Annotated in this window: 58 protein-coding genes and 1 tRNA gene (2 of these 59 running past the window's edge); 26 read left to right on the top strand and 33 right to left on the bottom strand. The window is 72.0% G+C overall.

Annotation, left to right across the window (positions count from 1 at the left end; genetic code table 11):
- A protein-coding gene (otsB, locus tag HA073_RS20200; protein WP_043328885.1) for a trehalose-phosphatase crosses the window boundary here: on the top strand, positions 1-2,104 show its 3' portion. 497 nt of this gene lie to the left of the window's left edge; 2,104 of the gene's 2,601 nt are visible here — the last part of the coding sequence; its start codon lies off the left edge, out of view; its stop codon occupies positions 2,102-2,104.
- A gap of 186 nt (positions 2,105-2,290) precedes the next feature.
- Here otsB and cobA read toward each other — a convergent pair whose 3' ends face one another.
- From cobA to cobC, 3 genes are read right to left on the bottom strand one after another with little or no spacing between them, the layout of a single operon-like run.
- Entirely contained in the window at positions 2,291-3,532 is a 1,242-nt protein-coding gene (cobA, locus tag HA073_RS20195) for a uroporphyrinogen-III C-methyltransferase (RefSeq protein WP_043328883.1), read from the bottom strand.
- Complete coding sequence (cobT, locus tag HA073_RS20190; protein ID WP_166457074.1) at positions 3,529-4,599, bottom strand: nicotinate-nucleotide--dimethylbenzimidazole phosphoribosyltransferase; 1,071 nt, start codon at positions 4,597-4,599, stop codon at positions 3,529-3,531. Before cobT ends, cobA begins: the two co-directional genes overlap by 4 nt.
- Complete coding sequence (cobC, locus tag HA073_RS20185) at positions 4,599-5,681, bottom strand: Rv2231c family pyridoxal phosphate-dependent protein CobC (RefSeq protein ID WP_166457053.1); 1,083 nt, start codon at positions 5,679-5,681, stop codon at positions 4,599-4,601. The genes cobT and cobC overlap by 1 nt, the downstream gene beginning before the upstream one ends.
- 121 nt (positions 5,682-5,802) lie before the next feature.
- On the opposite strand from cobC, the gene HA073_RS20180 reads away from it, so the two are divergent.
- Positions 5,803-7,935 (top strand): transglycosylase domain-containing protein, encoded by a 2,133-nt coding sequence (locus HA073_RS20180; protein ID WP_064448656.1) that lies wholly within the window; start codon positions 5,803-5,805, stop codon positions 7,933-7,935.
- 112 nt (positions 7,936-8,047) lie between these two features.
- Here HA073_RS20180 and HA073_RS20175 read toward each other — a convergent pair whose 3' ends face one another.
- Positions 8,048-9,418 carry a cobyrinate a,c-diamide synthase gene (locus HA073_RS20175; protein ID WP_166457052.1) on the bottom strand — a complete coding sequence of 457 codons (1,371 nt, stop codon included), beginning with the start codon at positions 9,416-9,418 and terminating at the stop codon, positions 8,048-8,050.
- Positions 9,419-9,552: 134 nt separating this feature from the next.
- Here HA073_RS20175 and HA073_RS20170 point away from each other — a divergent pair, with 134 nt between their 5' ends.
- Positions 9,553-10,377 (top strand): SURF1 family protein, encoded by an 825-nt coding sequence (locus HA073_RS20170; protein WP_043330989.1) that lies wholly within the window; start codon positions 9,553-9,555, stop codon positions 10,375-10,377.
- A gap of 10 nt (positions 10,378-10,387) precedes the next feature.
- On the opposite strand, the gene HA073_RS20165 is transcribed toward HA073_RS20170, so the two are convergent.
- The 4 genes from HA073_RS20165 to HA073_RS20150 all read right to left on the bottom strand — a co-directional run bounded on the left by HA073_RS20165 (position 10,388) and on the right by HA073_RS20150 (position 14,384).
- Positions 10,388-11,971 (bottom strand): ATP-dependent DNA ligase, encoded by a 1,584-nt coding sequence (locus tag HA073_RS20165; RefSeq protein WP_104112989.1) that lies wholly within the window; start codon positions 11,969-11,971, stop codon positions 10,388-10,390.
- An 86-nt stretch (positions 11,972-12,057) separates the two neighbouring features.
- Entirely contained in the window at positions 12,058-12,264 is a 207-nt protein-coding gene (locus tag HA073_RS20160) for a hypothetical protein (RefSeq protein WP_030273275.1), read from the bottom strand.
- Between the two features lie 78 nt (positions 12,265-12,342).
- Positions 12,343-13,707, bottom strand: coding sequence for a dipeptidase (locus HA073_RS20155; RefSeq protein WP_166457051.1), 1,365 nt, complete (start codon positions 13,705-13,707; stop codon positions 12,343-12,345).
- Positions 13,704-14,384, bottom strand: a complete 681-nt coding sequence (locus tag HA073_RS20150) for a hypothetical protein (RefSeq protein WP_309228045.1) — start codon at positions 14,382-14,384, stop codon at positions 13,704-13,706. The genes HA073_RS20155 and HA073_RS20150 overlap by 4 nt, the downstream gene beginning before the upstream one ends.
- Before the next feature lie 111 nt (positions 14,385-14,495).
- On the opposite strand from HA073_RS20150, the gene HA073_RS20145 reads away from it, so the two are divergent.
- Complete coding sequence (locus HA073_RS20145) at positions 14,496-14,897, top strand: rhodanese-like domain-containing protein (RefSeq protein ID WP_013288093.1); 402 nt, start codon at positions 14,496-14,498, stop codon at positions 14,895-14,897.
- Here HA073_RS20145 and HA073_RS20140 read toward each other — a convergent pair.
- From HA073_RS20140 to ssb, 3 genes are all read right to left on the bottom strand, one after another.
- The gene (locus HA073_RS20140; RefSeq protein WP_166457050.1) at positions 14,891-16,474 is read right to left on the bottom strand and encodes a cobyric acid synthase; all 1,584 of its coding nucleotides are present in this window, start codon (positions 16,472-16,474) and stop codon (positions 14,891-14,893) included. The two genes, HA073_RS20145 and HA073_RS20140, sit on opposite strands and share 7 nt — an antisense overlap.
- Complete coding sequence (locus HA073_RS20135; RefSeq protein WP_375336240.1) at positions 16,471-17,487, bottom strand: cobalamin biosynthesis protein; 1,017 nt, start codon at positions 17,485-17,487, stop codon at positions 16,471-16,473. The genes HA073_RS20140 and HA073_RS20135 overlap by 4 nt, the downstream gene beginning before the upstream one ends.
- 85 nt (positions 17,488-17,572) lie before the next feature.
- The gene (ssb, locus tag HA073_RS20130) at positions 17,573-18,427 is read right to left on the bottom strand and encodes a single-stranded DNA-binding protein (protein WP_166457049.1); all 855 of its coding nucleotides are present in this window, start codon (positions 18,425-18,427) and stop codon (positions 17,573-17,575) included.
- A 286-nt stretch (positions 18,428-18,713) separates the two neighbouring features.
- On the opposite strand from ssb, the gene HA073_RS20125 reads away from it, so the two are divergent.
- Together HA073_RS20125 and HA073_RS20120 are read left to right on the top strand one after the other, a co-directional pair.
- Entirely contained in the window at positions 18,714-19,124 is a 411-nt protein-coding gene (locus HA073_RS20125) for an HPF/RaiA family ribosome-associated protein (RefSeq protein WP_043328869.1), read from the top strand.
- Positions 19,125-19,287: 163 nt separating this feature from the next.
- Positions 19,288-20,304 carry an alpha/beta hydrolase gene (locus HA073_RS20120; RefSeq protein WP_043328867.1) on the top strand — a complete coding sequence of 339 codons (1,017 nt, stop codon included), beginning with the start codon at positions 19,288-19,290 and terminating at the stop codon, positions 20,302-20,304.
- A gap of 21 nt (positions 20,305-20,325) precedes the next feature.
- On the opposite strand, the gene HA073_RS20115 is transcribed toward HA073_RS20120, so the two are convergent.
- Positions 20,326-21,060 carry a hypothetical protein gene (locus tag HA073_RS20115; RefSeq protein ID WP_043328864.1) on the bottom strand — a complete coding sequence of 245 codons (735 nt, stop codon included), beginning with the start codon at positions 21,058-21,060 and terminating at the stop codon, positions 20,326-20,328.
- A 170-nt stretch (positions 21,061-21,230) separates the two neighbouring features.
- Here HA073_RS20115 and HA073_RS20110 point away from each other — a divergent pair.
- The 5 genes from HA073_RS20110 to HA073_RS20085 all read left to right on the top strand — a co-directional run bounded on the left by HA073_RS20110 (position 21,231) and on the right by HA073_RS20085 (position 26,570).
- Positions 21,231-21,303 (top strand) — tRNA-Arg (locus tag HA073_RS20110).
- Positions 21,304-21,371: 68 nt separating this feature from the next.
- A complete protein-coding gene (locus tag HA073_RS20105) occupies positions 21,372-22,865 on the top strand; it encodes a tyrosine-type recombinase/integrase (protein ID WP_223201334.1) in 1,494 nt (497 codons plus the stop codon).
- Between the two features lie 190 nt (positions 22,866-23,055).
- On the top strand, positions 23,056-24,075 hold the full coding sequence (locus tag HA073_RS20100) for a DUF262 domain-containing protein (protein WP_166457048.1): 1,020 nt from the start codon (positions 23,056-23,058) through the stop codon (positions 24,073-24,075).
- Between the two features lie 4 nt (positions 24,076-24,079).
- Positions 24,080-25,021, top strand: coding sequence for a hypothetical protein (locus HA073_RS20095; RefSeq protein ID WP_084789614.1), 942 nt, complete (start codon positions 24,080-24,082; stop codon positions 25,019-25,021).
- A 70-nt stretch (positions 25,022-25,091) separates the two neighbouring features.
- Positions 25,092-26,570: an NAD-dependent epimerase/dehydratase family protein gene (locus HA073_RS20085; RefSeq protein WP_223201333.1), complete on the top strand. Its 1,479-nt coding sequence runs from the start codon at positions 25,092-25,094 to the stop codon at positions 26,568-26,570.
- 561 nt (positions 26,571-27,131) lie between these two features.
- Here the strand turns inward: HA073_RS20085 and HA073_RS20080 are convergent.
- Complete coding sequence (locus HA073_RS20080; protein ID WP_157560794.1) at positions 27,132-27,302, bottom strand: hypothetical protein; 171 nt, start codon at positions 27,300-27,302, stop codon at positions 27,132-27,134.
- Positions 27,303-27,497: 195 nt separating this feature from the next.
- On the opposite strand from HA073_RS20080, the gene HA073_RS20075 reads away from it, so the two are divergent.
- Positions 27,498-28,541, top strand: a complete 1,044-nt coding sequence (locus HA073_RS20075) for a protein NO VEIN domain-containing protein (RefSeq protein WP_051611383.1) — start codon at positions 27,498-27,500, stop codon at positions 28,539-28,541.
- 229 nt (positions 28,542-28,770) lie between these two features.
- Here the strand turns inward: HA073_RS20075 and HA073_RS20070 are convergent, their stop codons facing one another.
- The 5 genes from HA073_RS20070 to HA073_RS20050 form a co-directional block, all read right to left on the bottom strand.
- A complete protein-coding gene (locus tag HA073_RS20070) occupies positions 28,771-29,166 on the bottom strand; it encodes a hypothetical protein (RefSeq protein ID WP_166457047.1) in 396 nt (131 codons plus the stop codon).
- A 31-nt stretch (positions 29,167-29,197) separates the two neighbouring features.
- Positions 29,198-31,207, bottom strand: a complete 2,010-nt coding sequence (locus tag HA073_RS20065) for a hypothetical protein (RefSeq protein WP_166457046.1) — start codon at positions 31,205-31,207, stop codon at positions 29,198-29,200.
- A gap of 135 nt (positions 31,208-31,342) precedes the next feature.
- Positions 31,343-31,669, bottom strand: a complete 327-nt coding sequence (locus HA073_RS20060) for a hypothetical protein (RefSeq protein ID WP_166457045.1) — start codon at positions 31,667-31,669, stop codon at positions 31,343-31,345.
- Positions 31,660-32,385: an alpha/beta fold hydrolase gene (locus HA073_RS20055; RefSeq protein WP_166457044.1), complete on the bottom strand. Its 726-nt coding sequence runs from the start codon at positions 32,383-32,385 to the stop codon at positions 31,660-31,662. Before HA073_RS20055 ends, HA073_RS20060 begins: the two co-directional genes overlap by 10 nt.
- 95 nt (positions 32,386-32,480) lie before the next feature.
- Positions 32,481-33,206, bottom strand: coding sequence for an SDR family oxidoreductase (locus HA073_RS20050; RefSeq protein WP_113974659.1), 726 nt, complete (start codon positions 33,204-33,206; stop codon positions 32,481-32,483).
- 74 nt (positions 33,207-33,280) lie between these two features.
- Here HA073_RS20050 and HA073_RS20045 point away from each other — a divergent pair, with 74 nt between their 5' ends.
- Together HA073_RS20045 and HA073_RS20040 are read left to right on the top strand one after the other, a co-directional pair.
- The gene (locus tag HA073_RS20045; RefSeq protein WP_166457043.1) at positions 33,281-33,640 is read left to right on the top strand and encodes a MerR family transcriptional regulator; all 360 of its coding nucleotides are present in this window, start codon (positions 33,281-33,283) and stop codon (positions 33,638-33,640) included.
- 157 nt (positions 33,641-33,797) lie between these two features.
- Positions 33,798-34,244 carry a hypothetical protein gene (locus HA073_RS20040; protein ID WP_166457042.1) on the top strand — a complete coding sequence of 149 codons (447 nt, stop codon included), beginning with the start codon at positions 33,798-33,800 and terminating at the stop codon, positions 34,242-34,244.
- On the opposite strand, the gene HA073_RS20035 is transcribed toward HA073_RS20040, so the two are convergent.
- A complete protein-coding gene (locus HA073_RS20035) occupies positions 34,241-34,651 on the bottom strand; it encodes a TIGR03618 family F420-dependent PPOX class oxidoreductase (RefSeq protein ID WP_064448672.1) in 411 nt (136 codons plus the stop codon). The two genes, HA073_RS20040 and HA073_RS20035, sit on opposite strands and share 4 nt — an antisense overlap.
- A gap of 41 nt (positions 34,652-34,692) precedes the next feature.
- Positions 34,693-35,133, bottom strand: a complete 441-nt coding sequence (locus tag HA073_RS20030) for a hypothetical protein (RefSeq protein WP_166457041.1) — start codon at positions 35,131-35,133, stop codon at positions 34,693-34,695.
- Between the two features lie 206 nt (positions 35,134-35,339).
- Here HA073_RS20030 and HA073_RS20025 point away from each other — a divergent pair, with 206 nt between their 5' ends.
- From HA073_RS20025 to HA073_RS20010, 4 genes are all read left to right on the top strand, one after another.
- Positions 35,340-36,515, top strand: a complete 1,176-nt coding sequence (locus HA073_RS20025; RefSeq protein WP_166457040.1) for an ATP-binding protein — start codon at positions 35,340-35,342, stop codon at positions 36,513-36,515.
- Positions 36,505-37,701 carry a hypothetical protein gene (locus tag HA073_RS20020; RefSeq protein WP_166457039.1) on the top strand — a complete coding sequence of 399 codons (1,197 nt, stop codon included), beginning with the start codon at positions 36,505-36,507 and terminating at the stop codon, positions 37,699-37,701. The genes HA073_RS20025 and HA073_RS20020 overlap by 11 nt, the downstream gene beginning before the upstream one ends.
- Positions 37,671-38,387, top strand: coding sequence for a response regulator transcription factor (locus HA073_RS20015; RefSeq protein WP_043328844.1), 717 nt, complete (start codon positions 37,671-37,673; stop codon positions 38,385-38,387). The genes HA073_RS20020 and HA073_RS20015 overlap by 31 nt, the downstream gene beginning before the upstream one ends.
- A 74-nt stretch (positions 38,388-38,461) precedes the next feature.
- Entirely contained in the window at positions 38,462-39,205 is a 744-nt protein-coding gene (locus HA073_RS20010) for a hypothetical protein (RefSeq protein WP_166457038.1), read from the top strand.
- Between the two features lie 358 nt (positions 39,206-39,563).
- Here HA073_RS20010 and HA073_RS20005 read toward each other — a convergent pair whose 3' ends face one another.
- Entirely contained in the window at positions 39,564-40,316 is a 753-nt protein-coding gene (locus HA073_RS20005) for a 1-acyl-sn-glycerol-3-phosphate acyltransferase (protein ID WP_030502236.1), read from the bottom strand.
- 139 nt (positions 40,317-40,455) lie between these two features.
- Here HA073_RS20005 and HA073_RS20000 point away from each other — a divergent pair, with 139 nt between their 5' ends.
- Positions 40,456-40,845 carry a VOC family protein gene (locus HA073_RS20000; RefSeq protein ID WP_043328838.1) on the top strand — a complete coding sequence of 130 codons (390 nt, stop codon included), beginning with the start codon at positions 40,456-40,458 and terminating at the stop codon, positions 40,843-40,845.
- A 1-nt stretch (position 40,846) separates the two neighbouring features.
- Here HA073_RS20000 and HA073_RS19995 read toward each other — a convergent pair whose 3' ends face one another.
- From HA073_RS19995 to HA073_RS19965, 7 genes are all read right to left on the bottom strand, one after another.
- Positions 40,847-42,907, bottom strand: a complete 2,061-nt coding sequence (locus tag HA073_RS19995; protein ID WP_043328837.1) for a glycogen debranching N-terminal domain-containing protein — start codon at positions 42,905-42,907, stop codon at positions 40,847-40,849.
- Positions 42,907-43,278 carry an SCP2 sterol-binding domain-containing protein gene (locus HA073_RS19990; protein WP_043328836.1) on the bottom strand — a complete coding sequence of 124 codons (372 nt, stop codon included), beginning with the start codon at positions 43,276-43,278 and terminating at the stop codon, positions 42,907-42,909. Before HA073_RS19990 ends, HA073_RS19995 begins: the two co-directional genes overlap by 1 nt.
- A 160-nt stretch (positions 43,279-43,438) precedes the next feature.
- Entirely contained in the window at positions 43,439-43,855 is a 417-nt protein-coding gene (locus tag HA073_RS19985; protein WP_043328834.1) for a CBS domain-containing protein, read from the bottom strand.
- Between the two features lie 65 nt (positions 43,856-43,920).
- The gene (locus HA073_RS19980) at positions 43,921-44,589 is read right to left on the bottom strand and encodes a TMEM175 family protein (protein WP_084789688.1); all 669 of its coding nucleotides are present in this window, start codon (positions 44,587-44,589) and stop codon (positions 43,921-43,923) included.
- 103 nt (positions 44,590-44,692) lie between these two features.
- Entirely contained in the window at positions 44,693-45,715 is a 1,023-nt protein-coding gene (locus HA073_RS19975) for an aspartate-semialdehyde dehydrogenase (RefSeq protein WP_064447774.1), read from the bottom strand.
- A 97-nt stretch (positions 45,716-45,812) separates the two neighbouring features.
- On the bottom strand, positions 45,813-47,156 hold the full coding sequence (locus HA073_RS19970; protein WP_069087278.1) for a pitrilysin family protein: 1,344 nt from the start codon (positions 47,154-47,156) through the stop codon (positions 45,813-45,815).
- Positions 47,156-48,445 carry a pitrilysin family protein gene (locus HA073_RS19965; RefSeq protein ID WP_166457037.1) on the bottom strand — a complete coding sequence of 430 codons (1,290 nt, stop codon included), beginning with the start codon at positions 48,443-48,445 and terminating at the stop codon, positions 47,156-47,158. The genes HA073_RS19970 and HA073_RS19965 overlap by 1 nt, the downstream gene beginning before the upstream one ends.
- 85 nt (positions 48,446-48,530) lie before the next feature.
- On the opposite strand from HA073_RS19965, the gene HA073_RS19960 reads away from it, so the two are divergent.
- Entirely contained in the window at positions 48,531-49,244 is a 714-nt protein-coding gene (locus HA073_RS19960) for a phosphodiesterase (RefSeq protein WP_166457036.1), read from the top strand.
- On the opposite strand, the gene HA073_RS19955 is transcribed toward HA073_RS19960, so the two are convergent.
- Positions 49,219-49,440 carry a hypothetical protein gene (locus tag HA073_RS19955; RefSeq protein ID WP_013288141.1) on the bottom strand — a complete coding sequence of 74 codons (222 nt, stop codon included), beginning with the start codon at positions 49,438-49,440 and terminating at the stop codon, positions 49,219-49,221. The two genes, HA073_RS19960 and HA073_RS19955, sit on opposite strands and share 26 nt — an antisense overlap.
- 255 nt (positions 49,441-49,695) lie before the next feature.
- Here HA073_RS19955 and HA073_RS19950 point away from each other — a divergent pair, with 255 nt between their 5' ends.
- From HA073_RS19950 to HA073_RS19940, 3 genes are read left to right on the top strand one after another with little or no spacing between them, the layout of a single operon-like run.
- Positions 49,696-50,793 carry a 3-deoxy-7-phosphoheptulonate synthase gene (locus HA073_RS19950; RefSeq protein WP_166457072.1) on the top strand — a complete coding sequence of 366 codons (1,098 nt, stop codon included), beginning with the start codon at positions 49,696-49,698 and terminating at the stop codon, positions 50,791-50,793.
- A 40-nt stretch (positions 50,794-50,833) separates the two neighbouring features.
- Positions 50,834-51,067 carry a hypothetical protein gene (locus HA073_RS19945; RefSeq protein ID WP_018786980.1) on the top strand — a complete coding sequence of 78 codons (234 nt, stop codon included), beginning with the start codon at positions 50,834-50,836 and terminating at the stop codon, positions 51,065-51,067.
- Positions 51,068-51,093: 26 nt separating this feature from the next.
- A complete protein-coding gene (locus HA073_RS19940) occupies positions 51,094-51,303 on the top strand; it encodes a hypothetical protein (protein ID WP_043328824.1) in 210 nt (69 codons plus the stop codon).
- A 62-nt stretch (positions 51,304-51,365) separates the two neighbouring features.
- On the opposite strand, the gene HA073_RS19935 is transcribed toward HA073_RS19940, so the two are convergent.
- From HA073_RS19935 to HA073_RS19925, 3 genes are read right to left on the bottom strand one after another with little or no spacing between them, the layout of a single operon-like run.
- Positions 51,366-51,905, bottom strand: coding sequence for a DUF1360 domain-containing protein (locus HA073_RS19935; protein WP_030502249.1), 540 nt, complete (start codon positions 51,903-51,905; stop codon positions 51,366-51,368).
- A gap of 34 nt (positions 51,906-51,939) precedes the next feature.
- Positions 51,940-52,257, bottom strand: coding sequence for a hypothetical protein (locus tag HA073_RS19930; RefSeq protein ID WP_064447778.1), 318 nt, complete (start codon positions 52,255-52,257; stop codon positions 51,940-51,942).
- Entirely contained in the window at positions 52,257-52,550 is a 294-nt protein-coding gene (locus tag HA073_RS19925) for a DUF6158 family protein (RefSeq protein WP_030502251.1), read from the bottom strand. Before HA073_RS19925 ends, HA073_RS19930 begins: the two co-directional genes overlap by 1 nt.
- 125 nt (positions 52,551-52,675) lie before the next feature.
- Here HA073_RS19925 and HA073_RS19920 point away from each other — a divergent pair, with 125 nt between their 5' ends.
- Both HA073_RS19920 and HA073_RS19915 read left to right on the top strand, forming a co-directional pair.
- Complete coding sequence (locus HA073_RS19920; RefSeq protein WP_166457035.1) at positions 52,676-53,107, top strand: hypothetical protein; 432 nt, start codon at positions 52,676-52,678, stop codon at positions 53,105-53,107.
- Positions 53,108-53,132: 25 nt separating this feature from the next.
- Positions 53,133-53,462 carry a DUF3817 domain-containing protein gene (locus HA073_RS19915; RefSeq protein WP_043328820.1) on the top strand — a complete coding sequence of 110 codons (330 nt, stop codon included), beginning with the start codon at positions 53,133-53,135 and terminating at the stop codon, positions 53,460-53,462.
- Positions 53,463-53,469: 7 nt separating this feature from the next.
- Here the strand turns inward: HA073_RS19915 and HA073_RS19910 are convergent, their stop codons facing one another.
- Entirely contained in the window at positions 53,470-53,979 is a 510-nt protein-coding gene (locus HA073_RS19910) for a DUF6232 family protein (RefSeq protein WP_043328818.1), read from the bottom strand.
- Positions 53,980-54,385: 406 nt separating this feature from the next.
- On the opposite strand from HA073_RS19910, the gene HA073_RS19905 reads away from it, so the two are divergent.
- Positions 54,386-55,335 carry the 5' portion of a C40 family peptidase gene (locus HA073_RS19905; RefSeq protein WP_043328816.1) on the top strand. It continues 16 nt past the right edge of the window, so 950 of the gene's 966 nt are visible here — the first part of the coding sequence; the start codon lies at positions 54,386-54,388; the stop codon falls past the right edge of the window.

Here is a 55,335-nt window from a genome sequence, read left to right as displayed (position 1 = left end):
CGGGCCGGCGACCTGGGACGGCGTGACGGTCACCCAGGGCAAGGAAGTCATCGAGCTGTCGGTGGTGGTCACCAACAAGGGCACCGCGATCGACCAGCTCCGGACCCAGCTCGCCGCCAGCGCGGTGCTGTTCATCGGCGACGACGTCACCGACGAGAACGCGTTCGGCAACCTGACCGGGCCGGACGTCGGCATCAAGATCGGCCCCGGCGAGACCCGCGCCGACTACCGGGTGTCCGAGCCGATCGAGGCGGCCCGCGCACTGGGGCTGCTGCTGGAGACGCGGCGGCACTGGCTGTTCGGCGAGCGGGCGGTGCCGATCGAGCGGCACTCGATGCTCGCCAACGGCCGTACCGTCGCGCTCGTCACGCCGGAAGCGAAGATCACCTGGCTGTGTCACCCGAAGCCGGACTCGGCGGCGATCTTCGCCGACCTGGTCGGCGGCAGCCCGGCCGGGCACTTCACGGTCGGCCCGGAGCGCGGCGGCATCCCGCTCGGCCAGCGCTACCGCAGCAACACGATGACCGTCGAGACCCGCTGGTCCGGCCTGACCGTGACCGACTGGCTCGACCTACCGGTACGGCAGACCACGCCGGACGACCCGGCCGTGGTCAGCGGCGACTCCACACTGGTCCGGGTGCTCAGCGGCACCGGGCGGGCCCGGGTCGAGTTCGCGCCACGGCCCGAGTTCGGCCAGGTCGCGGTGCAGCTCCAGCCGCTCGACGACGGCCTGCTGGTGCTCGGCTCCAACGAGCCGGTCGCGCTGCACTCCCCCGGCGTCGAGTGGGAGGTCACCAACGACGCCGGGTACGAGACCGCGAAGGCGGTGGTCGACCTGTCGGCGGCCGGCGGCCAGGTGGTGCTGGAGCTGCGCTTCGGCACCCAGAGCCTGGAGCCGCACCGGCTGCCGGTGCACGAACGGCAGGCCGCCGCCGAGCAGCCCTGGAAGGACTGGGTGGCCTCGCTGCGGCTGCCCGCCACCGCCCGGGACCTGGTCGCCCGCAGCGCGCTGACGCTGCGCGGGCTCTGCCACGAGCCCACCGGCTCGATCCTCGCCGCGGCCACCACGTCGCTGCCCGAGGAGCTGGGCGGTGTCCGCAACTGGGACTACCGCTACTGCTGGCTCCGGGACGCCGCGATGACCGCCCGCGCGCTGGTCGACCTCGGCTCCACCGAGGAGGCCGAAGGTCTGCTGCGCTGGATCGACGGCGTGGTCGAGCGCACCGGCGGGCACCCGGAGCGGCTGCACCCGCTCTACACGGTGGACGGCTTCGAGCTGGGCGCCGAGGCGGTCATCGACACGCTGCCCGGCTACGCCGGCTCCCGGCCGGTACGGGTCGGCAACCTCGCCAACCACCAGCTCCAGCTCGACGTGTTCGGCCCGGTCGCGGACCTGATCGCGGCAGTCGCCGACGCCCGGGGCTCGATCCGCGACGACGAGTGGCGGGTGCTGGAGAACATGGTCGAGGCGGTACGCCGCCGCTGGCACGAGCCCGACCACGGCATCTGGGAGGCCCGCCTCCCCCCGCGGCACCACGTCTTCTCCAAGGTCATGCTCTGGATGACTGTGGACCGGGCGCTGCACGTCGTACGGCGGCACGGCGGCGAGGACCGGCCCGAGTGGGTCGAGCTGCGCGACCGGATCGCCTCGAACGTGCTGGAGCACGGCTGGCACCCGGAGGCCGAGGCGTACAGCGTCGCCTACGGCTACGAGGAGATGGACGCCTCGTCGCTGTGGATCGGCATCTCCGGGCTGCTCGCCGGTGACGACCCGCGCTTCCTCTCCACCGTGCTCAAGATCGAGGCGGAGCTGCGCAGCGGGCCGGTCGTCTACCGGTACCACTGGGACGACGGCCTGCCCGGCCGGGAGGGCGGCTTCCACATCTGCACGTCGTGGCTGATCGAGGCGTACCTGCGCACCGGCCGCCGGAGCGACGCGGAGGAGCTGTTCACCCAGATGGTCGACACGGCCGGGCCGACCGGGCTGCTGCCGGAGCAGTACGACCCGCTGGCCGAGCGCGGGCTGGGCAACCACCCGCAGGCGTACAGCCACCTGGGCCTGATCCGCTGCGCCCTGCTGCTGGACAACATGCTCAAGCAGTAACGCCGTACGAGGGCGGCGGCGGGGACCCTCCGGTCCCCGCCGCCGCCCTCGTTCCATCCCCGCCCGCCCCCGCGATCTTGCAGTTGCGGCCCAGGCAAAGGTGATCGAAACGGGCATCCCGCGGGCACGAAGTGCAAGATCGACGCGCTCGGGGCGGGCAGGGCGGCGTAGGGCGCGGGCGGAGGGTCAGGCGGGGGTCAGGGCGTGCACCACGTCGCCTACCACCACGATCGCGGGTGGGCGCAGGGCGGCGGCCTCGACGTCGGCGGCGACCGCGCCGAGCGTGGAGCGCAGCGTGCGCTGGGCCGACGTGGTGCCCTCCTGGATCACCGCGGCCGGGGTGTCCGCCGGCTTGCCGTGCGCGATCAGGGTGGCGCTGATCGCGGCGAGGTTCTTCAGCCCCATCAGGATCACCAGCGTGCCGCGCAGCCCGGCCAGGGCGTCCCAACGCACCAGCGACGCGGGCGCGTCGGGCGCGAGGTGCCCGGAGACCACTGTGAACTCGTGCGCCACGCCCCGGTGCGTCACCGGCACGCCGGCCACCTCGGGCACTGCGATCGCGCTGGTCACGCCGGGCACCACAGTCACCGGTACGCCCGCCTCGGCGCAGGCCAGCAGTTCCTCGCCGCCCCGGCCGAAGACGTACGGGTCGCCGCCCTTGAGCCGTACCACCACCTTGCCGGCCCGGGCCCGGTCCACCAGGATCCGGTTGATCTCCTCCTGGGCGCGCGACGGCCCGTACGGGATCTTGGAGGCGTCGACCAGCTCGACGTCGGGGCGCATCTCGTCCAGGAGCAGTCCGGGCACGAGCCGGTCGGCGACGACCACCTCGGCCTCGGTGAGCAGCCGCCATCCCTTCACGGTGATCAGCTCCGGGTCGCCCGGACCGGATCCGACGAGCGCGACGCGGCCGCCGGTGTTAACAGGGGTCCCTTCCTCTACCGCAGGCGTTAACGGGGGGCCCTTCCTTCCGAGCAACTCCCGGACGGCGTCGCGGACTGCCATCGCGCGGCGGGGGTCGCCGCCGCCGAGGACCGCCACCGTCACCGGGCCGTGCCGGGTCACCGCCGGCGTCCACGCGCTCGCCGCCGTCCGGTCGTCGGCGCGTACGCAGAAGATCCGCCGCTCGGCCGCGGCGGCGCTGACCGCGGCGGCGGCGGTCCGGTCGTCCACCGCCACCTGGACCAGCCACGCGCCGTCCAGGTCACCGGGGGCGAACCGGCGCGGCTCCCAGTGCAGCCGCCCGGCGTCGACGTGGGCACGCAGCGCCGGCGTCAGTTCGGGCGAGACCAGCAGGACGTCCGCGCCGGCGTCGAGCAGCGCCGGCACCCGCCGGGTGGCGACCGCTCCCCCGCCCACGACGACCACGCGCCGCCCGTCCAGCCGCAACCCCAGGGGGTACGGGCTGGGCGACGTCGGTCCGGTCACTTCTCCGCCACCCCGGCGGAGTCGAACGTCGCCACCTCGTGCAGTACCCGGACCGCGCCGGTGACCACCGGCAGGGCGAGCAGCGCCCCGGTGCCCTCGCCGAGCCGCAGCCCCAGGTCGATCAGCGGCTCCAGTCCGAGGTGCCGCAGCGCCGCCGTGGCGCCCGGCTCGGCGCTGCGGTGCCCGGCCACCATGGCGCCCACCGCGTCCGGCGCGAACGCGGCGGCGGCGACCGCGGCGCTCACCGCGATCACGCCGTCGAGCAGCACCGGCACCCGGCGCGCGGCGGCGCCGAGGATCAGGCCGGTCAGCGCGGCGTGCTCCAGCCCGCCGACCGCCGCGAGGACGCCCAGCGGGTCGGCCGGGTCGGGCTCGTGCCGGGCCAGCGCGGCCCGCACCACCGCCACCTTGCGGGCGTACGTCTCGTCGTCGACCCCGGTGCCCCGGCCGGTGGCCGCCGCGGCGTCGACGCCGGAGAACGCGGCGATGAGCGTGGCGGACGGGGTGGTGTTGCCGATGCCCATGTCGCCGGTGAGCAGGATGCCCGCCCCGGCGTCGATCAGCTCGCCCGCGACCCGGATACCGGTCTCGACGGCCGTGCGGGCCTCGTCCCGGGTGAGCGCGGCGGTGACAGTCATGTCGCGGGTGCCGGCGCGGACGTTCGCGGACACCAGACGCGGCCCGGCCGGGTCGGCGGACTCGGCGCCGGGGATCGGGGTGGCCACGCCGACGTCCACCACCGTGACCGAGGCGCCGGCCTGGCGGGCGAACGCGTTCACCACGGCGCCGCCGGCCAGGAAGTTGGCGATCATCTGGGCGGTGACCTCCTGCGGCCACGGGGTCACGCCCTGGGCGTGCACGCCGTGGTCACCGGCGAAGATCGCCACCGCGGCCGGCTCGGGCAGCGGCGGCGGGCAGGCGCCGGCCAGCCCGGCGAGGCGTACCGAGAGCGGCTCCAGGGCGCCGAGCGAGCCCGCGGGCTTGGTCAGCCGCCCCTGCAACTCGCGGGCCGCCGCCATGGCGGCCTCGTCCAGCGGCCGGATCGCCGCGACTGTGGACTCCAGCATCATGCCTCCAGGATCCGTGCCAGCGTCTCGATGAACGCGTCTGTGGTGCCCCTGTCGCGTACGGCGATCCGGAGCCAGTCCGGGCCGAGCCCGGGGAACGTGTCGCCCCGGCGTACCGCCCAGCCGTGCGCGCGCAGCCGCTCCCGTACGTCGGCGGCGCCGGCCACGTGGATCAGGACGAAGGCGGCGGCGGGGCGGCCCGCCACGCGTACCCCGGGCAGGCCGGACAGGCGGGCCACCAGATAGTCGCGGTCGGCGGCGAGTTCGGCGGCGATGGCGCGTTCGGCGGCGACGGCGGCCGGCGCGGCGCAGGCGGTGGCGGCGGCGAGCGCGGGGGTGGAGACCGCCCAGAGCGGCTGCGCGGCGGCGAACCGGGCCAGCAGCGCGGGGTCGCCGAGCAGGTAGCCGATCCGCAGCCCGGCCAGGCCCCAGGTCTTGGTGAGGCTGCGCACGACCACGAGGCCGGGCAGGTCGCGACGCGCGGCCAGGGACTCGGGCTCGCCGTCGATGCCCGGCGCGGTGGTGGTGTCGGCGAAGGCCTCGTCGACCACGAGCACCCGTCCGGGGCGGGCCAGCGTGGCGATCGCCTCCACCGGGTGCAGCACGGAGGTCGGGTTCGTGGGGTTGCCGATCATGACCAGGTCGGCGTCTTCCGGGACGCTCGCCGGGTCCAGGCGGAAGCCGTCGGCCGGGTCGAGCAGCACCCGGTCCACCCGGTGCCCGGCGGCCCGCAGCGCGGCTTCCGGCTCGGTGAACTGGGGGTGCACCACGACGGGGTGGCGGACGCCGGACAGCGCGCGGGCGATCAGGACGAAACCCTCGGCGGCGCCGGCGGTGAGGAGTACCTCTTCCGGGGGTCGCCCGTGCCGGTGAGCGACGGCGGCGCGGGCCGGCGCCGGGTCCGGGTACGCGGCCAGGTCGCCCAGCGCGGCGGTGACCGGGTCGGCCAGCCAGTCCGGCATCGGGGCGCGGCGCACGTTGACCGCCAGGTCGACCAGGCCGGGCGTGGCCTCGGCGTCCCCGTGGTGGCCCAGGTCGGGCTCGTCGAGCGCGGCGGCGCTCCCGGTCGATGGTGCGGGCATGTCCGCGATCCTGCCGGGTAGCCGCCGCCCGGGACAGCGCATCCCGGCGTGGGTCGCGTCACGGTCCGCCGGTTTATGAGTTCTTCTCATTTCCGAATCGGAAATGTCATAGCTTGACCCCGTGAGCAGTCGTCCCCTTGCTTCCGCTGGCCGTCTCGTTCCTCTTCTCCGCGCCGGGCTGATCGCCGGCATCGTGGTCGCCGCCGCCCTGTATCCGCTGGTCGCCGTCACCGGCATCGGGGCCAAGGCCACCGCGCACGCGATCGAACAGAAGACGAGCATCCTCAAGACCGCGCTGCCGGCCGAGACCTCGTACGTCTACGCGCCGGACGGCAAGACGGTGCTGACGATGTTCTACGAGGAGTACCGGCAGTACACCAAGATCGAGAACATGTCGCCGAACATCCAGCAGGCGATCGTCGCCGCCGAGGACAACCGCTTCTACCAGCACCACGGCGTCGACCCGAAGGGCGTGGCGCGAGCTTTCGTCTCCAACGCCCGATCCGGCGGCGTCTCCCAGGGCGCCTCGACGATCACCATGCAGTACGTGCGGATGGCGCTGCGGGACAGCGCGACCACGCCCAAGGAGGTCCAGGAGGCGACCCAGCAGACCAGCTTGCGCAAGGTCAAGGAGATGCGCATGGCGCTGGACATCGAGAAGCACCTGACCAAGGAACAGATCCTGGAGCGCTACCTCAACTCGGCCTACTTCGGCCACCGCGCGTACGGGATCTACGCCGCCTCGCAGATCTTCTTCTCCAAGACCCCGGCCACACTCACCCCGGTCGAGGCGGCCACGCTGGCCGGGCTGGTGAAGTCGCCGTCGGAGTACGACCCGATCACCTCCGACCAGAAGGAGGCCACCGGCCGGCGCAACTACGTGCTGGACAACATGGCCCGCCTCGGTTACCTGTCGCCCGACGCCGCCGCGGCGGCCAAGGGCCAGCCGATCAAGCTGAAGCTGACCGACCCGCCGAACGACTGCGCCGCGATCGACGGCGGGCACCGTAGCTGGGGCTTCTACTGCGACTACCTGAAGAACTGGTGGAGCGCCCAGCCCGCGTTCGGCGAGAACCGGCTGGAACGGATGGACAAGCTGCGCCGCGGCGGCTACCGGATCGTGCTCGCGCTCGATCCGAAGACCCAGGCGGCGGCGGAGAAGAACGTGGGCGCCAAGGACAACACCGGCAGCCCGTTCGCGAACGGCATCGTGGTCGCCGAGCCCGGCACCGGGCGGATCAAGGCGATGGCGGTGAACCGGAACTACTCGCTGGACCTGGCCGAGAACCCGAACAGCTCGAACCCGGAGGCCGGACCGAAGGTCAAGGCGAACTACCCGAACACGGTGGCGCCGCTGCTCGGCGGCGGGACGCTCCCGGGCTACCAGGCCGGTTCGACGTTCAAGATGTTCCCGATGCTCGCCGCGCTCAACGCCGGGATGCCGCTGTCCACCGCGTACGACTCGCCGTACACGTACAAGTCGGCCGTCTACGACGGGTGGGCCCCGTCGAACGCCAGCGGCGCGATGACCGGGCGGCAGACCATGTGGTCCGGGTTCGGCAAGTCGGTGAACACGTACTTCGTCCAGCTGGAGGAGAAGATCGGCGCGGACGCCGGGGTGCGGCTGGCCGAGCAACTGGGGCTGCGCTGGCGTACCGACGTGGACAAGGAACAGGCGTCGCCGGGCAAGGCGAAGAAGTGGGGCGCGTTCACGCTCGGCGTCTCCGACGCCACCCCGCTGGAGATGGCGAACGCGTACGCCGCCATCGCCGCCGACGGGCGCTACTGCGAGGCCATCCCGGTCAACGCGATCATGAACCGGGACGGCACACCGGCCACGTACAGCACGCCGGGCGGGGTGCAGCGGGAGGTCGCCAAGCCGCGGTGCCGCCAGGTGGTGAACGCGGACGCGGCCCGGGCCGCCACGGACGCGGCGCGCTGCCCGACCGGCGACACCCCGGCGAAGGGGAGCTGCGGCGGCTGGTCGACGGCCGACAGCGTCCGCGGCACCGTGGGCCGGCCGGTCGCCGGCAAGACGGGTACGACGGACAGCACCCGGTCGGCGTGGTTCGTCGGCTACACGCCGGAGCTGGCGGCGGCGAGTTTCATCGCCGACCCGGACAATCCGTTCAACGCGGTGGGTGACGGGCAGTCGCAGATCCCGGTGAACGCGGTGGCGCAGACCCTGCGGGATTCCCTGAAGGGTCAGCCGACCCGCCAGTTCACCCCACCCTCGGACCAGATAGTCGGCTGACCCGCCCCGATCCGCCCGGGGGTGCGCCCGGGTAGTCGATCAAGGAGTTTGCGTCCGGATCGCCTGATCCGCCGACGCGAGCTCCTTGATCGACGTTTCCGTCACCTTGCGGTCAGGCGGGCGCCGGCACGGGCGCCAGCGCGGCGGCCACCAACCGGGCCGCGACGTCCGGGTGCGCGGCCCAGTGCGGCACGAGCTGCGAGGCGTGCACGGCCTGCCGGACGAAGCCCTCCGGGTTGCCGCCCTCCCAGCGCCAGGCCGGCCGCTCACCGGCGCGCGGCGTGAGCACTGCCGCGTGCTGCTTGTGCCCGGTCACCGTCGTACCGGCCGGGGCCACCACGCTGTCCGTGACCGCCGTGGCCGTGCGGTAGCCGACCACCAGGCCGTCCCGGACCGTGCCGACCGCGTCGAGCACGCCGCACATCGGCAGGCCGTCCAGCTCCCGGGCCAGCCAGAGCAGGCCGGCCCCCTCGGCGATCACCGGACGGCCCGAGCGGGCCAGCTCGGCCACCGCGATGCAGAGGCGGCGGTTGGCGGAGAGCTGCTCCGCGTACGTCTCGGGCAACCCGCCGCCGACGACGAGCGCCCGCGCCCCGGCGGGCAGCGCCTCGTCGCGCAGCGGATCGAGCGTGACCACCTCGGCGCCGGCGGCGCGCAGCAGCTCGGCGACCTCCGGGTGGCTGTAGGTGCCGGCCGGGCCGCCGGCCAGCGCGACCACCGGGCGCTCCGCCGACGCCGCCGGGGCGTCGGCCGGCTCCGGCGACCACGCCTGAACGGTGAGCGCCGGGGCGGACCGGGCCAGCACCAGCAGCCGATCGAGGTCGACGGTGGCGGCCACCGCCTCCCCGAGCCGGCGTACGCCACGTTCGGCGTCGGCGTCGCCGCGCACCACGGGACCGGTGCCGTACCGGCGGGCGGGCAGCACCGGCGGCAGCTCGTGCCGGCGCAGCGCCCCGTAGACCGGCACGCCGACGTCGTCGAGCGCCTCGCGCAGCAGCGCCTCGTGCCGGGGCGAGGCCACCCGGTTGAGGATCACGCCGCCCAGCCAGAGCTCGTCGTCGTACGCCCGGAAGCCGTGCACCAGCGCGGCCACCGACTGGCCCATCGCGGCCACGTCCACCACGAGCACCACCGGGCTGCGCAGCGCCGTGGCCACCGCCGCCGTGGATTCGCTCTCCGGCCGCCCGGCGACCGAGTCGTAGAGGCCCATCGTCCCCTGCACCAGGGCGAACCCGGTCCCGGCCGCGCCGTGCGCGAAGAGCGGGACGATCCGCTCCGGACCGACCAGCCTCGGATCGAGCGTGCGCCCGGGACGGCCGGCGGCGAGCCCGAGGTACGCCGCGTCCACCTGGTCCGGCCCGACCTTGAAGCCGGCCACCGGGAGATCCCGGTCGGCGAGGGCCGCCAGCAGGCCGAGAGAGACGGCGCCGGTGCCGTGACCCGAGGAGGGCGCACTCAGCACGACGCGCGGCACGTCGGTCATCATCGACTCCTGATGTGGGTGGTTTCCGCCCGCGTGACCATACCCGTCCGGCCCGGCCCGCGACGTCCGCGCGTACCGCCGTTTCTGCCCGGCGACGGCGAGTGGCATCGCTCATACGGGTAGCCTTGGCCAACGTGTACCGGTTCCTGCTGACCCCGCGCTGGCTCGGCTACCTCGCGCTGACGCTCGTCGCCGCGACGGTGATGGTGTTCCTGGGCAACTGGCAGCTGGACCGCTACCGGGGCCGGACGGCGATCAACGACCGGATCGACGCCGGGGCCACCATGACGCCCGCGCCGCTGCGCGACGCGCTGCCCGCGCCCACCGGCGGCGCGGGTGCCGTCGGTCCCGCTCCGGCCGAGGAGCTGACCTGGAGCCGGGTCACCGCCACCGGCCGGTACGACAGCGCGAACACCGTCCTGATCCGCGGCCGGACCGTCGACCGGACGGTCGGCTTCGAGGTGCTCACCCCGCTGGTGCTCGCCGACGGCAGCGCGGTGCTCGTCGACCGGGGCTGGATCCCGCCCGCCCCGGGGGCCGGCGCGACGGTCCAGCCGCAGGTGCCGGCGGCGCCGGGCGGCGAGGTGACAGTGACCGGCCGGGTGGTCGCCAGCGAGAGCGGCGGGGGCGGGGTCAGCCGGCGCGACGGGAAGCTGGAGGCCCGGCGCATCGACATCCCCCGCCTGGCCGAGCAGCTCCCCTATCCGGTGACCGGCGGCTACGTGCTGCTCGACGGGCAGACGCCGGCCGCCGACCCGGCCTTCCGGGCGGTGCAGATCGGGCACACGAACAACTGGCAGAACTTCGGCTACGTGTGGCAGTGGTGGATCTTCGCGGTGATGAGCCTGTTCGGCTACGGCTGGGTGGCGCGCCGCGAGGCCCGGCGCCTCGCCGGACTGGACAAGCCGGGCGAGCCGGTGGACCGGGCCGCCGAGCCGGCCGCCCCCACCTCCGCCTGAGCCGGACCGGTCAGCCGGTGATCCGGCCGGCGTGGATGGCGCGGACCGCGTCGATCGTGTCCGCCTCGGCGGCCGTCTTGTCGTGGCGGTAACGCAGCACACGGGCGAAGCGCAGGGCCATGCCACCCGGGTAACGGCTGCTGGTCTGCACCCCGTCGAAGGCGATCTCGACCACCTGCACCGGCCGGACCCGCACCTCCCAGTCGCCCTTCTCCACTGCGAGCGACAGGAACCGCTCGGTCTGCCAGCGCAGCATCTCGTCGGTGAGCCCCTTGAAGGTCTTGCCGAGCATGACGAACTCGCCGGTTCGCGGGTCACGGGCGCCGAGGTGCAGGTTCGACAGCCATCCCTCGCGCCGGCCGCTGCCCCACTCGACCGCGAGCACCACCAGGTCGAGCGTGTGCCGCGGCTTGACCTTGACCCAGGCCGAGCCGCGCCGGCCGGCGTCGTAGGGCGCGGCCGGGTCCTTCACGACCACGCCTTCCTGCCCGGCGTCGACAGCCGCGGCGAACGCCGTGGCCGCCTGCTCCGCGTCGTCCACCTCGATCCGGTCGACGAGCAGCGAGGCGTCGACCGCGCGGGCCAGGGCCGCCCACCGCTCCCGCCCGGGCGCGTCGATCAGGTCGGCGCCGTCGAGGTGCAGCAGGTCGAAGAAGTACGGCGTGAGCACCGGCTCGCCGGTGCGCTCGGCGGCGGCCAGCACAGCGGGCGCGACCTGCGTCGGCCCGGTGGTGCTGGGCGTGGTGCGCCGGGCCGCCCGGCTGGACGTCTCCTGGAACGGCAGCGGCCGGCCGGCCGCGTCCAGCCCGATCGCCTCACCGTCGAGCACCAGCTCGCGGGCGGGCAGCGCGCGTACGGCCGCCACCACCTGGGGCAGCCGGCCGGTGATCTCGTCCAGGCTGCGGGTGAACACGGCGATGTCCGAGCCGGAACGGTGCACCTGGATGCGGATGCCGTCGAGCTTCACGTCGACCATCGCCGGCACGCCGGTGGCGGTGAGCGCCTCGTCGACGGAAGGCGCGCTCTGCGCCAGCATCGGCGCGAGCGGGCGGCCCACCTGGAGGCCGAACCCGGCCAGCGCCGGGGCGCCGCCGGTGAGCGCCGCGACCGCCACCGCGCGCAGGTCACCGGCGAGCAGCAGGGCACGCCGGACGGCCGCGACCGGTACGTCGGCGGCGCGGGCGACCGCGTCGGTCAGCAGCCCGGCCTGCGCGCCCTGCCGCAGCTCGCCCCGGAACAGGCCGGTCAGCAGGCGCTGCTCGTCGGCGGTCGCGGCGGCGAAGAGACGGCCGACGAGATCACGCCGCCGGGCCTGCGAACCGGAGCCGGCGACCCGGGAGATCTCCTCGATCGCCGCGTCGACGGCGGCGACGGTGAGCGTCGGCTCGGCGGCCGGCGGCGGCAGGTCACGCAGGCCAGCCCAGCCGACACCGGTCTGACGCTGGCGCAGCTCACCGGCGAGATAGCCGGCGCCGGCCGGGATCTCGCCCGGCTCCAGCCCGCGCAGCGCAGCGGCCAGCAGCTCCACCTTGGCTCGTCTGCCGCTGGTGGCGCCGACCGCGGCCGAGGTGGCCGCCAGCTCCGCGAAACGCACGCCCATATCCTGCCAGTCACCTGCGACACCGGGGCCGATCCGGCGACCCGGCACACCACACGGGTGGCCGGGTCACCGGCAACCGGTCAGGCCGAGACCGGTTCCTCGATCCGCAGGCCGCGCCCGCGCACGCCCTCGGCGACCCGGGTGAGCAGCGCGTCGAGCGTGACCAGCGCGGCGGAGAGCTCGCCGATCTGTTCGTTGAGCGTGTCCTCGGACCACGCGGAGACGTCGACGTCCCCCAGAGCACGGACGGCGGCCTGAAGCCGCTCCATCTCGTCGTTCGTACGCATGTTCGAAAGGCTATAACACCCCGCCCGCCGACACACCACAAACTCCGACATCGGCCCCGAAGTTACGGTTTCGACACCTCAGCCGCGGTTTCCGGCCTCCGCCACCCGGGCCAGCAGCAGCGCCTCGGCCAGGCACACCCGCGCGAACTCGCCCAGGTGCAGGCTCTCGTTCGGCCCGTGGGCCCGCGCGTGCGGGTCCTCCACCCCGGTCACCAGGATCGCGGCCTGCGGGAACATCTCCTGGAACGTGGCGATGAACGGGATCGACCCGCCCACCCCGATGTCCACCGGGTCGGTGCCGTCCCAGGCCGCCCGGAACGCCGACCGGGCCGCGTCGAACATCGGCCCGGAGGCGTCGATGACGCAGGGCGCGCCGTCGTGCTCGAACGTCACCGACACCTGCGCGCCCCACGGCGCGTGCCGCTCCAGGTGCGCGGTCAGCGCCGCGTACGCCTTCTTCGGGTCGTCGCCCGGCGCGAGCCGTACGCTCAGCTTCGCCTTCGCGGACGGCACCAGCGCGTTCGGCGCCTCGCCGGTGGCCGGCGCGTCCACACCGAGGATCGCCAGCGCCGGCTTGGTCCAGAGCCGGTCGGTGATCCGGCCGGTGCCGAACAGTTCCGCGCCGTCGACCAGGCCGGCCTCGGCGCGGAACCGGTCCTCCGGGTAGTCGACGCTGGCGCCCTCGCGGCCGACCAGTCCGTCCACCGCGACGTCACCGGCCTCGTCGTGCAGCGTGCCGAGCAGCTTCACCAGCGCGGTGAGCGCGTCCGGCACCGCGCCGCCGAACATGCCGCTGTGCACCGCGTGGTCGAGCGTGCGCACCTCCACGAAGCAGTTGACGATGCCGCGCAGCGAGGTGGTCAGCGCGGGCACGCCGACGTCCCAGTTGGTGGAGTCGGCGATCACGATGACGTCGGAGGCCAGATCGTCACGGTGCTCGGCGAGCAGCCGCTCCAGCGAGTCCGAGCCGTACTCCTCCTCGCCCTCGATGAACAGCACCACGCCGACCGGGAGCCGGTCGCCGAACGCGCGCAGCGCGGCGACGTGCGCCATGATGCCGGCCTTGTCGTCGGCGGCGCCCCGGCCGTAGAGGCGGCCGTCACGCTCCACCGGCTCGAACGGGTCCGACTCCCACAGCGACAGGTCGCCGACCGGCTGCACGTCGTGGTGCGCGTACATGAGCACGGTGGGCGCGCCGGGCGGGGCCGCCTTCGTGCCGATCACCGCGGGCTGGCCGCCGGACCGGACGATCCGCGTTTCGAGGCCGCAGCCGCGCAGCAGCTCCGCCACCGCCTCGGCGGAACGCTCCACGTGCGAGTGGTCGAAGCCCTCGAAGGCGATGCCCGGGATGCGGACGAGTCGCTCGAGGTCGGCACGGACGCCGGGCAGTTCCCGCTCGACGGCGGCCCGCACCTCGGACTCGGAGAGGATCGGAGTGGTCATGACCGGAATCGTATGCTGGCCTTACCCCGCCACGTCGGCCGAGCCTGATCGCCGGCCGCCACCCGGACGTAGTAGCGGTCCGCGTCGTGCGGCAGGTCCGGGGCACCGTCGACGACCAGGTCCACCGCCGCCGCGGTGCCGTCGGCGGTGAAGTGCGCCCGCTCCCCCGCGTGCCAGCGGCGCAACTCCGGCAGGATCTGCTCACCGTCGCGGGCGAGCGCCCGGCGCAACCGCAGCTCGGCCGGCGCGGTGACGAGCACCGACAGCGTCAGCTCGGGGCGTACCGCGGCGCGGGCGGCGCTCACCCCCTCGACGATCAGCGCCGGACCGGCCGGCACCGGCACCACCCGGTCCAGGAACCGGCGTCGCACCCAGCTGTAGCGGCGGTAGCCGCCCGCCCGGCCGGCCCGCACCGGGCCGAGCACCTGCTCCTCCAGCCGGGTCCAGAACGTGAGCTGGTCGTCCCAGCCGTCGAGCAGGTCGTCGGTGTGCACCAACGGCGGGCGCACGCCGCCCGCCCGCTCCGCGAGCGCGTCCGCGAGGCGCGTCGCGAACACGCTCTTGCCCGCGCCGCTGGGCCCGTCGACGGCCACCAGCCGGGTACGCCCCAACCGCGCCGGACCGGCCAGCACGCGGCGGGCCAACCCGGCGTACGCCTCGATCACGGCGACGTTCACCCGACCGACGCTAACGTTCCCCCGTCCGCTGGAACCTGCGACCCGGGCGGACCGTTTCGGCGAGCGGTGACGTGGGCGGCTGGGCATCATCGGGGGGTGCTCCATGACGTGATGTGTCCGGGCGTCGACGCCCTCCTGGAACAGGCCCGCGCCGGTCTCCGCCGGCTCACTCCGCACGAGACCGTCGAGGCGGTCCGAGGCGGCGCGCTGCTGATCGACACGCGTACCGAGGCGCAGCGCCGCGAGGAGGGTGAGCTGCCCGGCGCGATCGTCATCGACCGCACCGTGCTGGAGTGGCGGCTCGACCCGGCCAGCGCCTGGCGCATCCCCGAGGCCACCGGGTACGACCGCGAGATCGTCGTGGTGTGCCGGGAGGGGTACAGCTCCAGCCTGGCCGCCGCCAGCCTCCAGACGCTAGGGCTGCGGCAGGCCACCGACATGATCGGCGGGGTGCAGGGCTGGCGGGAGGCCGGGCTGCCGATGTCCGACCGCCCCGCCGACGTGCGCTACTGAACCGCGCGGTCGACGGCGGGCCGCCGGACGTCGCGCTGTGCCGGCGGCGCGCCGGGTGGCACGAACGGCAGTCCCGGCGGTGGACCGGACTCGATCAGCCGCCACAGCGCGTCCGTGTCGAGGTGTTCCTCCACCAGGTCGCCCAGCAGGTCCAGCGTCCGCTCCCGGGCCGCCGCGAAGGACGTGTCCGGCGCGACCTTGAAGCCGGTGCGCCCGGCCGCCGCCGCGACCTCGGTCAGGAAGCGGCGGCGGAACTCGTCGGAGGAGAACGTGCCGTGCCAGTGGGTGCCGTACACGTTGCCGAGGCGTGCGCCCTCGCCGGTGCCGTCGGTGTGACGGAGCAGCGGTGCGAGTCCCGGGTCGGCCGTCGACACCCGGCCGTGGTGGATCTCGTAGCCGCTCACCGGCACGTCTCCCGCGGCGCTGCCCTCGGCCCGGCGCACCGTCTTGACCGGCTCGAAAGTGATCTCGACGGGCAGCAGCCCGAGGCCGGGCACGGTGCCCGCGCGGCTCTCCACCGGATCGTGGATCGCCCGGCCGAGCATTTGGAAGCCGCCGCAGATGCCGAGCAGCGGCCGGCCGGCGGCGGCGTGCGCCAGTACCGCGTCGGCCAGGCCGGTCTCCCGCAGCCAGGCCAGGTCGGCGACAGTCGACTTGGTGCCGGGGAGCACCACGAGGTCGGCGGCGGCCAGTTCGGCCGGTTCGACGGTGAGGCGTACCCGCACACCCGGCTCGGTGGCGAGGGCCTCGACGTCGGTGGCGTTGCTGATCCGGGGTAGCCGCACCACTGCCACGTCGAGCCAGTCGGTGCCCCGGGGCGCGGGCGGCCGGCCGAGCACCCGCCCGTACGCGAGCGAGTCCTCCGCGTCCAGCCACAGGTCCAGCGCCCAGGGCACCACCCCGTACGTGGGACGGCCGGTGACCCGGCGCAGCATGTCCAGCCCCGGCTGGAGCAGCCCCCGGTCGCCCCGGAACTTGTTCACGACGAACCCGGCGACCAGCGCCTGATCGGCCGCGTCGAGCAGGGCGACGGTGCCGAACATCGAGGCGAACACGCCGCCCCGGTCGATGTCGCCGACCACGATCGTCGGCAGCCCGGCCGCACGCGCCAGCCCCATGTTGACGTAGTCGCCGTCGCGCAGGTTGATCTCGGCGGGGCTGCCCGCGCCCTCGCAGATCACCACGTCGTACTCCTCGCGCAGCTCGGTCAGCGCCGCGTACGCGGTGGTGGCGAGCCGGGACCGCACCTCGTGGTAGTTGCCGGCGGTGACCGTGTCGACCGCCTCGCCGAGCAGCACCACCTGGCTGGCGTGGTCGCTGCCCGGCTTGAGCAGCACCGGGTTGAACCGCAGGTCGGCGTCGAGCCCGCAGGCGGCGGCCTGCATCGCCTGGGCCCGGCCCAGCTCCCCGCCGCGACCGTCCGGGCCGACCACGACAGCGGAGTTGTTCGACATGTTCTGCGCCTTGAACGGCGCGACCCGGACGCCCCGGCGGCGCAGCCAGCGGCAGATACCGGCGGTGAGCACGCTCTTGCCGGCGTCGGAGGTGGTGCCGGCGACCAGCAGCCCGCCGCTCACCGCCCGTTCTCCCGGCGGGCTGCCCGCATCAGGACACCCAGCGCGGCCCGTCCGGCGGCACCGGCCACGCGCCCGACGGTCACCGGGTAGAGCGCGGCCAGGCCGAGCGCGGCCACGCCGACCGCGCCGGAGATCCGGGCGGCCCGCTTCAGGTGCCGCGCCTCGGGGCGGGGCCCGTCACCGAGGAACGGCCGGGTCTCCGCGCGGCCGAAGTAGACGTTGCGCCCGCCGAGCCGGACACCGAGCGCGCCCGCCATGGCCGCCTCGCACTGACCGGCGTTCGGGCTCGGGTGGTCGGCCCGGTCCCGCCGCCACACCCGCCAGGCGACGGCGCGGTCGCCGTGCGCCGCCGGCGCGACCGCCACCGTGAGCAGCCCGGTCAGCCGGGACGGCACCAGGTTCAGCACGTCGTCCAGCCGGGCCGCCGGGGTGCCGAAGCGGGCGTACCGGGGCGAGCGGTGGCCGACCATCGCGTCGAGCGTGTTTGCCGCCCGGTAGCCGAGCAGACCGGGCAGGCCCGCGACCGCACCCCAGACCAGCGGGGCGACCACGGCGTCCGAGGTGTTCTCGGCGACCGACTCGACCGTGGCGCGGGCGAGTTCGGACTCGTCGAGGGCGGACGGGTCCCGCCCGCAGAGGTTGCCGAGGCGGGCCCGGGCGGCGGGCAGGTCGGCCCGGCCCAGCGCCCGTGCCATCACCCGGGACTCGTGCCGCAGCGTTCGCCCACCCAGCACCGTCCAGGTGCCGGCGGCGACCAGCGCGGCCCGGGCCACCGGATGACGTCGGGTGGCCAGCGCGGCGGCGGCGCCGAGCAGGACCGGCGCGCCGACGGCGAGCGCCGTGAACGCGGCGCCGGCCGACCGGTCGGGACGGTAGAGCCGCTGTTCCAGGGCGCCGGCCGCCCGGCCGAAGCCGGCCACCGGATGCCACCGGCGGGGGTCACCGAGCAGCGCGTCGAGCGCGTAGCCCGCCACCAGTCCGGTCGCGTTCGCCATGGCGGTCGCCTGCCGCACCCGTCACCACCTCCGGCCGGCCAGCCTAGTCGTACGCGGGGTGGAGACGCCGATGTCACCACCCCGCGCCCCCGTCGGACGACTGTCAGGCGGGCACCGGGGTCCGTCGCCTGCTCCGGCGCCCCGACGCGGTCCCGCCCGGGCTCGCGCCGCCCGGCTCGCCCTCACCCGGCCCGGAACCACCCGGTCCGCCGACCTCCGGCGGTGCGGCCTCGCCCAGTTCGTCGTCCTCGGCCGTGGCCGGCCCGTCGTCGGCCACGTCGCCCAGTTCGTCCTCCTCCCCCGCCGGGCCACCCGAACCGGGGTCGAAGCCGGTGGCCTGCCGCGCACCGGGCCGGGCGTCGACGGACCGGGCGTCGACGGACCGGGCGTCGAACGGGTCGGGCTCACCCACCCGCTCCACGGTGCCGACGGGCCCGACCCGGCCGCCGCCGTACTCCGAGGGCGGGAAGTCGTCGTCGAAGGGCCGGTCGTCGAAGGTGGCCGGGGCCTGCCCGTCGGGCACCGGCTCGGTCGTCTCGCCGTGCACCCGCTGCTCGGCCTCCGCGTCCTCGACCGTGCTGGTGGCCGCGCGGGGCTGGTTGCGCAGGAACCGGGCCCGGCCGCGGGACAGGTCGTGCCCGACCGCGACCGCCTCCAGTTCGTAGAGCGTGCGGTGGGTGCCGGACTCGTCGGTCCAGTCCCGGGTGTAGAGACGGCCGGCGACGATGACCGGGTCACCGACCGCTACCGAGGCGGCCACCCCCTCGGCGAGGCGGCGCCAGCAGTTGACGCGTACCCGAAGGCTGTTGCCGTCGACCCAGCGGCCGCTGTCGCGGTCGAGCCGGCGGGCGGTCGAGGCGACCTTGAAGTTGGCCACCAGCGTTCCGCTCTGGGTGGTCCGGCGCCACTCCGGCGCGGTCAGCACATTGCCGACGATCGTGACGTACGTATCGAACATCGCCCCTCCCAGGGATCGACTTGTCCCGGGAAGCGTCGGCCCGCCGCCTCGCCCGGGCCACCCGCCCGGCCCGTACCTGTGGATGACGGACCGCCCTGTGGACAACCCCCTGATCAAGGTCCCGATCTGCTAGGTCAACCGGCCCTACGCGCCTGACCTGCGGCGACGCATGATCGAGTGGAGCCGGCAAGCAGGCGTTCCGGAATCACGCCGGTTGGGTAAGTACTTGATCAACCGAGAGAAAGGGAGCTCCGATGCTTCTCCGAGACGTCCGCGAGGCAGCGCGATGAGCGCCGTGGCGAACCCCGCGACCGTGGCCGAGTGCCTGCGGGTCGGCGCCGGGTTCTCCCAGGGCGACCGCAACTGGATCGCCGAGCAGTTCGCGACCCTGGACACCCGGCTCGCCGGCTTCCACGCCGACGCCACCGAGCTGGAGGTGTCCGTCAAGGATCGTGAGGCCCGGGGCCAGAAGGTGACCCTGGAGTGCTGGATCGCCGGCCGGCAGAAGATCGTCACCACCTCGACCGAGGAGGATCTGCACGCCGCGCTCAACGACGTCCGGGACGACCTGCGCCGCAAGCTCAACGACGCGAAGACCCGGCAGGAGCCGCGCAACAACAAGCACCTGCGCGCCGTCGACCAGCCCGAGGGCGTCCCGCTGCAGGACGCCGCACGCGAGGACGCCGAAACCGTCTGAATCCCGGCACGGCCCGCCCGCTCGGTGCCGGCGGGCGGGCCGTCCCCGCGCCGAGGCGTTGTTAAGAAGGGGCCCTTCCTCTACCGGATGCGTTAACAAGGGCCCCTTCCTTACAGCCCAGCACCCCTACCGCCGAGTAGCGCGGCGGCGTACCGTCGCGGTCGTGGAACCGGACGTGCTGGGCGCCCCCTACGAGCGGCGGACGATCGACCTGGGCACCGACGACGAGGGGCCGGTCGTCGCGACCCTGGTGCGGCGGCGGGCCGACCGCCCGACCGGTCGCGCCGTGCTCTACGTGCACGGGTTCGTCGACTACTTCTTCCAGACCCACGTAGCCGACTTCTTCGCCGAGCGTGGCTGGGACTTCTACGCGCTCGACCTGCGCAAGTACGGCCGCAGCCTGCTGGCGCACCAGACTCCGAACTTCTGCCGCGACCTGAGCGACTACTTCCCCGAGCTGGACGCCGCCGCGGAGATCATCCGGGCCGAGGAGGGCCACGACACCCTGCTCGCGATGGGCCACTCGACCGGCGGCCTGATCATCTCGCTGTGGGCGCACGACCGCCGCGACGCCGGCCTGGTTGACGGCATCGTGCTCAACAGCCCCTTCTTCGACATCAACGCGCCCTGGATGGTCCGTCGACCCCTCGCGGCCGCCGTCTCCCGCCTGGGCCGCAGGGCGCCGCAGCGTGTCCTGCCGTTCGGCCTGGGCACGGTGTACGGCGAGAGCCTGCACGCCGACCACCGGGGCGAGTGGCGGTACGACCTGGCCTGGAAGCCGCTCGCCGGGTTCCCGGTGCGGGCCGGCTGGATCAACGCGATCCGCACCGGTCAGCGTCGCCTGCGGGCCGGGCTGGACATCCCGGTGCCGGTGCTGCTCGCCTGTTCCACGCGGAGTTTCCGGGGCACGAAGTGGCACGACAGCGCCACCGGCGCCGACGCGGTGCTCGACGTCGAGCACATGGTGCGCTGGGCGCCCCGCCTCGGCCGCCACGTCACGCTGGCCCGCTTCGACGGCGGGCTGCACGACCTCACGCTGTCCAGTCCCGGCGTACGCGAGAAGGTCTTCGCGGAGGTCGGACGGTGGGCGGAGGGGTTCCTCCGCGCCGGACCGACCGAGCCGGAGCCCACGACGCCGCCGTCACCTCGGCGGCCGGCCGACGCGACTGCCGAGGGCTGAGCCGGGACCCGCCTCGCCGCTTCAGTCGGTGACGACCGCCGCGAGCGCGGCGCGGATCCGGTCGAACGTCGCGATCGGATGTCCGCCTGCCTGCGGCGGCAGCACCACGCCCAGGCAGCGCAGCGCCGGTCCGCCGTCCGGTCCGGCCTCGACCGCGAACACCGGCGCGCCCACGTAGCCGGCGGGCAGTTCCGTGGTGACCCGCACCTCGCCGCCGTCCCGGGCGACCCGCTCGACCACCGCCTCCAACGGCCGCGACCCGTCCTCACCCGCGCCCAGGGCCAGCACGAACGCCGAGACGGGCGCCGCGCCGATCCGGGCGACCGAGTCGGCCGGCGCGGCCACCGCCTCGGTGACCTGCTGGGTACGCCAGCGCCAGCCCCGGTCGTCGGCCCAGCCGTGCAGACCGCCGGTCGGCATCGCGGCGAGCCCCAGTTCCGGCAGGTGCAGCCAGTGGTCGGCGAAACCGGGCAGGTCGATCGGCTCGTCCGCCCCCTCGGCCGGCTCGGTGACGCTCGGCCGCAACCCGATCTCCCCGTACGCCCGCTCGGTGAGCGTGTCGGCGGTGAGCAGCCACTCGTGCGCGACCTCCCCGTCGTCTGTGGCGCCGACCAGTTCGCTGTAGAAGAAGGCGGTGCCGAGGACGCCGGGCGGTGTGCCCGGGCCGTCCGAGCCGGTGAGGGGCAGGATGGCCCGTCCGAGGAGCTGACACAGCTCGAAGACGATCTCGTTCTCGGTTTCCTGGTCGAGCAGCATCCGACGAGGGTACGGATCGCGTCCCGCCCGGCCCACGCGGGACCCGCCGGAACTGTGGTGCCGTTCCGGGCCCCGGCATGGGACGCTGAGGGGCGGAACGGACGCGCCGACCCGTACCCCCGGGCGGACGGGGAGCGGCGGTACCCTCTTGGCGCGACGACCGTCGGCGCGCGCCCGTAGCTCAGCGGATAGAGCAGGGGACTTCTAATCCCAAGGCCGCAGGTTCGAATCCTGCCGGGCGCACAGGTACTTTGCCTTCCTGAACGGCTCGCGTGGGGCTATTCGTGGTGCGAGCGCGCTACGGTGGCCCCGTGGCAGCCTCGAACGGACGCACCAAGCGCCAGCGCGGCGAGATCGAAACCCTCCCCAGCGGGTCACTGCGCGTGAAGGTCTATGCCGGCGTCGACCCGATCAGCGGGAAGCGGCACTACCTCACCGAGGTCATCCCCGCCAGCCGCACCGCCGCCAAGGAAGCCGAGAAGGCGCGTACCCGGTTGCTGGCCCAAGTGGACGAGCGGCGTAACCCGCGCACCCGTGCCACGCTCGACCAACTCCTAGACCGGTGGCTTGAGGTGGCCGATATCGAGGCCACCACCCGCATGGGCTACGTCAACAAACTCAACAAGCACGTACGGCCGGTGCTCGGCAAGCTGCCGGTCGGCCGGCTCGACGCCGAGACGTTGGAGTCGTTCTACGCGAGCCTGCGCCGCTGCCGCGGCTGGTGCGGCGGCAAGGCGTACGTGAAGCACCGCGTGGAGGGCGAGCACACCTGCACCGCGAAGTGCCGGCCGCACGTCTGCAAGCCGCTCAGCGCTTCATCAGTGCGGCAAATCCACTGGATCCTCAGTGGTGCTCTCAGCCGTGCCGTCCGGTGGCGTTGGATCGCCGTCAACCCGGCCAGCCAAGCCGAGCCACCCGCGCCGCCGCACCCCGACCCGCAGCCACCAAGCCCCGCCGACGCGGCCCGCATCATCAGCGAGGCGTGGCGCGATCCAGACTGGGGCGCGCTGGTCTGGCTTGCCATGACGACCGGCGCCCGCCGTGGCGAGCTGGCCGCGCTGCGCTGGCACCATCTCGATCTGGACGCCGGTGTGCTGACGCTGCGGCGCAGCGCCTACCTGGACGAGCATGGCCAGCTACAGGAGAAGGACACCAAGACACACCAGCAGCGGCGGGTAGCGCTCGACCCGGAGACGATCGAAGTGCTGCGCGAGCTGCACGGGCGATACGTCGGCCGCCTAACGCAGCTCGACGCGAACGCCGATCCTGCCGACTACGTCTTCTCCCCCGAACCGGACAACAGCCGTGGTTACCGGCCCGACACCATCACCCAGAGGTACGGCCGGCTCGCCCGTCGGCTGGGTATCGACAGCCACATCCACGCGCTGCGCCACTACTCAGCTACCGAGCTGATTAACGCGGGTGTCGACGTGCGGACGGTTGCTGGACGCCTTGGTCACGGCGGCGGCGGCACGACGACGCTCAGGGTGTACGCCGCCTGGCTGTCGGAGTCTGACCAGCGGGCCGCCGGAACGCTGGCCGCTCGAATACCGCCGCGCCCCGTCGCACCGGCACACCGCATCGTCGCCAACAGCCCGTACCAGGTGATCGCAGCAGAGCTACGCAAGCAGATCGCCACTGGTCGGCTGCAACCCCACGACCGTCTCCCCTCAGTTGCCGAGATGGCCGCGATGCATAACGTCTCGGTCGGCACCGCTCACCGCGCAGTTGCCCTGCTGGCCGCAGAGGGCTTGGTTAGCGTTATCCGAGGCACCCGTGCAACCGTCACAGGAGCAGCTGGATAGAGGCCAGGGCGACTCTCACCCGGGACGCCGTGGTGAATCCGCACGCTTCGAGCAGTGTTCGTCCAGCCGACCTCAGCCCTCGGTCGCTCGACAGCACTTGAAGAAACCCGCTCACATCTGGTGCAACCAGTGAGGCCCAAGTGACGATACTCTGTGGTTCCGGACTTGCTTTACGAAGGGTAGCTGCTCAGTGAAGCACCAGACAGGCTTCCGCCGCTCGCCGAACACCCAGTCGGCGAGTTGGTTTCTCGACCTCAATTCGGCGCGCCGCCTTGATCTAGACCCGCCATACCAGCGGCGCAGCGTCTGGAATATTGAGTACAAGCAGTTTTTTATCGACTCACTTATTCGAAACTACCCCGCACCCACCATCTTTTTGCAGGTGGACGTCTCAGCGGATGCACCTACCCTGTATCGAGTGATTGACGGAAAGCAGCGCCTGACTGCGCTCTTCGAATTCGTGGAGGACAAGTTCCAAGCACCCGACACCTTATCGGATCTGGGACTCGACAGCCTATACTTCTCGGAACTTCCGGATGATACAAAGATCGCACTACTGGAGTATGTATTCGCCGTGGAGAACATCTCCAAGGCATCTCCGACGGAACTCAATGAAGCATTTGACCGACTTAATCGGAATGTAGCTAGGCTGAATAAGCAAGAGCTTCGCCACGCCCGATACGGAGGAGAGTTCCTCCGAAAGGTAGAAGGGCTCGCAGAACATCCTTTCTGGGCGCAAATCGGAATCGCAACCCCGGCACGCATCCGCCGAATGCTCGATGTCGAGTACGTTTCCGAGCTATACGTCGTTTCAATGAAGGGCAGTCAAGACGGCAAGGACTACCTTGACTACCACTATGCGGCGAACGACTCGGAGATTGCAGACGAGAAGCGAGCAGACGAGAACTTCGTAGCAACGCAGGATATACTCCGCGAAATCGATGATCAATTCCCACTTAAGGCTACTCGGTTTAGCAATCTTGCAGACTTCTATTCACTGTGGGTCGCGGTCAGCGACCTGGTCAGGTCCGGCAGCACCGTGAACGTAGGTCTGGCTAAACAAGGTCTTGAGGATTTCGCCTACGAGATCGACGGCCAGACTACTGACCGAGCGCGCCATTACCTCCTAGCCGCCGTTCAAGGGTCGAACAAGAAGTCGAATAGAGACATCCGGGCCAACATACTTCGGACCATCCTCCTAGGCGAGTAGCGCGATGCTTTTACCCGGCTCCTTCAAGACCGCCTACGAGGCCATCATTCCGGACCTTGAACAGGGCGTCGAATATGTGCGTTCGCGGCTGCATGCCGAACTGGCAGAGTTTAGGCCAGTGGTCATTCAGGTTCGCCGAAAAGAAGCTGAATCACTCTACGCAAAACTGCAGAAAGGTGAAGCAGCGAGCATCTTCGACGTGGAAGACCTTATTGCCGCTCGCGGGGTATTCCTGCACACGGCGGAAGCTCAAAATGCCATGACAACAGCAGAGAGGGTCTTCCCACCGATCGAGGCGAAGAACGTCGAAGCCGGCAAGCCTACAGACTTCAGATACCAGCAGCCGCACTTGATATGCCGCCTACCAAACGACTATCTGGCAAGGCACCCTAACCTTACTCAACTGAAGATTGAAGTGCAGTTCACCACGTACGTGCAGCACGCTCTGCAGGAGTCCACGCACGACGTGATCTATAAAGGCCAGCGCTTTTCCTGGCGAGAACACCGCTTGGATGGCCGACTGCGCGGTCTTCTCGAAATTGTAGACGACGTGCTTGCCAATGTGAGCTCAGTCGCGAACATTGGGGACGAACCCAACTACGAGCTATTCGATGCGCGTAACAGGATTATTGAGGCCGCAAGGGAGAGCTTCGCCGACTCCTCATTGCCGGATGACATGAGGCGCTTCGCCATCACAGTGGAGGGCATTCTCCAAGCAGCAGAGATTAGCCCCGCCGAACTCGTCGAGTTCATGAACCGTCATGCTGACATCGCGCAGGCGTTTTCCCTCACGCCCGTCGACAAGGTGCTCGGCATCGCTCTGCGTGAGCGTCGCGAGAAGCTGCTTTCTAGGTCAAAGCGACGCCTGTTTCTGGTGACTCCCGAATTGGAGACCGTTGTACCTGAGGCAAAGACCATTCCCGCAGGCCAGCGTGTCAAGGTCTAGCCCCTGAACCAGAGGGACCGGGGCACCACCCTCCGGTCGCCCAGCTGTCCCTGCTCGGCATGATTGGTGCATGCGCTTACTGGTGCTCGGCGGAACCTGGTTCGTAGGCCACGCGATCGTAAGGGCCGCCCTCGATGCTGGATGGGAGGTGACCACCTTCAACCGGGGGACATCGAGCACCCCCTTGGAGGCTGTCCGGCCAATCCAGGGGGATCGAACCCGCCCGCGGGATATCGCCGCTCTCGCCGCTTTCGGCAACTGGGACGCGGTGGTTGACACGTCGGGCTACGTGCCGAGGAACACCCTCGACGTCGCCCGCATGCTTGCGCCTGTCGTTGGCCGCTACGTCTTCATGTCGACGCTCAGCGTGTACCAGGGCTGGCCGGTCAAGCCGCTGAGCGAGCAATCCGAGCTGCTCTACTGCCCGCCGGACGCCGGACCGGACTACGGCACCGACATGGAGGACGGACCGACCCGCTACGCCTACCAGAAGGCCGGCTGCGAGGCTGCGGCAGCCGTCGCGTTCGGGGCTGAGCGGACCACGATCCTGCGGCCCGGCGTTGTCTACGTGGCGCTGCTGGCCACGCCGATCCTGCGGCACTTCACCCGCTCCCTGACCCCGTTCGCGCTGATCGACGCGACCATGCCCTCATCCGGCAAGACGATCCTCACCGCCGGGCCGGGGATGCTCTACGGGCAGCGGGTCATGAACTGGGCCTACGCCGACGAGGAACTGCGCAAGTCCATCACTGCCGTGTTCGCCGAGCAGGTCGGCGTGGTCATCTGGGACAACCTCGCCGAGGGCACCGTCATCGACTCCGCCGTGCTCGCCCAACTCGTCACCAACGGCGTGTGGTCCGACCGACAGTTGGGCGCGTCGCGCAACATCGCCACCGTCAACGACCGGCTGTGGATGGCCACCGGCAACAACCTGCAAGTCGGCGGCGACATGGCGAGCCGCACCGTGCGCGTGCACCTCGACCCGGACATGCCCCGCCCCGAACTGCGCGACCAAACCGGATTCGGCATCCCGCACCTCGACCAATGGATCACCGTCCCCGCCAATCAACTCACCGTCCTGTGGCACCTCCTGGTGCTGGTGCTCGACTGGACGCGGCAGGGAGCGCCGAAGGTCAAGGGCCTGTCGATGCGGCAGTTCACCCCCTGGGCGCAAGCCCTCGGCGGATTCCTCGCACACCATGGCATCGACGGGTTCCTCACCAACGCCGCCGAAGTACGGGAGATCGATGAAGACGAAACGCGCTGGCGCGCGTTCCTCACCACCTGGCATGAGCGCCACGCCGGTCGACCTATGACCGCCGCCGACCTCCGCCGCGACGCCGAACCCCTGCACCTCGGCAGCGACGCCCACGACCCGTGGGACGGCCAGTTCATCACCACCGCCGCCGGCCGCCTACCCAACCCGCTGCAACTCGGCCGACTCCTCACCGGACAGGCCGGACGCTGGCGCGGCGATCACGTCATCCGGGCAGGCCGCAACGAGCGCGGCGACCGGGCCATGTTCTGGGTCGAACGCCACAAGGACTGAAACCCGCTGAACCATCTCCGCATCTCCGCAACGCCGCACCCACCCTCCACCACCAGGGAAAACACCCTGCGGAGATCAGACCATCAGGAGCCATCGATCTCCGCATCTCCGCAACCTCTCTGCGGAGATGAACCCCGATTGCGGAGATGACCGGTCAACAGCACTCCGCATCTCCGCAAGCATTCGCCCAGCTCACAGCCATGTTTGCGGAGATGCGGAGATGCGGAGATGGTTCAGCCGCTCCCGCAAGGAACGCCGACCACCGCGACTGGCCGCGTAGTCCGGCCCGCTGAGCCTGAGCCGCCTCCCCCGCTCCAAGCCCTAAGAGATGTCGCGCTTGCCGCGCCCGCGCATGGTTGATCACTTGGGGGTAACGGAGGTACCCGCCGGTTGACCCGCTCCCCGGAAATGCGCAACCTATGGGCCTACATTTTCCCGGTTCGGTGTAACCTCGTCGGTAGCAACATGGATGAGGTTGACGAGACCTGATCCGAAAACACGACTGCCCCCGTCCGAGTGGAGACCCGGGGTCGGGGGCAGCGCGTGGTGCGGCTTGATCCGTTAGGTCAGCTTGCCGACGATGTCGATCGCGGAGTTCACGATCGCCGCCGCCGAAGCGAGCCCTTGCAGGATTGAGACAGTCACCCGAACCGTTCGCTGCCGGCTGGCACCGGCAGCGGCGGGCGGGGTGTCGGTCGAGTCTTTACGCTCGGCCGAGTCTCCATCCTCCATGTCACATCACCTCCCTCCTTCAATGTGTCGATGGCTGTAGCCGTGTTGGCGAAAGACCATCGACACATCAACCGAGGGCGGTGCGAGCACCGTCGATGAGAATAAACGTTCGCTACGACGCAGCCCGACCACACCGCTCGCGTCGGTGAGTCGTCGAGGTTCGCACCTCCGTGGCTGATCCGGTAGACACGTCCTATGGGGATCAACGAGTGGTGGCGTGAGGATCCGGCCGAGCGCTTTTGGATGGAGATCACTGACCGCAGTGACCTCGGTGCCGACCTTCATGCCCCGCAGGTTGACGACGCCGGACGCGAGTACTGGTCCTACGCTCTGGTCACCGCTGTTCAGCCGGGAGATCTGATCCTTCATTGGCACAAGTCGCTCCTCGGCGCCCCCGGAATCGTCGGGTATTCGACAGCTGCCGAAGGGCCGGAGGAAGACGAGATCGTCTGGGCATCTCAAGGCAGCTACGGCAGAGGCCGCCCACTTGCAGGCCCCGAGCCCTCGTGGCGGTACGCCCTGACCGGCTATACCGCGCTGGCGCGTCCGGTCACTCAAGATGCCTTTCGAGGCGTGGAGGGTAAGCTCCGAAAGGTCAAGGAGAAGCTGAAGGCACACCACCGGGGAAGCCTCTACTTCCCGTTCGCCTTCTCCGACAAGCGTCCGGTGCGAGCAGCACAGGGCTACTTGGTGAAGCTGCCGGCCGCGGTGGTTGCGGCGGTCCCGGACCTTAGGCAGATCCCTCGGGCAGAGCGCCGTCAAGTCCCGAGGCAGCGCCCGGCGCCATCCGAGCTCGCCGTCGCAGCCCGGGAGCGACGGGGTGCCGGGTACCTGCGTGACGAGGTGGTTCGATTGGCCATCGAGCGCCACGCCGTCGACTGGGTGCTGAGGCACTACAGCGCCCAGGGCTACGACGTGAAGGATGTTGGTGGCACCAAGTCGTACGACGTGCATGCCACTGCTGGGCAGCGCGAGCTTCACGTCGAGGTCAAGGGATCGTCCGGCGATGCTGACGCCGTAGAGCTCACATTCAACGAAGTTGAGCATGCCGCAGCGGCCGATACCCATCTCGTCGTCGTAGACCTCATCGACTGGCGACGGTTGCCGGACGGCACCGTCGAGACATCCGGTGGCCGCGTGCGGGTGTGGGAGTCGTGGACGCCCGCCGAGGCCTCCTTGAAGCCAACGCGCTACCGGTACCAGCTCCCGAAGTCGGGCGCTCGGCGCTACAGCGGGTAGTCATCCGGAGGCCGCCTGACGCAACCTAGTGGGACTGAGCGTGGGGCTGCGCGTGGTGCGAAATGCAGGCAACCAGAGTTCATTCAGTCGACCAAAGCCGCATCAGATGCAGCCAAAGCGCTCTGTAGATACCTCAGTCGCACCCATAGAGGCCACTTCTAATCCCAAGGCCGCAGGTTCGAATCCTGCCGGGCGCACCATCCCCACCGCAGGCCAGATCGTCAGCGGGCTACAGGTTGTTGATCCGGGCCAGCAGCTCCGCCTCGGTCAGGTTCTCCAGGACCTCGTCCTGCTTGCGGCCCAGGACCGCCAGCAGCTTCTCCTTCTCCAGCTTCTTGGCCGCCGCCGCCTTCGCCGCCTGGTCCTCGGCGAGGCGGACGGCGATGACGTGCTTGACGACCTCCAACTTGGTTTCCAGGGTCGCCTTGGCCGGATTGGCCTCGGTGGCCACGAACGACTCGGTGTCGACGGCCTTCAGTTCAGCGTTGACCGCCTTGGCCACGTCGTCGAGGCTGAAGCCGGACTTGGCGGTCAGCGGAAGCTCCCACAACTGCTCCGTGGTCAGCAGTCCCTTCGCCGACGGATAGCGGAACTTCTCCCGCGTGGCCTTCTCAAAAATGGTCACGACGATCTCTCTCCGTTTTCTGGGTAGGGGATCAGAACTGGATGCTGAGGAGGCGGCGCCGGCCGCCGGTCATGGTCACCTTGGCGACCAAAGAGTTACGGATCGTGGAGCTGAAGCCGAGGCCGGAAAGCTGATCCGGAGAGGGCTCGCACTTGGTGCGGTCGCCGAGAACCTCGAACACCTTGCGATGCAGTTGCAGGTCGGCGCGGAGGAACTCGTTGTAGATCCCCCGCGTCGGCTGGTCGTTCACGCACCCCTTCAGGATGAAGAAGTAGTGCCGGTTGCCGACCTCGTTGTCGTCGAAGTAGTTCGGCGAGTACATGACGGTGGACACCGGTACGAACTGTTCGGTGGTGATCCCCCACAGCTCCTTGCCCGCACTGCCTCGCTGCACGTCCTTGCCCGGCCGGAAAGCGGTGATCACGCCACCGGTGACCGTCATCCGGCCGACCTCGACGGTCTCCTTGTGGCCGACCGCGCGCTCGTGGCGGTAATGCTCGATCTTCCCGTTGCTCTCGGTCTCGATCACGAAGCCGACCTGGGCGCTGTCCCGCTTGCGGTACTGGTTCACCTCGATCCGGTACTCACCGTCGGGGACGTGGTCGGTCCAGGTGACGTTCTCCACCGGCTCGCGGGAGAGCGGCCCGCTCGCGTTCATGTCGACGTCCAGCTTGTCGCGCTTCTCCTGGTACCAGATGTGGTCGCCGTTTGGTTCGAACACGTGCAGGTCGAGGTCGTCGTGGTTGAACCAGGACAGGCTCACCCGCAGCTTGCCGGTGACGTTGCCGCCGGCCCGCTTGACCTTCTCCCGGATCGAGTCGGCGACGTTGCCGCCGTACGACCAGGCGAAGTCGTTGTCCCACTTGAACAAACGCGGAGCAGCCGGGTGCCGGCCGGTCGTGAGACTGACGAAGTGCGGCTCGTGGGTGTTGGCGACCCACAGGTCGATGGAGCTGGCGCCGGGCAGGATGTCCTTCAGGAAGGAGACCACGGGGACCTCCTCCGGCTTCGCGTCACGAAGGCGCGCACCTGTCGACGTCGTGGTGGCCGCCTGCATGAGCAGCCCTTCGATGCCGTCCTTCATCTGCGGCTGGGTGTCGTTGTCGACCCACAGCACGTTGTTGACCGACACGTCGGACAGCCGGGCGAACCGTCGCTGCAACGACTCCTCGATGCCCAACTCGTCGATGGTCTTCATGGCAGCCTTGACCATGGCCGGGGTGATCAGCGCCGTGGGGCGCTGGTAGTTCTGCGGCGCCACCTTCGTCTCGAACGACCGGACCGCCTGCTCCAGGTCGACGCCGGCGGAGAGAGCCTGGACGAGGGTGCCGATCACCGTGTTGCGCAAGCGTGCCGCCGGGTTCATGGCGTTGGCGAAGACGAAGGCCCGTCCGTCGGTCGCCTTCGTCCACCGGTTCTGCAGCGACCGGAACTCGGTCACCGCCCGACGATGCTCCGTGCCGCGGTAGAGGGCGTTGTCGTCGATGAGGTCGACGACGGTGTCCAGAGCGTGCGGGGTCAGCTCGGCCAGGCCCCGCTGGAAGACCTGCACCGCGGCGTTGAAGTCGCTCTGTGCCGCGCCGACGTCTTCGACACGATGCCGCTTCTCCACCCGGCCGTGCAGGTGGTGCCACACCTCGACCTGGCCGTCGCGCAGCGATCGGGTGGTCTTCGTGCCGTACTGCGCCTGACTGGACCGGAAGACGGTGGCCAACGGCAGCGAAAGGACGAACTCGTCCAGAGCGGCGGCGACGACGGAGAAGACCGGGTCGGAGGCCGAGACCCCGGACCAGAGGGTACGGACCCGCCCGTCGTGGATCTCGACGACGTTGCCGAAGTGCTTGATGAAACGGCGGCAGGTCGAGCAGTCGTACTCGGATCGCTCACGGAACCGCGGATTGGTGCCGGCGGGGAAGGATTCGAGGAAGGTGAGCCAGAGTGAGTCCCGGTCGAGGCCGTCGCCGACGAGGTACAACTCACCTTTGGACATGGTGGACAGACGTGAAGTCACATCCGTCACGAACTGCTGGAAATCGCCCACCGTTCATCCCCCTTGATCGCCGGAGATCCTACGGAGCGAAACGCCAATCGGAGAACCGCGTTTCCGGCCTTCCGCACGGTCACGAGACGAGTTCCAAGGACGTGTTTCAGCGCGGTGCGCTCCGCGTCGCCGGCCCTAGCCCTGCTCGTCAGCGCCGAGGTCCAGCATGAACGGGGAGCCGGGGCGCTCGGGCTGCCAGCCCCGCTCAAGCCCTTGCCGGATGGCACTTGCGACCAGCGAAGGGAGCACCGGAGAGGCCACGGCATTCATCCAGTTGTCCGGTCGCGGTGACGCGAGTCGGACGACGAGGGTGGCGCAGCCGGCCAGGTCCGACCGCTCAACGGCGAAGCTCAACGGTGACCAGGTCAGACCCTGGCTGTACGTCGGCTTCCGGCGGACGAGCCAGCAGTAGCGGTTGCTGTCGACGACGATGGGCCGACTGCCCCGCTTGTTCAGTGCCACTGATCCTCCAGCCGGGCAACCAGCGCGGCGATCAGGTCGGGGTGCTGGTCGGTGACGAGATGGCCGGCGGCGGGAACGATGTCGGCGTCCACATGGATCCGCTGTCGTGCTCCTGCGCGCAGTCGTTCCGGGGGCAGGAACACGTCGTGGTGTCCGCTCGCGACCACGACCGGCATCGTGTGAGCGGCCGCCGGTACGAGGTCGTCGGAACTCACCGGACGGGCGTGCCGGGCGACCAGCGTCATCCATTCCACCAGTTCGGCGCGGGGCTCCTGGCCGGGAGCAGACAGGATGCGTAGCAGTCGACGGCTCGAATCAGCTCGTGGCCGCACCAGCCAGGCCAGGAACGCCAGCAGGACACGGGGTGTGATCCGGAGCCGGCACAACCCGCCTGGAGACACGGCGACCTTTCCCCGAATCCGCGGATGATCCGCGGCGAGCGTGACAGCGCCGCCGAACGAATGCCCGAGCACCACGACCGGCCCGGCGGTGGTCTTCTCGATGACCTCTCCCAGCCATGAGCCGTACCACGTGAGCCGGCCACCGGCGGTGCCCGCTTCGTCGGAGCTCAGCCCTGGCTGGCCTGGAAGGTCGGCGGCGACCACCATGCAGTCAACTGTTCCTCGCACCACCGGCGGATCCTGTCCCGGCCCGCAGCGGTTCGATAGATCGAGGTCACCCGCTGCATCCTGCATCAGGGTGATCGGAAGCGCCACGACACCCTCCGGGTCACCGTCAAGGCGCTGCAACCGGTCGGCGATGTGGCGCCTCCGCGAACGCGGCCACGACCGGCACGTACCGCCAGGCCCGGTCAGGCCGCCAGCGCCGCCAGGGCGCGGTCCATCGCGGCGTTGAACTCCTCCGGCGTCAGCGTCAGCCGGGACTTGACGTCCCGGCTCCACTGGTCGGCGAGAACCTCGGCGGCGCCCGCCTCGACGCCGTCGAGCGCCGCGTCGGCCAGATCGGACGGCGCGATCTTGTCGACGGGCCAGCCGGCTGACATGTCGGTGTCGGCCAGGCCGAGGTGCACCGCCGTCACGAGCGTGCCCTGGTCGGCGAGTTCCAGGCGTACGCCGTTGGTCATGGCCCAGGCGGCGGCCTTGGTCAGGTGGTACGCGCCGGCGCCCCTGGTCCCGAACCACGACATGGCGGAGAGCACGTTCACGATCGCGCCTCCGCCGTTGCGGGCGAGGGCCGGCGCGAACGCGCGGATCATCGTCAGGTGGCCGAGCACGTTGGTCTCCACCTCGTGTCGTACCGCCTCCAGCGAACCGGTCACCAGGTCGGTTCCGGTCTGGATGCCGGCGTTGTTGACGAGCAGCGTGACGTCCGGGGCGGCAGCGGCGACGGCCCGTACGGATGCGGGGCTGGTGATGTCGAGCGGCAGCGCCTCGACGCCGGGCAGGTCGACGGTCTCCGGCCGGCGGGCGGTCGCGTAGACCTTGCGGGCGCCGCGTTCGAGCAGGCGCTGGGCGAAGGCGCGGCCCAGGCCGCGGTTGGCGCCGGTGACGAGGGCTACCGAGTCGTTGATGTCCATGCCCGGTACGCTAAAACCTGACGTTGACGTCAGAGGCAAGTGTTGATCGCCGAAACCGGGGTGAGAGGAGCCACATGCCCGAGCCGCTGATCCGCATCGGTGAGGTGGCACGCGGCGCCGGTGTCTCGGTACGGGCCGTGCGCTACTACGAGGAGCAGGGCCTTCTCGTCCCCAGGCGCAGCCCGTCCGGCCAGCGCCTCTACCGGCCGGACACCGTCACGCTGGTGCGCTTCATCCAGCAGATGTACGCGGCGGGCCTGACCAGCAGCCGGATCGCCGAACTCCTGCCGTGCTGGGACTCCGGGCACACCGACCCCGGGCAGCGGGCCATGCTGCGCGCCGAGCGCGAGCGCATCCAGGCCAAGGTCGACGATCTCCGGGCCGCCCTGGACCGCCTCGACGAGGTCATCGCGATCACCGATTCGCACCCGTAGGCGCGATCGCCCGCGCAGGCCCGACGACAGACGCAAGGCGGAGAGTGGCACAGGAATCCTGGTCGCGTCGACCCGCCGGTTTCGTCGGTGGTGTCGGGCATGATCGCGTGCGCCGCCGCACGACGGCGGTCGACGAGCGGGATCACCGGGAGGCAGCGTGGGCGCATCGGGATGGACCTACTTCGTGGCGTACCAGCCGGATGCCCAGGCCGCCCTTGACGAACTGCGCCGGCAGGTCTTCGAGACCGGCGACTACTGGTGGGCGGCGCCGGGCGGGTTCGGTGCGTCCGCCGCCGACTTTCCGGACCGTCCCCGCAGCGAGGAGGAACTGTGGGCGGACGAGCGGGTACAGGAGTCCGGCACCCACTCCATCCTGGACATGTCGCGGGTGCTGACCGACGGCGAGGAGCCCGGCTTCGGGACGTTCCAGCGGGTGACCGAGGCCGAAGCGCTCGCACGTGTGGGCGTCGCCAGGCCGACCCGCGCGCACGTCGAGGCGCTCGCGCCGCTGGCCGAGCAGCGCTGGTTCGGCCGGTACGCCGTGCTGCACGACGAGGCGGGCGTCCCGAGCGAGATCTACTTCTGGGGGTTCTCCGGGGACTAGCGTGCCCGGCCGGCGAGCAGCCACCGCCGGACGGGCACCTCCAGCAGCACCCGTTCACTGTCCGGTGTGACCGGCTGCCGGATGTCCCAGCCGCCGTACTTCTCGGCGAACGCCGCCACGATCGCGGGCGGGAAGCCGGCACGGTGCAGTCGGGCGACGCCCTCCGCGACGACCGGGTGGACGCCGTCCTCCAGGGCGAGCGAGACGCGGGGGTCGGCCGCCACGTTGCGGGCCTTGACGCTGCGGCCCTCGCAGCCGATCCACCAGACGCCGTCGGCGTACACGAACCACACCGGCGTCATGTGCGGTGAGCCGTCCCGGCGCAGCGTGCAGAGCCAGACGTTGCGTTCGCGGGCGAGCCGGTCCTCGACGGCCGGGGGAACCGGTGCGGTGGGAGATGGGGCCATGCGACAAGTGGATCAGGTGCGCGCGGAGGAGCGCCACCGGCTCACTCGCAGATCCGCCACTCCCCGTCCTCCTTGACCATGGGGAACGACTGCGTCACGTTGGTCCCGACCGCCGGGGTGAACCGGATGGTCGTCGACCCGCTCACCCGGCCGTTGTTGTTCGACACGTTGAGCCCGGTGATCTCGTAGCCGGTGAACTCCGGCTGGGAGGACTGCTGCCGGGTGAAGTCCGCCTCGCTGACCCGGTCGCGTACCCGGGAGCAGAGCTGCCGGTACGCGGCGGGATAGTCGCGGTCGACGATCGCCTCGGCGTAGGTCTGCGCTGTGGAGCGCGCCGGCCCGGTGGCTTCCTGCACGACCCGGAAGAGGAAGAAGCCGCCGAGCACACCGCCGGAGCAACAGATCGCCAGCACCACGCCGAGCACGATGAACAGGGTTCGCTTGGACTTCTTCGGCGGCACCATGGCCGGCTGGTATGCCATACCCGGCAGGGTAGGAGACGCCGGCAACCGTAAACCGGAGGCCGCGGCTCCGCTTCTCGGCGGGGCGCTGAGCCTCGGCTGCTTTACGCCGGAGCGAAACTCGTCAAGCACCAAGGGTGACCAGTACCCACAAACCGTGTTATTCTCCGGCGTCAATCTATGCCGCGCGGACCCGGCCGGGTCGCTGCCGGAAGGACATCCCCCCGATGCCGGTCGCTGCCGCCACGTCTCTGCCCGGGTCCACCCAGGCCCGGCCGGCGGCTGAGGCGTTCACGCTGATCTTCACGACGCTTCCCGCGCTACTGCGACTCACCTGCGGTCTGGTCGGCGCGGTGGTCGCGCTGTCGGTGCGGACGCCGCCGGTGCGGGTGGCGCTGCTGATCCCCGCTGTCGTCGTCCTCACCGTCTGGTCGGTCTGGTACGCCTGGCGGGCGTTCCGGCACGGCATCGACGGGCCGCTGGTGGCCGGCGACGTCGCGCTCACCACCGCCGCCGCGCTCGCCGTCCCGTGGCTGGTCGCGCCGGAGGTGCTGCCGGGCGAGGCGAGCTGGATCGCGGTGCTGGCCAGCTCGACGGTGATCAACACGCAGGCCACCGCGCCGGCCCGCTGGTCGGTGCCGGCCGGGCTGCTGGTCACCGCCGCGTACGTCACCGGCACCACGCTGGCCGGCAACCCGGTCGAGGCGCGGGCGCACGCCGGGACGCTGCTGGTGCAGACCGGAAGCGCGGCGGTGATGACAGCGGTGATGCGCCGCCGGATCGCCCGCGCCGACGCCGCGTTCGCCGACTACCAGCGGCTGTCCCACGAGGCGGTGGTCGCGCGCGCCGCCCGCGAGGACGAACGGCGGCAGAACCGCGACCTGCACGACACCGTGCTGGGCACGCTCACCATGGTCGGCCTCGGCGCGGTACCCGACTCGGCGACGTTGCGCGAGCGGTGCGCGCACGATCTGCGTACCCTGACCGCCCTGGCGGGCGCGCGGTCCGCGACCGCGGCCGGCGAGGCCGACCTGGACGAACGGCTGCGCCAGGTGCTCGCCGGAACGCCCGGGCCGGCGGTGACCGCGACGCTCGCGCCCTGCCGGCTGCCGGCGGAGGTCGCCACGGCGCTCGCCGACAGCGCCGCCGCCGCGCTCGCGAACGTGGCGCGGCACGCACCCGGCGCGACCGCGTCGCTGCGTCTGGCCCGCGAGGGCGGCGCCGTCGTGGTCGAGGTGGTCGACGACGGTCCGGGCTTCGACCCCGCCACGGTCCCGGCCCACCGGTACGGGCTGCGCGAGTCGATCCACGGGCGGATGACCACTGTGGGTGGACGCGCGCTGGTGACCTCCGCCCCTGGCGCGGGCACCCGGATTCGGCTGGAGTGGTCCGATGGCGACTGAGTCGGGTGCGGCGGTGGCCGCCGACTCCGTGCTGCGTCCCCTTCCCCGGCCGCGGGTGGCGACGCGCCCCGGACCGGCCACCGCACCGCCGGAGGCGCACGCGGTGGCCGACGCCTCCGACGGGGGCGCGCGGATCGCCGCCATCGTCATCGCGGCGGCCTGGCACCTGGCGATCGCGCTGCCGGCCGTGTTGCGGGCGGGACCGGGAATGGCCTTCCCCGCCGTGGTGGCGGTGGGCTGGCTGGTGACCGCGCTGATCGGGGTCTGGGCCGGCGTACTACTGCTGCGCGGCGAACTGCCCCCGGCCCGGAGCCTGGCCGCGGCGCTGCTGGTGGTCGACGCGGCGGTCGTCGCGGGCGCCGGCGAGCGCTTCCTGTTCAGCACCGCCAACTGGGTGTGGGGCGGTCTGGCGTGGTTCTTCCTGCTGGCGCTCTGGCGGCGGCCGGTGCGCTGGCTGCTGGTCATGCTCGCCGCGCACGGCGCGATCGCGGTGACCGCGGTGGTGCTGTACGGCGCGACCGCGTCGGCCGATCTGAGCCGGGCCACGATGTACGTTTACGGCACCTCCACCCTGCCGGTGGCGGTCTTCGTCGGCGCGGCGGCGCTCACCGCGCAGGCCCGGGCCCGGGCCGCCACCGCGGCGGCGGCGCTGGCCGTGGCGGCGGAGCGGGAGGCGGCCGAGCGGGCCCGCACCGAGCGCCAGGAACGGCTCGCTCTGGTCAGCGGCACCGCCGAGGAGGTGCTGGCCGAGCTGGCGGCGGGCGACGCCGACCCGGCCGACCCGGCGGTGCGGCGGCGGGCGGTGCTGGCCGCGGCCCGGCTGCGCCGGCTCATCGCCGAGTCCGACGACGTGCCCGACGCGCTGCTGCACGAGCTGCGCGCGGCGGCCGACCTGGCCGAACGCAACGGGCTGCCGATCGACCTGGTGGCGGTCGGCACGCCACCGGAGCTGCCGGTGGAGATCCGGCGCGGGCTGGCCGACCCGCTCACGGCAGGGCTCGCCGCGGCCGAGGGCTGGGCGCGGCTGACAGTGGTCGCGGGACCGGACGAGGTGGTGGTCAGCCTGGTGACACCGGACCACGACGGCCCGGACGAGACGACGACCGGTGGGGGCGGACCGGTGGAACACCTGCACGAGCGGGACGGGGAGATCAGATGGACGCAGACCCGCTGGCGGCGGACGTGAACGCCGGGTGGCCGATCGGGGTGGCGATCGTGGACGACCATCCGGTGGTGATCGACGGGGTGCGGGCCTGGCTGGCCGGCGAGCCGCGGTTGCGGGTGGTGGCCACCGGCGACGACCCGGACGAGGTGCTGCGGGCCGCGCCCGACGCCGAGGTGGTGCTGCTCGACCTGCGCCTGCACGGCCGGATGGTGCTGGACAAGCTGGCCGAGCTGAGCGCGGCCGGGCGCCGGGTGGTGGTCTACTCCGAGCACAGCGACCCGCCGACCATGCTGGCCGCGCTGGACGCGGGCGCGGTGGCGTTCCTGGCCAAGCACGAGGGACGCGAGCACTGTGTGGGCACCGTGCTGGCGGCGGCGCAGGACCGGCCGTACGTGCCGCCCGCGCTGGCCGGCGCGATGGTCGGCGACGCCCGGCCGGATCGTCCGGCCCTGTCGGACAAGGAGCGCGAGGCGCTGCTGTTGTGGTTCCAGTCGATGTCGAAGGCGTCGGTGGCGCGCCGGATGCAGATCAGCGAGCACACAGTGAAGCAGTACGTCGACCGAGCGCGGATCAAGTACACCCGAGCGGGGCGTCCGGCTGCCACGAAGGCGGCCCTGCTCGCCCGCGCGATCGAGGACGGACTCGTCCGACCGGAAGATATCGGCATCTACCGGTCGCAGGCGTCGGCCGACCGGCCGACCCCCTAACAGGTGTCATGACAATCACCCTACGAATCCGGCAGGCTCCCTGATACCGCCAACCGTCACCGGGAGGTCGTACCGTGCCGGAGGACGCCGCACCCTTCTTCGTCGGACCGCATCGGTTCGACGCCGACGCCGACCCCACCCGTCCCGTGCTGGACCGGCGTTACGCGCTGGTGCCCGAGCCGGGTGAGCGCATACTCGGGCATCAGTTGCTGCGGGTCGCCGGTCACCTGCTGGGCCCCACCGAGGACGTCCGCTGCTGGGCGCTGCCCGCGCCGGCGACGATCACCGTGACCGACCGCCGGCTGGCGTACGTCTGCAGCGGTTCCGAGTTGTCAGTGGTCCCCGGGCAGGACAGCCGGACGGGTGCCCGGCACCGGCGCCCGGTCCGGCTGTCCCGCCTGGTCAGCGGTCAGATCCGCTGGCAGTGGCCGTCCCGGCTGGAACTGGTCGATCACGGCGGCGGCACAGCCGAGCTGCGCGTGGTCTGCGACGCGCTGCGCACCATCCGGCAGCCGGCGCTGGCACTGACCGGCCCGGTCGGGCCGGTCGCCGGGCTGGCCCGGCAGGTCCGCCGCGCGGTGGCCGGATACCGCCTGGCCAACCCCGATCTGGTCGACCTCTCACCGCCGGAGCGGGACGTGCTCGCCACCCGGGTCGCCGCCTCCCCCGGCCCGATGCTCGGCACGGTGACGCTGCCGGGCTCGCTGCCGGTGGAGTTCCTGTCCCGCGACGACTACTACCGTCCGCCGGTGGCCGAGGCGTCGCCGTGGGCGCTGTCCGACGTCCCGGCCCGCGACCAGCCCGGTTCCGCCTGCTGACCCTCCCCCGAGCGCGCATCCTCTGCGGCATGGAGGTGCATCCTTGCGCGGTGCGGCTGTCCTCAGTCGGCGGAACAGGTGAGCGTTCTCGGCGGCCCTTTCCTCGTATGTGCGTGGTGGGCGGCCGAAGATCTCGGCAACGGAGGGGCGTTGCGTGAGACTCCACTCGCTCAGTTCGGCCGGGCGCGCACCGCACTCCTGGAGGGCACACCACCAGATGAGACGAACGTACTACGTCATGGGATCTGTGTAGATCTTGGTACGAAAGGGCCCTCATGGGGGCCTTTTCGTACCAAGATCTACCGAGCCGAGCCGAGCCGAGCCGAGCCGAGCCGAGCCGAGCTGCGGACCGCGGGGGTCAGGAGGCGCTGCGGGTGCGGCGCTCGGAGCGGTCCAGTTCGACCGCCTCCTCCGGCGTGGGCGCGCTGCCGCCCAGGTGGGCCGGCTGCCACCAGGTGTCGTCCGGGCCGGACGGCTGGTCCGGGTACTCCCGCTGGGCCCGGTCGACGAGCGCCGACAGCCGGGTACGCAGGTCGGCGGTCATGACTGTGGCGTCCGGGTAGGCGGCCGGGTCCATCGGATCGCCGACGATGATGGTGATCGGCGTGTGCCGGCGGGTGAGCGTGCGCGGGCGGCCCTTGGTCCACAGGCGCTGGGTGCCCCAGAGCGCGACCGGCAGCAGCGGCACGCCGGCTTCCTGCGACATCCGGGCCGCGCCGTTCTTGAGGTCCTTGACGACGAAGGAGCGGCTGATCGTCGCCTCCGGGAAGACGCCGACCACCTCGCCGCGGCGCAGCGCGCTCACCGCGGCGGCGTACGAGCCGGCGCCGGCGGCCCGGTTGACCGGGATGTGCTTCATGCCGCGCATGAGCGGCCCGGAGACGCGGTGCCGGAAGACGCTGTCCTTGGCCATGAAGCGGACCAGCCGCTTGGCCGGGTGCGCGCCGTAGCCGCAGAAGATGAAGTCGAGGTAGCTCACGTGGTTGGATGCGAGCACGGCGCCGCCGGTGGGCGGCACGTGCTCGCTGCCGGACACGTCGAGGCGCAGGTCGAGGAGCCGGAACATCGTCTTCGCGGCGGTGATCACGGGTGGGTACACGAGTTCCGACATGGCGAAACTTTACCCCGGGTAGGTTACGCGACCGTAGGGCCGACTGCCCTCGGCAGACCGGACCCGCGTACCGGGGGCGGTGTCCGCCGCGTTCCTGGACAACGTCCTGCCCGCCGTCGCGGGCGACTAGGTTCGAGGCATGCCCGACCTCGCCGCGATCGTCATCCACTGCCGCGACCCGTACCTGCTCGCGCCGTTCTGGAGCGCGGTCACCGGGCTGCCGGTGGTCGAGGAGGACCGGGTGAAGCTCGCCGAGGGCACGCTCGCCCCGGCCGAGGCGGTGCTGCTGCGCGACCCGCACGGCCGGCGGCCGGACCTGTGGATCAGCCCCGCCGCCGAGCTGCCCGCGCCCGGCCGGATCCACCTCGACCTGGTCGGCGACGCCGAGGAGCGGGCCGCCGTGCTGGAGGCGGGCGCGACAGTGGTACGCGAGCTGCCGCGCTGGACCGTGCTGGCCGACCCGGAGGGCAACGAGTTCTGCCTGCTGCCGCCGGACGAGGCGCACACCGCGCGTCCGCCCGGGCACTGACTCATTCGGCCAGCTCGTCGAGGTCGAGCCGGCCCCGGGCGAACGCGTCCACCCGGCCCCAGCGGCCCGGGATGTCCAGCACCTCGATGCGTCCCATGCCCATCGGCAGGCGCGGGTCCACCGCCAGGTGCCCCTCGTGCGGCTCCAGGCCCAGCATGGTGCGGATCAGCAGCAGCGGCGCGCCGGTGGACCACGCCTGCGGACTGCACGCGGTCGGGTACTCCACCGGGAACTTCGTCAGCTCCCGCTGGTAGCCGCCGAATGCCTCGGGCAGTCGGCCGTCGAAGTAGGCGGCCGCGTCGAGGATGCCGTTGGCCACGGTGGCCGCCTCCTCGTTGAAGCCGTACCGGCGCAGGCCCCAGGCGACGAACGAGTTGTCGAACGGCCAGATCGTGCCGTTGTGGTAGCCGATCGGGTTGTAGCGGACCTCGCCCTCGGCCAGCGTCCGCACCCCCCAGCCGGACCAGAGCCGGGGCCCCACCAGGTGCTCGGCGACACTCGACGCCCGTTCCTCGTCCACGATCCCGCTCCACAGCAGGTGGCCGATGTTGGAGCTGAGCACGTCGCACTGGCGCCCGTCCGGGTCCAGCGCGAGCGCGTAGAAGCCGCGGTCGGCGACCCACCAGTCCTGGTTGAAGCGCCGCTTCAGCTCCGCGGCCTCGCGTTCGAGCTGGTCGGCGTACGTGTGGTCGCCCCAGAACACCCGGGCCAGCCGGGCCGCGCGCATCTTCGCGTCGTACGCGTAGCCCTGCACCTCACAGGTGGCCCGGGGAAACGGCGGCAGCGTGCCGTCGGCGTACGAGATGGAGTCCCACGAGTCCTTCCAGCACTGGTTCTCCAGGCCGGTGTCGGTGTTGCGCCGCTCGTACCAGATGTAGCCGTTGCCGATCAGGTCGGCGTACTTGTCGATCCACCTCAGCGCGGCCCGGCACTCCAGTTCCAGCTCCTTGACCAGCGCCCCGTCGCCGGTCCACCGCTCGTACTCGTCGAGCAGCACCACGAACAGCGGGGTGGCGTCCACCGAGCCGTAGTACGGCGAGTGCGGCTGCTCCTCGAACGCGGCGGTCTCGCCGTAGCGCATCTCGTGCAGGATCCGGCCCGGGTCCTCGTCCCGGAAGTCGTCGAACCGGGTGCCCTGCAGCGCGGCGAGGATCCGCAGCGTGGTCTTCGACATCTCCGGCGCGAACGGCAGCACCTGCAGGCAGGTGAGGATGCTGTCCCGGCCGAACATGGTCATGAACCAGGGCAGGCCGGCCGCGGGCAGCGTCTGCCCGCCGAGCGACAGCGGCGAGAAGCGCAGCGCAGCGAGGTCGACCAGGCTCCGCCGGTAGGTCGCGGCGAGATCTTCGTGCTCGCTGTTCAGTTTCGGGGCCCGGCTGATCCACTCCTCCAGGTCGTGCTGGAGCGCGAGCCGCTCGACGCCGTGGGCGCGCAGCCCGATCCGCAGGTCCCGGCCGCCGGGACCGATGGCGAACGTCTGCACGTCGATGACGGCGTCCCACTGCTCGTTGGGTTCCAGCCGCAGGCTCCAGGCGAAGCCGCGCTGGTCGTAGCGGGCCGGCTGGTTGGCGGAGACGACGGTCTCGCGCCGGAAGTTGCCCCGCCGGTAGCCCAGGCGCAGCCGGTCCGACTCGGCCTCGGCGTACAGCTCGCCCTTCTTGTTAAGGATCTCGTCCTTGATCTGGAAGAGGTCGGCGAAGTCGGACCCGGCGTCCATCCGGACCTCCAGGTCGACCGCCTTCTCGTCGTGGTTGAGGATGGTCAGCGTCTCCCGGAAGCTGCCGCCCACCGCCCGTTCCCGGATCACCGACAGCTTCGCGTCGATGTAGTGCGTGGCCATGCCGGGCACCAGGAAGAACCGGGCCTCGTAGTACTGCAGGTCGTCGTAGGACAGGACGTTGAGCCGCTCGCCGTTGACGGTGAGCACCCACTTCGACAGGTAGCGCGTGTCGAGCGAGAAGAGACCCGTCGGCTCGTTCGGGGTGGCCTCGATGTCGCCGCTGTCCTCGCTGACCACGAACGTGTTGCCGTCCAGGATGCGGACGGTGTTCTGCCCGGGCATCAGGCGCCCCTCCCACCGAACGTGTGACGTGGTCCCCGGGAGTCCGGCGGACCGGGGAAGACCCGCTCGACCTGCAACACCAGCCGGAGGTCGCCGACGACAGTCATGTCGCCGCGCAGCAGCGCCGCGATGGCGTTCTCCTCACCGCCGACCAGCTCGGCGAAGAGGCGCGGCTCGGTGCCGACCACGGTGTCCGCCTCGCCGTCCTCCTGCCGGACCCGCAGGTTGCCCCGTTCTATCTCCAGCAGCCAGTGCGTGGTGTGCGGGCCCTCGTGCAGGTCGAAGCGCAGCGTTCCGGATGTCTTGACCAACAGGGGCTCGAACCCCCGCCGGTCCAGGTCCTCGAAGAATCTTGTGGCCATGTCCACCATCCGGGCGACTCCTCCCGCGTTCCGCGGTCTTCCGTCCGGGATGCGGTGTCCCCACCCGTTCCGCGGTCAACCTCGCCCGATCCGGGTGACCGCCGCGTCGCCTGCGTGACGCGGAACGCCGGCCCCCGAACCGGGAGCCGGCGTCACCGCGACGGTCAGGTCAGTTGTTGGGGTCGTCGGCGCTGATGTCCGCGAGCACCGACTGGGGTTCCCGCTCGACCGCCAGGTCACCCATGGAGATGAGGCCGATCAGCCGGCCGTCCTCGACCACCGGGAGCCGGCGGACCGCGTACGTGCGCATCAGGTCGGCGGCGGCCACCGCGTCGTCGTACTGGCTCACCGTCACCACGTCCTTGCTGGTGATCTGGTTGAGCCGGGTGGAGGTGGGATCCATGTCCTCGGCCACGCCCCGCACCGTGATGTCCCGGTCCGTGACGATACCGACCACGTTGTCGCCGTCGGTCACCACCACGTCGCCGATGGCGCTGTCGCGCATCTCCTGCGCCGCGGCGGTGAGCGTGTCGTTGCCGTCCATCGTCACCAACCGGGTCGTCATGAACTCTCCGACCGTTGTCATGGTGCTCCCCTCTCGGTGTCGGCACGGCGGTCTACCCGCCGCCCGAGGCGGGGTAACGCGGGGCGTCACCGCCGGTGGCGCAGGCGCCGGCGCAGGTCGTAGAAGCCGTTGCTGGACAGCCCGTAGAAGATCGGCAGCAGCAGGAGCACCACGAGCGCCACCGGCACGCTCAGGAACACGGCCACCAGACCGGCGATCGCGTACGCGAGGACGCCGAGCAGCGCCCGGACGCGTTCGGCCTCGAAGAAACGGGCGGGGACGTGCGGCTCCAGCAGTTCCGGGTGCCGGCTCAGGTAGTGGTAGAGCCACAGCCACGTGATCGACAGGATCACGCCGACCAGCCCGTACGCGGACACCGCGACCCGCTCGTCGAAGACGTCGCCCTCCTCCACCGCGCGGGAGACGAGCGCGGTGACGAACGGCAGCAGCGCCACGCTGAACAGCACGCCGAGGTTGGCCCAGTGCAGTCCCCGGTCGGCGCAGCGGACCCGGTGGAACGTCCCCTTGTGGTTCAGCCAGTTGACCGCCACGTACAGGTAGGACGTGACGTAGGCGAGGTAGACCGGCCACTGGTCGAGCAGCGCGCGCAGCATTCCGCCCGGCGCCGTCTCGGGCACCCGCAGGTCGAGGACCAGCAGCGTGATGACGATGGCGAAGACCGCGTCGCTGAACCCGATCGCCCGGCCCGTGTCCGAACGCATCCCGGCGGCCTCGGTGTCCCCTTCGGCCGTCATCGGCACCTCCGCCCTGCCGGCGCGCGGGGCGGCCGGCGACCCGGCGGGCATACCCGCTGAGCGGATGTCCGTGCCGGGTGGCCCGGCACGGACGCCCGCAGGGTCAGCGCTCGGCGGCGACCAGTTCGGCGAGCTGCACGGCGTTCAGCGCCGCGCCCTTGCGCAGGTTGTCGTTGGCGCAGAACAGCGCGAGCCCGTGCTCGACGGTCTCGTCGGCCCGGATCCGGCCGACGTACGTCGGGTCCTGGCCGGCCGCCTCCAGCGGCGTGGGCACGTCGCGCAGCGCCACGCCGGGCGCGCCGTCGAGCAGCTCGCGGGCCCGGGCCGGGTCGATCGGGCGGGCGAACCGGGCGTTGATCTGCAACGAGTGGCCGGTGAAGACCGGGACGCGCACACACGTTCCGGAGACCTTCAGCCCGGGGATCTCCAGGATCTTGCGGCTCTCGTTGCGCAGCTTCTGCTCCTCGTCGGTCTCGAACGAGCCGTCGTCGACGATCGAGCCGGCGAGCGGGAGCACGTTGAAGGCGATCGGGCGGGCGAACGAGCGCGGCGCCGGGAACTCCACCGCACCGCCGTCGAAGGCCAGCCCGGCGGCGTCCCCGGCCACCTTGCGGACCTGCTCGTCCAGTTCCGCCACGCCGGCCAGGCCGGCGCCGGAGACCGCCTGGTAGGTGGCGACGACGAGGCTGACCAGCCCGGCCTCGTCGTGCAGCGGACGCAGCACCGGCATGGCGGCCATCGTGGTGCAGTTGGGGTTCGCCACGATGCCCTTCGGGCGGTCGGCGATCGCGTGCGGGTTGACCTCGGCGACCACCAGCGGCACCTGCGGGTCCATCCGGAACGCCGAGGAGTTGTCGATCACCACGGCGCCGGCCTCGGCGACCCGGGGAGCCAGCTCCTTCGCGGTGGCCTTGCCCGCCGAGAAGAGCACGATGTCCAGGCCGCGGTAGTCCGCGGTGGCCGCGTCCTCGACGGTGACCTCGCCGTCGCGCCAGGGCAGCGTGCGCCCGGCCGACCGGGCCGAGGCGAACAGGCGCACCTGCTCCGCCGGGAACTCGCGCTCCGCCAGCACCTGCCGCATGACGCCACCGACCTGACCGGTGGCTCCCACAATGCCGATCCTCATGCCCGCGAGGCTACCCAGCCGGGCGGTGCGGGTGGGAAACGTTTCCCACCGCGCGGATGCGGGGCGACGGGAATCACAGGCCCGCCGCCCCGTCCGGTCACGTGTGGTCGAGCACCTCGCCGAGACCGCTGGCGACCAGCTCGTCCCGGATGACCGCCGCGTCCCCCTCGATCACCATGGTCAGCGACTCGGGGTGCAGGTAGGTCGCCGCGGCGGCGGAAACGTCCTCGACGGTCGCCGCGAGCAGTTGCTCCCGCAGCCGCGCGTGGTAGTCGTCCGGCAGGTCGTGCACGACCAGCGTGGTCAGGGCCGCGGCGATCGCGCGCGGGCTCTGCAGCTCGACCGAGAGCTGGCCGGCCCGCCAGGAGCGCGCCACCTCCAGCTCGTCCTCGGTGACCCCGGTCAGCTGGGTACGCGAGATCTCGCCCACCGACTCGACGAGCGCCGGGGCGGTCACCGCGGTCTGCACGCCGGAGCTGACCGCGAACCGCCCGAACCGCCGGGACGAGGCGAAGTCGCCCCGGATCCCGTACGTGTAGCCGCGCACCTCGCGAATCAGGTGGTTGAGCCGGGACGTGAACGCGCCGCCGAGCACGGTGCCGGCGAGCGTCATCGGCACGTGGTCCGGGTGGGCGCGGTGCGGGGACGGGTGGCCCAGCCGCAGCGTGGACTGCACCGAGCCGGGCCGGTCCACCAGAATGATCCGGCGCTGCCCGGTCAGCGGCACGTCGATCGGGCCGCCGCGTTCCACCGGGCCGCCGCCGGCGCCGGCGAACGCCGTCGCGGCGAGCGCGTCCAGGTCGATCCGCTCCAGGTCACCGGCGACGATCAGGGTGCCGGGGCGGATGAACCACTCGGAGTGGAAGACGGTGACGTCGTCCACCTCCAGCGCGGCCACGCTGTCCGGGTCGCCGTAGAGCGGGCGGCCCCACCGGTGCTGCGCGCCGAACAGCTCGGCCCGCAGCACCGCGTCGGCGCGCGGGCCCGGGTTGGCCCAGTCCATCCGCAGCGCCGTCGCCTCGTCGTCGCGGACCCGGCGCACGTCGGCCGGGTCGAGCCGGGGCGTACGGACCGCCTCGGCGAGCAGCTCCACGGCGGCGGTCAGCCGGTCCACCGGCACCTGCACGCTCACCTGGAACGAGTCCCAGTCCAGCCCGGTCGACAGCTCGGTGCCGAGCGCCTCGATGGCCAGCGCGTACGCGGTGGCGTCCCGCTGCGCGGTGCCCTCCTCCAGCGCCTTGGCCAGCACCGCGCCGAGCCCTTCCTTGCCGACCGGCTCCCGGCCCGCGCCGCCGTCGAGAAGCAGCAACGCGACGGCGAGGTTCTGCCCGGGCAGGTGCGCGGCGACCACCTGGCCGCCGGCCGCTGTCCGCCGGACCACCTGCGGGAACCGGTAGGCGCGGGCGGCGCCGGGGCCGGGACGGGTGGCGATCAGCGACATCACTTCTCCTCGGGCAGGTAGGTCAGGATCACCCGGTCGGCGGCGCCGAGCAGCTCGGCGGCCTGCTCGGCGATCTGCTCGGCGGTCACCGCGAGCCAGGCCGGCAGCCGGTCGGCCGCGCGGGCCGGGTCGCCGAACTGGGTGGCGTACCGGCCGAGCGTGTCGGCCCGCCCGTCGACAGTGGACATCTGCCGCCACCACATGGTGCTCAGCAGCGCCTTGGCGCGGTCCAGCTCGGCGGCGGTCACCGGCACCGTGGCCAGCTCGTCGACCACCTCGGCCAGCCCGTCGCGCAGCCGCTCGGCGCTCACTCCGGGGCGGGCCGTGGCGGTGGCGATCAGCGGGGCGGGCGCGTGTGCCAGGTCCACCCCGTACGCGCCGACGAGGTCCGGCTGGGCGATCCGCTCGCCGTCGGCCAGGCGCTGGTAGAGGCGGCTGCCCCGGCCGCTGCCGAGCACGGTGGCCAGCACCGTGGTCACGTCGTACCCCGGGGTGCCGAACGGGTGGGTGCGGTGCGCGACGTAGACGCGGGGGGCGGGCACGTCGGCGGTGACCGTCTCCACCGCCGGGCGGCCGGTGGCCAGCACGGTACGGCCGTCCGGCGCGGCCGGGATGTCGGCGCGCGCGGCGAGCCCGCCGAAGTACTTGTCGGCGAGCCCGAACACCTCGGCGGCGGTGGTGTCGCCGACCACGGTGAGGACGGCGTTGTTCGGCGCGTAGTAGGTGCTGTGGAACTCCTGGAAGGTGGCCAGGTCGGCGGCGTTCAGGTCGGCCATCGACCCGATCGTCGCGTGGTGGTACGGGTGCCCCGGCGGGTAGAGCAGCGGCAGCAGGCGCAGCCAGGCGTCGCCGTACGGCACGTTCTCGTAGCGCTGCCGCCGTTCGTTCTTCACCACGTCGCGCTGGTTGTCCAGCGTCTCCTGGGTCAGCGCCGGCACCAGCCCGCCCATCCGGTCGGCCTCCAGCCAGAGCGCCAGCTCCAGGTGCTCGGCCGGGACCGTCTCGAAGTAGTTGGTGCGGTCCGGGTTGGTGGTCGCGTTGAGCGAGCCGCCCGCGCCCTGGATCAGCTTCATGTGCTCGGTCTTCGCCACGTTCACCGAACCCTCGAACATGAGGTGCTCGAAGAGGTGCGCGAAGCCGGTCTGTCCGGCCGGCTCGTGGCGGGAGCCCACGTCGTACCAGAGGTTGACCGCCACGGCCGGGGCGGTGCGGTCCTCGCTCACCACCACACGCAGGCCGTTGTCCAGTCGGGTCGTCTCGATCGGCCAGGGGAAACCGCTGTCGGGCATGAGACGACGCTATCCGATCCCGGAGGCGGAAAGGTGACACGCGCGCCGGAGCATCGTCGGTGCGCGCCGGGGTACCCGTGCGGGCATGGCCGCCACCTCACCGTCCGCCGTCGAGCGCGCCGCCGCCGCGCTGGCCCGGCTCCGGCACGCCCGCCTGCTGCACCCGGCGGGGCGCACGTTCGGCGGCGAGGTCCGGATCTGGGGTACGCCGGGACCGCCGACCGGGGTGCCGCTGCTCGACCTGCCGGGCCGGTGGCCGGCCACGATCCGCCTCTCCAAGGGCGTGCCGACGCCGGGCGCCTGGCCGGACGTGCTGGGCGTGGCGGTACGGCTGCGCCGCGACCCGGAGCCGCCGGTGGACCTGCTGTTCAGTTCCAGCGGCGCAGCGCCGGTGCTGCGGAACCTGCCGCTGCCCCGGCGGCGCTTCACCGGGACGTACACGTCGATCATGCCGTTCCGGGCCGGCGGGCGACGGCTGTTCCTGGCCGTGCTGGCCGACCCGGAGTCACCCGACCTGGGCCGCGGCCTGGCCGAGGCGGGCGCGGCGGTGGCCGCCGACGAGCCCCGGCTGGTGCTGGCGGTGGCCTCGGCGGCAGGCCGGTGGCGGCCGTTCGGCGAGGTACGCCTCGACGGCGAGCGCGGCGCCGCCGAGGACGCCGCGCTCGCCTTCGATCCGATCGGCAACGTGCCGCCGGGGTTGCGCCTGGCCGGCCCGCTGGCCCGGTTGCGGAACGACAGTTACCGGGGTTCCCGCCGGGCCCGGGGCGCGACGCTCAGTCGGGCGGCTCGACGGGGGTGACGGTCTGCTCGGACGTGCGGTGCTCCAGCACCGTGTCGGGGGCGGCGTTCTGGTCCGCCTCGCGGATGTCGGACTCGGTGAGGATCGCGTCGGCCTGCGCCTCGGCGTCGTCGCTGCCCGCCGCCGCCTCCTCCGGCAGCAGATGCGCTCGGGACTCGATCCGTTCCTGGTCACTGGGGTCATGGCTGGTGGTCATGCCGATCACATACCCCGCGTTCCGCACTTCGGAACGACAGCGGGCTTTCCGGCGCGCGTCGGGTACGCTGGCCGACGTGACGCGGTCGTATCGATGGTTTAGGCAGCCGGCTGGAGGAGCCGGTGACTCGACCATGAGCTGACGTCACTTACCTCTTCGAGCCGGCCGGGCAGGGATTCTTTTCCCTGCCCTTTCGTATGCGAGCAGCCGGCTCGATCCCCCGGACCCGGCACGGGGGCACGGTCGGCGGAAGGAATCCCCACCGTGACCACGTCCCAGGACGCCCATCGGGTCATCGACCAGCGCATCGACCGTGTGGTGCCGCTGACCACCCCGGCCCTGCTGCACCACCACCTGCCACTGGACACCCCGCTGGCCGAGGCCGTCGTGGCGGGCCGGCGTGCCGTCGGCCGGGTGCTGGACCGCGCCGACGACCGGTTGCTCGTCGTCGTCGGCCCGTGCTCCGTGCACGACCCGGCCGCCGCCCTGGAGTACGCGGGCCGGCTGCGCGAGGCCGCCGCGCAGGTCGCCGACGACCTGCTCGTGGTGATGCGCGTCTACTTCGAGAAGCCGCGCTCGACGGTGGGCTGGAAGGGCCTGATCAACGACCCGGCGCTGGACGGCTCCGGCGACGTGAACACCGGTCTGCGTACCGCGCGGGCGCTCCTGCTCGACGTGCTGCGCCTGGGTCTGCCAGTGGGCTGCGAGTTCCTCGACCCGATCACCCCGCAGTACATCGCCGACACGGTGGCCTGGGGCGCGATCGGCGCGCGGACGGTGGAGAGCCAGGTGCACCGGCAGCTCGCCTCCGGGCTGTCCATGCCGATCGGCATGAAGAACCGCCCCGACGGCAGCATCGCCACCGCCGTGGACGCGATCCGGGCGGCCGGTGTGCCGCACGTCTTCCCCGGCATCGACGTCTCCGGCACGCCGGCGATCATGCACACCCGGGGCAACGCGGACGGGCACCTGGTGCTGCGCGGCGGGGGCGGCCGGCCGAACTACGACGCGGAGTCGGTGGCCGGGGCGCTGGAGCTGTTGCGGGCCGCGGGCCTGCCGGAGCGGGTCGTGGTCGACGCCAGCCACGCCAACAGCGGCAAGGACCACCGCAACCAGCCGCTGGTCGCGGCGGACGTGGCGGCCCAGCTCGCCGCCGGTCAGCGCGGGATCGTCGGCATCATGCTGGAGAGCTTCCTGTCGCCCGGCCGGCAGGACCTGGACCCGACCCGGGAACTGGCGTACGGCCAGTCGGTCACCGACGCCTGCATCGGCTGGGACACCACGGCCGAGGTGCTGGAGCACCTGGCGCAGGCCGTCCAGGCCCGCCGGGCCACGCTTGCGGCACGGGCCTGAGCGGGGTTGGGGCGAGTTTGACCGGTTCGGCGCCGGGTAGGTGGTCGGCGTGACCGATGACGCGCCCGTGACCGAGCAGCCGGACACCCGGCCGCTCGACGACCTGCTCGACGACATCTACCACGGCCAGGAGCGGATCACCCAGGCGGACATCTACCGCCGGGCGGTGGCCGCCGAACTCCCCGCGGAGCTGCTCACCCGGATCGCCGCGCTCCCCCAGGGCGAGTACGCGGCGGACGAGGCGGCCGATCTGCTGGGCGGCACGGTCGCCTGAACCCCCGGAAGACGAGAGGACGCGACATGACCGACCGCAACCCCGAGCACGAGCACCTGGCGGCGCTCGGCCAGCCCCCGGAGGGCGTCGACACGCTGCCGGAGCCGGACTTCGCCAACGAGCACGAGCGCACCGCTGTGGACCGGGACATCGTCACCGGGGAGGACGAGGAGGAGCGGGAGCCGGAGGCGTCGCGCGGCTGGGCCGGCGAGGACCACGGCACCACCCCCACCTGACCGTGGGGGACGCGCGAAAAGGGGGCCGGCGCACACCGGCCCCCTTTTCGTGTCCGCATCCCTCACGCCTCGTGGTGACCGCCCTCGGCCGCCTGCTGGGCGACCGCGTACCCCATCTGGAGGAAGTCGGAGGCGGCCACCGCGGTCAGCGCGGTGGCGACCAGCCGGGTCAGCCGGGGCGCCAGCACCAGCCCGCCGGTGAGCCCGGTGGCGACCCAGACCGCCAGGCAGAACGGGCAGCTGACCAGCTCGCCGAGCGCGTGCCGGGTGGGGCTGCCCTCGTCGCGGACCTGCTCCATCACCTCGCCGCTGCCGATCGGGTGGTCGTAGCGGGTGAACGGCGCCCGCAGCGGGCTGGTGATCGCGTCCTTGGACAGCAGCCGGCTGAGCTTGTGCGTGGCGATCGAGAGCAGCACCACGTCCGCCGGCGTGGGCCGCTCGGGCACCGGCCGTCCGGTCGCCCGGACCAGGCCGACGAGCGCGGCGGTCACGCCCGCGTACGTGCCCATCGCCTTCAGGTAGCCCTCCAGCGGCCGGTGCTCGTGCGGCGCGTACGCCTGGCGCAGGCGCGCCACCTTCTGCTTCAGGCCACTCCCGGTCAAGCCGGCCTCCTCGTGCTCGTCGTGCGGGCCGGGCTCATCCGGCGGTCAGGTTGTCGGCCACCTCGCGGTCGAGGTTGGCCAGGATCTCGTCGGCCAGGTCGTGGTCCGGGCCGGCCAGGTCGAGCCGGACCCGGGCGCCGCCCGCGTCGGCCGGTTCCACGTCGATCTCGGCGGACCAGTCCGCGGCGCTCCACCGGGCGCGCATGTCGTCGGCGTCGACGACCTCGACCCGGCAGGTGCCGGAGTTGCGCAGCCGCTCGGGCAGCCAGGCCGAGGAGCGGTCCGGATCAGTGGCGGTGTTGAACACCACCTCCGGGGGCGCGGACATGCCGCGCTCGGCGTGGCTGCCCATCAGGCGTCCCGCAGCCGGCTCGGGTCGACCTCCCGGCCGGGGTGCCGGGCCAGGTACTCCGTCTCCAGTTCGGCGGTGCGCCGCAGGTGGTTGGCGAGCGCCGAGTCGGTGGCGTGGCGCAGCGTGTCCAGCCGGGTGCGGTGCAGGCTCTGCATCTCCCGGACCAGGTCCTCGTCGCCCAGCTCCACCGGGTCCACCCCGAGCTGCTCGCCGTCGACGGTGCGGGCGTGATCGCCGTCCCACTCCGCGACCCGCTGTTCCGGGCTCGCGTCCCGGCGTACCGATTCGGTCATCGTCGCCCCCTCGTCTCGTTCGGGTTGGCACCTGTTCGGATGCCCAGCGGGCGTGCCACCAAACCACCGCCCGGACTACGACGCCGTGTCGGAGACGCCCGGGGAGTCCCGGTACTCTCGTGGGCATGGAACGGCTCTGGACACCGGCGTGGATCGTCCGCCACGTGGCCATGGTCGTGCTGGTGGCGGGTTGCCTCGGGATGGGCTGGTGGCAGGTCACCCGCGCCGCCGGGGGCAACGCGATCAGCTTCGGTTACGCGATCGAGTGGCCGGTGTTCGCCGGTTTCGTGATCTTCGTCTGGTGGCGGGAGGTCCGCCAGACGCTGCGGGCGACGCCGCCGGGCGACGCGCAGCCGACGGCCGATCCGGCGCCGTCGGCGGCCGCCGGCGCCGAGCCGGCCGTCACCACCCCGGCGGTACGCCGCCCGGTGCGCGTCGTGCGGACGCCGGCCGCCCCGGCCGACGGGGCGGACGACGCCGAGCTGGCCGCGTACAACCGCTATCTATCCTGGTTGAACGCCAATCCGGGCGCCCGGCCCGGCGACTATCCCGGCTGAGGCCGGTGCGGAAGGACGGACGACGGTGGGCGGAGCCCTTACCCGGTACCGCGTGATCGCCTGGATCGTGGGCGTGGCGCTCGTGGTGCTGGTCCTGATCGGCATGCCGCTGAAGTACGGCTTCGACAACCCGAGCGTGGTGGGCGTGGTCGGCGTGGCGCACGGCTGGCTGTACATGCTCTATCTGGCGCTCACGTTCGACCTGTCCCGCCGGGCGAACTGGCCGCTGAAGCGGATGCTGCTGGTGATGCTCGCCGGGACCGTGCCGTTCGTCTCGTTCTACGCCGAGCGGCGGGTGAGCCAGTGGGTGGCTGCCGAGCAGCAGCCGCGTACCCCGGAGCCGGTCGCGGGCTGAGCGCCGCTCACCGCGCCGGTCGCCACGGCTCGGCCGCCGGTGGGTCGGCCCAGCCGCCCATGCGCGCCGCCTCGCGGGCGCGGCGCAGCGCCCGGCTGACCTGACCGAACTGTCGTTCGTCGTCGCTGCTGAACAGCAGCACCTCGGTGCCCCGCACCCGGCCCCACAGCTCGTGCGCCGGGGGCCGCCAGCGGTCGCCGATCAGCACGAGCAGCAGCGGCACCAGCCCGACCGCGCCGAGCAGGAGGTACGCCTCGGCGGTGAGCCGGTGCAGGCCGCCGGTGAAGCCGAGCAGCAGCCCGACCGCGGCGATCATCGCGGCGGACACGGCGACGGCGCGGATCGCGAGCCGGTCGTGCGGGCCGCGATCGGTCCGCACCTGGGTGATCTCGGCCACCGGCCAGCTGTTGCGGCCGACGGTGAAGCGCTCGGCGGTGACGACGATGCCGGGGCGGGCGTAGAGCAGTTTGGGCGAGGTGGGTCGGGGCGGCTGGGTGGCGGAGCGTTCGGTCTGCACGGCGGCCTCCCGGGGACGCGGATCCCGTGCGGGAATCCCGGTTCCGGGCTTCATTGTGTTGCGGGCCCGCCACCTGACCTCGGGTTTTCGGCGATCGGCCGCCGGTTCTGCCCCGGGTGGCCCGCCGGAAAGAGGAAGCGATTTCAGTCTTTGTCATGACTTTGCGTGGCGGTGGCTGACGACATCCGCCCAGAACGACCAATCGGGCGAGCCACACCATGCTGCACCATCGTCACTTTCCGCCACTTTGCCAACTTTCGCCCCTGCTTGAACTCCCGACCACTCCGATCACGGGTTAGGTTGTGCAGGTCGGCCCGGTCGACAGCCATCCACCCGGATGGCCCCGGGCCGGTGTCGCCGGGTCGCGAACGCGCCCGGCGACCGGTGGGAGAGGAGCTTTCCGCTCTTGTCGTCCTTACGGATGCTGCTCCGCTCGCTCGCGGTGGCCGGCCTCTCGGCCGCGCTGCTCGCCCCGGCGCAGGTGGCCCGGGCCGAGCCCACACCCGCAGAGCTGACGAAGCAGATCGAGAAGTCCTCGACTGAGCTGGAGCGAATCGTCGAGTCCTACAACAAGCTCAACGAGGACATCAAGGCCAACAAGGCCACGGCGGCCACGTTGGAGGCCCGGATCGGGCCGCTGCAGGAACAGGCCGAGCGCAGCCGCGCCGAGGTGGGCGTGCTGGCGGCGACGGCGTACAAGACCGGCGGCATGCGTACCGCGGCGGCCCTGCTGGACCCGGGTGGCCAGGCCACGCTGCCGGAGCGGCTGGGCACACTGGACCAGCTCACCCGCCAGCGCCAGCGCACCCTCTCCAGCTTCACCGCCGACCAGCAGCGGCTGATCGACCAGAAGACCCGGCTGGACGCCACGCTCGCCCGGGAGGCGGCGCAGGCCAAGCAGCTCAAGTCCGCGAAGACGCGGATCGAGGGAGACCTGGCCGACCTCTACGAGATGCGGCGCAGGGCGTACGGGCGGGCCACCGAGGCGCCCGGCAACGCCGGCTCGGCGGGCAAGCCCCCGGCCGTCTCCGGCGACGCCGGCAAGGCCGTGCGGTACGCCTACGGCGCGGTCGGCAAGCCCTACGGCTATGCCCAGGACGGCCCGGGCAGCTACGACTGCTCCGGTCTGACGCTCGCCGCGTGGCGGGCCGCCGGAAAGTCGCTGCCGCACAGCGCGGCACGGCAGTGGAACGCCACCACGCGGATCAGCCGCAGCCAGCTGCAACCGGGGGACCTGGTGTTCTACTCCGGGCTCGGGCACGTGGCGCTCTACGTCGGCAACGGCCAGATCATCGACGCGCCCAGCGCCGGACGCAACGTCAGCAAACGCGGTATGAACATCATGTCGATCGCCGG

The organism is Micromonospora sp. CMU55-4, assembly GCF_011602315.1.
Classification (GTDB): domain Bacteria; phylum Actinomycetota; class Actinomycetes; order Mycobacteriales; family Micromonosporaceae; genus Micromonospora; species Micromonospora chalcea.
This window is presented reverse-complemented; position numbering and strand designations above follow the sequence as displayed.

Coding starts and splice junctions, on each gene's coding strand:
- HA073_RS20160 (WP_030273275.1), bottom strand. CDS start 12,264: ATGCGTACGAACGACGAGATGGAGCGGCTTCAGGCCGCCGTCCGTGCT.
- HA073_RS20125 (WP_043328869.1), top strand. CDS start 18,714: ATGAGCGCCGTGGCGAACCCCGCGACCGTGGCCGAGTGCCTGCGGGTC.
- HA073_RS19925 (WP_030502251.1), bottom strand. CDS start 52,550: ATGACCGAATCGGTACGCCGGGACGCGAGCCCGGAACAGCGGGTCGCG.
- HA073_RS20145 (WP_013288093.1), top strand. CDS start 14,496: ATGTGTCCGGGCGTCGACGCCCTCCTGGAACAGGCCCGCGCCGGTCTC.
- HA073_RS19965 (WP_166457037.1), bottom strand. CDS start 48,445: ATGCCCGACAGCGGTTTCCCCTGGCCGATCGAGACGACCCGACTGGAC.
- HA073_RS20025 (WP_166457040.1), top strand. CDS start 35,340: ATGCCGGTCGCTGCCGCCACGTCTCTGCCCGGGTCCACCCAGGCCCGG.
- HA073_RS19975 (WP_064447774.1), bottom strand. CDS start 45,715: ATGAGGATCGGCATTGTGGGAGCCACCGGTCAGGTCGGTGGCGTCATG.
- HA073_RS20015 (WP_043328844.1), top strand. CDS start 37,671: ATGGACGCAGACCCGCTGGCGGCGGACGTGAACGCCGGGTGGCCGATC.
- HA073_RS19980 (WP_084789688.1), bottom strand. CDS start 44,589: ATGACGGCCGAAGGGGACACCGAGGCCGCCGGGATGCGTTCGGACACG.
- HA073_RS20050 (WP_113974659.1), bottom strand. CDS start 33,206: ATGGACATCAACGACTCGGTAGCCCTCGTCACCGGCGCCAACCGCGGC.
- HA073_RS20020 (WP_166457039.1), top strand. CDS start 36,505: ATGGCGACTGAGTCGGGTGCGGCGGTGGCCGCCGACTCCGTGCTGCGT.
- HA073_RS19930 (WP_064447778.1), bottom strand. CDS start 52,257: ATGGGCAGCCACGCCGAGCGCGGCATGTCCGCGCCCCCGGAGGTGGTG.
- HA073_RS20115 (WP_043328864.1), bottom strand. CDS start 21,060: ATGCTGCTCGACCAGGAAACCGAGAACGAGATCGTCTTCGAGCTGTGT.
- HA073_RS19960 (WP_166457036.1), top strand. CDS start 48,531: ATGGCCGCCACCTCACCGTCCGCCGTCGAGCGCGCCGCCGCCGCGCTG.
- HA073_RS19990 (WP_043328836.1), bottom strand. CDS start 43,278: ATGGTGGACATGGCCACAAGATTCTTCGAGGACCTGGACCGGCGGGGG.
- HA073_RS20155 (WP_166457051.1), bottom strand. CDS start 13,707: ATGACCACTCCGATCCTCTCCGAGTCCGAGGTGCGGGCCGCCGTCGAG.
- HA073_RS20175 (WP_166457052.1), bottom strand. CDS start 9,418: ATGACCGACGTGCCGCGCGTCGTGCTGAGTGCGCCCTCCTCGGGTCAC.
- HA073_RS20085 (WP_223201333.1), top strand. CDS start 25,092: ATGCGCTTACTGGTGCTCGGCGGAACCTGGTTCGTAGGCCACGCGATC.
- HA073_RS19970 (WP_069087278.1), bottom strand. CDS start 47,156: ATGTCGCTGATCGCCACCCGTCCCGGCCCCGGCGCCGCCCGCGCCTAC.
- HA073_RS19920 (WP_166457035.1), top strand. CDS start 52,676: ATGGAACGGCTCTGGACACCGGCGTGGATCGTCCGCCACGTGGCCATG.
- HA073_RS20000 (WP_043328838.1), top strand. CDS start 40,456: ATGCCCGACCTCGCCGCGATCGTCATCCACTGCCGCGACCCGTACCTG.
- HA073_RS20030 (WP_166457041.1), bottom strand. CDS start 35,133: ATGGCATACCAGCCGGCCATGGTGCCGCCGAAGAAGTCCAAGCGAACC.
- HA073_RS20035 (WP_064448672.1), bottom strand. CDS start 34,651: ATGGCCCCATCTCCCACCGCACCGGTTCCCCCGGCCGTCGAGGACCGG.
- HA073_RS20080 (WP_157560794.1), bottom strand. CDS start 27,302: ATGGAGGATGGAGACTCGGCCGAGCGTAAAGACTCGACCGACACCCCG.
- HA073_RS20095 (WP_084789614.1), top strand. CDS start 24,080: ATGCTTTTACCCGGCTCCTTCAAGACCGCCTACGAGGCCATCATTCCG.
- HA073_RS20075 (WP_051611383.1), top strand. CDS start 27,498: ATGGGGATCAACGAGTGGTGGCGTGAGGATCCGGCCGAGCGCTTTTGG.
- HA073_RS19940 (WP_043328824.1), top strand. CDS start 51,094: ATGACCGACCGCAACCCCGAGCACGAGCACCTGGCGGCGCTCGGCCAG.
- ssb (WP_166457049.1), bottom strand. CDS start 18,427: ATGTTCGATACGTACGTCACGATCGTCGGCAATGTGCTGACCGCGCCG.
- HA073_RS19985 (WP_043328834.1), bottom strand. CDS start 43,855: ATGACAACGGTCGGAGAGTTCATGACGACCCGGTTGGTGACGATGGAC.
- HA073_RS19995 (WP_043328837.1), bottom strand. CDS start 42,907: ATGCCCGGGCAGAACACCGTCCGCATCCTGGACGGCAACACGTTCGTG.
- cobT (WP_166457074.1), bottom strand. CDS start 4,599: ATGCTGGAGTCCACAGTCGCGGCGATCCGGCCGCTGGACGAGGCCGCC.
- HA073_RS20045 (WP_166457043.1), top strand. CDS start 33,281: ATGCCCGAGCCGCTGATCCGCATCGGTGAGGTGGCACGCGGCGCCGGT.
- HA073_RS19955 (WP_013288141.1), bottom strand. CDS start 49,440: ATGACCACCAGCCATGACCCCAGTGACCAGGAACGGATCGAGTCCCGA.
- HA073_RS20005 (WP_030502236.1), bottom strand. CDS start 40,316: ATGTCGGAACTCGTGTACCCACCCGTGATCACCGCCGCGAAGACGATG.
- cobC (WP_166457053.1), bottom strand. CDS start 5,681: ATGCCCGCACCATCGACCGGGAGCGCCGCCGCGCTCGACGAGCCCGAC.